The following is a 48,697-nucleotide window of genomic DNA, read 5'->3' as shown; positions in this document are numbered from 1 at the left end:
GAGCCCGTGGTGATGTACCTGCGCAAGCAGGGTCCGGGTCTGGTCACCGCGGCCGACATCGCGCCCCCGGCCGGTGTCGAGGTGCACAACCCCGACCTGGTCCTGGCCACGCTCAACGGCAAGGGCAAGCTGGAGATGGAGCTCACGGTCGAGCGTGGCCGCGGTTACGTCTCGGCCGTGCAGAACAAGCAGGTGGGCCAGGAGATCGGCCGGATCCCGGTCGACTCCATCTACTCGCCGGTGCTGAAGGTCACGTACAAGGTCGAGGCGACCCGTGTCGAGCAGCGCACCGACTTCGACAAGCTGATCGTCGACGTCGAGACGAAGCAGGCGATGCGGCCGCGTGACGCGATGGCGTCGGCCGGCAAGACCCTGGTCGAGCTGTTCGGTCTCGCCCGCGAGCTGAACATCGACGCCGAGGGCATCGACATGGGCCCGTCCCCGACGGACGCCGCCCTTGCCGCCGACCTGGCGCTGCCGATCGAGGAGCTGGAGCTCACGGTCCGTTCCTACAACTGCCTCAAGCGTGAGGGCATCCACTCCGTGGGTGAACTGGTCGCGCGCTCCGAGGCGGACCTCCTGGACATCCGCAACTTCGGTGCGAAGTCCATCGACGAGGTCAAGGCGAAGCTGGCCGGCATGGGCCTGGCCCTGAAGGACAGCCCGCCCGGATTCGACCCCACGGCTGCGGCGGACGCGTTCGGCGCGGACGACGACGCGGACGCGGGCTTCGTGGAGACCGAGCAGTACTGAGCGCTCCGCGAGGAGGCCGGTTCTGCGGCTGCAGGTCCGCTGTGGCTGGTCGCGCAGTTCCCCGCGCCCCTTCGGGGGCGCGGACCCTCCGGGGTTGAAAAGAGCCTCGGATCTCCGACGGGCGACCGCCCGCTCGGATACTGACCCCGGTACCTGGCACGGCCGGGGCAGACACACAGGAGAAGAACCATGCCGAAGCCCACCAAGGGTGCCCGTCTGGGCGGCAGCGCCGCGCACGAGAAGCTGCTCCTCGCGAACCTCGCGAAGGCGCTCTTCGAGCACGGCCGTATCACCACCACCGAGGCGAAGGCCCGCCGCCTGCGCCCGTACGCCGAGCGTCTGGTCACCAAGGCGAAGAAGGGCGACCTTCACAACCGCCGTCAGGTGCTCCAGGTCATCACGGACAAGAGCATCGTGCACACGCTCTTCACCGAGATCGGCCCGCGGTACGAGAACCGCCCCGGTGGTTACACCCGCATCACCAAGATCGGTAACCGTCGTGGCGACAACGCGCCCATGGCTGTCATCGAGCTGGTCGAGGCGCTGACGGTCGCCCAGCAGGCGACCGGCGAGGCCGAGGCCGCCACCAAGCGTGCGGTCAAGGAGGCCGAGGAGGCCAAGGTCGAGGAGACCAAGGCCGACGAGGTCGTCGAGGACGCCAAGCCGGAGGCCGAGGAGGCGTAAGCCGTCCTTTGGCTGCCGGTCCGTTGTGGCTGGTCGCGCCCACGCGGCGGAGCCGCATATCGGTGCAGTCCGGCGCCCCTTACGGGGCGCGTCAGTGGGCCCGTTCCTTTCGAGGGGCGGGCCCGCTTTCTTGCCCTGAGAGGATTCTCCTGTGAGTGACGACGTTCAGCCCGGCCAGGTGCGCATCCGTCTCGACCTGTCCTACGACGGGACCCACTTCCACGGCTGGGCCAAGCAGGCCGGCGGGAGGCGGACCGTGCAGGGGGAGATCGAGGACGCGCTGCGGATCGTCACGCGGTCGCAGGACACGGTGTACGAGCTGACCGTGGCCGGGCGGACGGATGCCGGGGTGCACGCGCGGGGGCAGGTGGCGCATGTCGATCTGCCCGCCGGGGTGTGGGAGGAGCAGCGGGACAAGCTGCTGAAGCGGCTCGCGGGGCGGCTGCCGAAGGACGTGCGGGTGTGGTCGGTCGGCGAGGCGCCGGCGGGGTTCAACGCGCGGTTCGCGGCGCTGTGGCGGCGGTACGTGTACCGGGTCGGGGACCGGCCTGGAGGCGTGGACCCGCTGCTGCGCAACCACGTGCTGTGGCACGACTGGGAGCTGGACGTCGATGTCATGGACGCCGCCGCGAAGTCACTGGTCGGGGAGCACGACTTCGCCGCTTACGCGAAGAAGCGCGAGGGCGCGACGACGATCCGGGAGATCCTCGGCTTCGGGGTGAGCCGGCGCGGCGACGGGGTCGTCGAGATCGAGGTCCGGGCCGATGCCTTCTGCCACAACCAGGTGCGGTCGATGGTCGGCGCGCTGCTGTTCGTGGGGGACGGGCACCGGGGCGTGGAGTGGCCGCGGAAGGTGCTGGACGCGGGGGTGCGGGACAGCGCCGTACATGTCGTACGGCCGCACGGGCTGACCCTGGAGGAGGTCGCGTACCCGGCGGCCGGCCAGCTGCTGGAACGGCAGCGGCAGGCACGCCGGGTACGGGTGCGGACGGTCTGAGGGTCAGCCGGCCAGGACCTTCCTGAAGGTCGGCTCCAGGAACGGTTCGAGGGACTTGGCGTAGCCGCCGGTCATGTGGCTGTTGTCCCAGTAGACGACGTGCCCGCCGATCACCGCCGGGCAGTAGCCGTCCGCGCAGAAGGCGGGGAGCGGGTTGATGACCGTGGCCCCGTACTGCTCGGCGACCTCGCGTTCCAGCTTGCGGAAGTCGGGCAGGTCGACGGCGGTCTCGGACTTCAGGGTGCACTCGGCGGGGTTGGCCGAGTTCTCTGCCAGGCAGTCCGGGATGTTGAAGGTCGGCTTCGGGGTGTCGGCCAGGTAGACCAGGTCCGAACCCATGGCCTTGAGCTTCTTGAACGTGTCCTCGGCGCCTGCGCGCACGGTGGTGTACTGCACGCGGTTGGCCACCACGATGACATCCGGCTTGAGCTTCTTGATGTAGGCGAGGGCGGTCTCCCGCCACTTCGGGCACTCCGTGTACTCGCGTCCCAGGTCCTCGCGAGTGATCTTGTAGACCTCGGGGGAGCAGCCGCTCTTGATGACCGTGACGACCTTGACGTGCAGCTTCAGGCCGAGGGCGTTGAAGGCGTTGCCCCACTGGTAGGCGTGCGAGTCGCCGAGCAGCACCATCGTCCGGTCCGCCGACTTGTCGCCGATCACGCAGTCGTCGTGCGGGGTGAAGCTGGTGACCAGCAGCTGGTCGATGCAGCCGTGGTCGCCCCGGTCGTTCGGGGACTTCAGGAGCGCGCTCTCGCTGACCTTGGGGGCGTCGCGCTCGCCCACCGCCTGCACCACGGACTTGGTGCCGTCGAACCCGGTGAGCGCGGCGGCGGTGCCCGCGGTGCCGAAGGACAGGTTGAGCGGTACCTGGAGTGCGACCACCATGGCGACGGCGGAGGTGGCCGTCAGGGTGCCGCCGGTGAGGATGCCCCGCCAGGGGCGGACGACCAGCTTCACGTTCTCCCTGAACCGCTTCTCGACGACGTAGTGCGTCGCGATGGCGATGAGGAAGGAGAGGACCGCCACCCGGAAGCGGTCGGAGTAGCCGAACTCCCAGCCGATGATGTGCGGCCAGAGGATCAGCAGCGGCCAGTGCCACAGGTACCAGCCGTAGCTGACCTTGCCGATGAAGTCGAAGACCGGGTTGTCGAGGAGCCGCTCCACGCCCAGGCGGGGGTTGGCGCAGCCGCCGGCGATGATCAGCCACGCGCCGAGCACGGGACCGAGGACGGCGTACCCCGGCAGCGGGGTGTTCTCCGTGATGAGCAGGCCGGTGACCAGGGTGGTGGCCAGGCCCAGCCAGGAGACGACCGCGGCGAGCCCCCGCGGCATGCGGGAGATGACCGGGGCCCAGAGGGCGAGCAGGACACCGAAGGCGAGTTCCCAGATGCGGGACTGGGTGCCGAAGTAGGCGAGTGGCTGGTTGGTGGTGGTCTCGGTGTAGCCCAGGTAGAACGAGCCGCCCACCACGGCCATCAGGACCACGCCGACCAGGATGCGGTTGCGGCGGAACACGAGCCGGCTGAGCCAGGCCACCACGACGAGCACGATCGGGGTGGCGAGGTAGAACTGCTCCTCGATGCCCAGTGACCAGAAGTGCTGGTACGGCGACTGGCTGCCGTCGTTGGCGAAGTAGTCGGTGCCGTTCTCGGCCAGCCGCCAGTTGATGACGCTCAGTGACGCGGCGAGTCCGTCGTCCATGTAGCTGCGGAAGCTGAACGGGCTCGCGTAGAGCCAGGACAGGACACCGGTGGCGACGATGGTGAGGGCGGCGCCCGGTGCCAGGCGTCGGAAGCGGCGGGCCCAGAACTTGCTGAGGGACACCTTGCCGGTCTTGTCGATCTCGGCGAGCAGCTGGCTGCCGATGAGGAAGCCGCTGAGCACGAAGCTGACGTCCACACCGCCGTGGATGTCGAGGATGCCGGTGTGCATGCAGACGACCATCATGATGGCGACGGCGCGCAGGCCCTGGATGTCCGGCCGGTACTTGCGAAGACGCTCTGTCTGCGCGGCCGATGAACGATGGCTGGTCACGTCTCTCCAGTAATCCAGTAACTGTCCGGGCCGGCGGCTTCAGTGGACCGTCGGGCAGGCGACAGCGGTACCGCTGACGCGCACGCCCTGGGCGGGGATGCGGATGCCGCACGACAGCCGCAGCTGGGCGGGCAGTTCGTTCTGGGCGCCGACGTGCGTGTGGCAGCCCACGACGACCTCGCGAAGAATCGATTCGCTGCCGATCGAGGAGTCGTGGTCCACCACGGACTCGTGCACCCGGGCGCCCTCGGCGACGGTGACGTTGGCGCCGATGATGGAGCGGTCGACGACCACGTGCGGGCCGATGACGGCATGCGGGCCGACCGTCGAGCCGCCGGTCACGCGTGCGGTCGGGGCCACCACGGCCGTGGGGTCGATCAGGGCCTCGGCCGGCGGTCCCACCAGGGGCGAGGGCGCCCTGCCGGTGATCAGGTCGGCGGAGCCGTGCACGAACGCCAGCGGGGTGCCGAGGTCGCGCCAGTAGTCGTCGGTGGTGTGGCCGAAGACCCGCCCGCCGTCGGCGACGAGCCGCGGGAAGGTCTCCTGCTCGACGCTCACCTCCCGGTCGCCGGGGATGGCGTCCAGGACGGACCGGCGGAAGACGTAGCACCCGGCGTTGATCTGGTCGGTGACGCACTCCTCCTGGGTCTTCGGCTTCTCCAGGAAGGAGAGCACCCGGCCCGCCTCGTCGGTGGGGACCAGGCCGAAGGCGCGCGGGTCGGCGACCCGGGTGAGGTGCAGTGTCACGTCCGCGTCCCGGGCCTCGTGGTGCGCCAGCAGGGCGCGCAGCCCGGTGCCGGACAGGATGTCGCCGTTGAGGACGAGGACCGGGGCGTCGGGCGCGTCGCCGCGCAGCAGCCGTCCGGCGTTGCGGATCGCTCCGCCCGTGCCGAGGGGGATCTCCTCCACGGCGTACGAGATCGCCAGGTCCTGGGAGAAGTCCTTGAACTCCTCCTCGAAGAGGCTCGCGAGATACGAGGTCGCGAAGACCACGTGCTCGACGCCTGCGGCCGTCAGCTTGGCGATCTGGTGCCGGATGAAGGAGGCACCCGCGACCCGGAGCAGCGGCTTGGGGGTGTGGTTGGTCAGCGGTCGCAGGCGGGTTCCCTTGCCGCCCACGAGGATGATGGCTTCCTGCATGATTCCTCGCTCGGTCAGCTCGTGGTGCCGGTGCCGGGGCCCGCGTAGTCGGAGGCGAAACAGGTCTTGATGGCCTTCTCGCTGAGAGGGCGGCCGGCGAAGTCGAGCCGGGAGGCCGTCTTGTCGTCGGGCGGGGTGTTCGGGTCGTCCTCGAAGTGGATCGACCACCAGTACACGCCCTGCATGTGCCGCTCCTGGACGACCTGACAGACGGCCGTGTACCAGTTGGCCTGCACCTTCGCGTTGACCTTGCGGTGGCTGTAGAAGTCGCCCGGGGCGTGGTAGGCGCCGTTCATGGCACCGATGCCGGACTCGGAGACGAGGATGTTCGGCAGGGCGCCGGTCGCCTTCTTGTCCAGCCATGTGTCCCAGCCGTCGACCAGGTCCTTGACGGGCGCGGTGTCCGGCACCTTGACGGGGAAGTAGGCGTCGACGCCGAGGTGGTTGACGGGCATGTTGATGCGGCCCGTGACGTAGTTGTCCCAGTTGGCGTCGTAGGCGATCTCGCCGGAGAAGGTCTTCTCGGCGGAGTCGACCAGGGTGTTCCAGCCCGGGTCGCCCTCCAGGGAGTTGAGCTCGGTGCCGATCACGAAGGTGTTCGTCTTCGCCTCGCCGGCGGCTTCGAGGTACGGGGTGACGAGCTTCTTGTACGAGGCGAACCAGGCGGAGCGGGAGGCGGGTGCGACGTCGCCGCGCCAGCCGTCCTCGGGCTTCAGGGACGACTCGTCCATGATCGGGCGCAGCCGGGTGCGGAAACCGGCGTCCTTGAACACCTTCAGGACCCGCTCCAGCCGCTGTGGGGTCGGGGTCTTGGCACCGGCCCACACCTCGTCGGACGTGCCGTTCTTGGTGTAGAAGGGGAAGGAGATCGACACCGAGTTGGCGCCCAGCCCGATCAGGTACGCGGCCTGCTTGTGGGCCTGCTTCTCGATGAAGTCGTCGGAGAGTTTCTTCCTGTCGTCCTCCCAGTAGATCTGCACGCCCCACTGCGGCATGCCCGCCTTCCAGGGCTTGGCGACCTGGAGGGCGTCGGCGGACGCGGAGGGGGAGGCGGATGTCGTACCGGGGCGGGTGCCGTCGTCCGAGGTGGTGGACTCGTCGGAGTCGCCGCGGACGAGGCGGGGCAGGGCCGAGCCGGCTTCCCAGCGCACCGGGTGGTCGCCGAGAACGAACGGGGTGCCCAGCACGACGGTGAGGACGGCCACCGGGAAGATGGCGAGCAGGGGCAGTCGCGAACGCATGTCAGTGGGTGTCTTCCGAGAGGTCAGGCGGGCTTGGCGATCACGACGAACTTGTTCTCCTCGCGCCGGACGAACTTCATGAAGCCCTTGAAGCCGCCGAGCCCTTCCAGCACGGAGAAGACGGGGATGCAGGCGACCACGACGATCGGCTCCCACCACTTGCGCCGGCCGCTGGCCGAGGCGAGCGCGTTCAGGCGCAGCCCCTCCCAGTACGTCCAGATCACGTAGGCGAAGTTCAGGGCCCAGAGGAGGATGATCGACTGGGTCACCGGTGAGGTGTTCATGTCGTTGAACAGCCAGCCCACGAGCAGCACGGCGCCGATGTGCTGGAGCGGACCGAGGATCCAGGTGGCCACGCAGATCGACAGGAACCAGCGGTAGCGCAGCGGCACCTTGCGGTTGAAGCAGAGGGCCACCAGGCCCCAGGCCCAGCGTTCGCGCTGCTTGATGAAGTCGGCCGCGTTGGCGGGCGAGGCGCCGTAGCAGCGGCCGTTGAACCAGTCGCTGCGGCCCGGGTACGTGCGGCAGAAGGTCAGGGCGAGCCGGGCGTCCTCGACGATCTCCTTGGGACCGAAGTCCCAGCCGATCTCGGCCTCGATGGACGCGCGTAGCACAAGCAGCTCACCGTGTACACCGGCTGCGGGGGTGCCGAGTCCGGTCAGGGCCCGGAAGCGGGCGATGTCGTCGGCGGGGCGCACCGCGTCGGCGAGCCAGGTGAAGAGGCTCACCGCGTTCTCGCGGGGGTAGGTCAGGATGCCCTGGGCCATGTGCTTGGCCTCGTCGGGGTGGGCGCGGCGCTGCCGGTTGATGAACTGGGCGAGCGAGGCCGCGGTGTCCGGGCCGACGCCGGTGTCGTCGTCCATGTGCAGCACCCAGACGTATTCCAGGGCCTCGCCCTCCGCGATGCGCAGCTCGTGGGCGTAGTGGTTGGCACGGGCCTTGAAGCGGGTGCCGTTGGCCGGGACGTAGTCCTTGGGAACCGTGATCACTCGGATCAGCGGGTGGGAGTCGGCGAGCCGGTCGATGTCCGCCGCCGCCTCGCAGCCCTCCTCGGTGAGGATGTCGACCCGCATGTACGGGAAGAACTCCGGGAGGTGCTCGACGTAGGAGAGGATCGAGCGTTCCAGGGCCGGGTAGGTGTCGTGGCGGCCGATGGTCGGGCACAGCGCGATCAGGAAGTCCTGCTCGGCCGGGGCGGGCGGGGTCATCCGGTCGCTCTTGCGGACCCGGCGGCGGATCAGCAGGGCGCCCTGGAGACCGATCAGCACACCGGCCGCCGGCAGGGACCAGACGACGGTCAGGATCCAGCTCATCAGTGAGGAGCTGGGCCGGTAGGACCACAGGCCGAAGACGACCAGCAGGACGAACGGCAGCAGGAACGGCAGGATGCCGGGTTTCCACGAGGCGGTGCGTTTGGCCAGCTTCGCGTTGTGTCGCGAATGCGGGGTTCCCCCGTCGACCACTGTCGATGCCATACGGCTACATGCTCTTCCGTGAGATCGGTGGGTGCCGGACGGCATGGCTCAGTGACGGGACGGGTGACACGAGAAACCTCGTCTCACTCGTTCCGTTCCGCGCCGTGATGTTGCCCCCCGGCACGCCTTTTTCGGCGTTCTGCGGCCGGCTCAGATGCCCCCCCGGGCGTCCTGCGCCACCGACCGCACAAGAAAACAAATCTTGCCACGTAAGAATCAGTCATGAAGCATTGGTGAGCAAGATGTAGTGGGAAAGTAATAAATCTATGTCTTGTGCAACGAGGTCCAGTCGAAGCCCGTCCGTCCGTCCCCGCTGCCGGTGATGACCTGCGAAGACTTGTAGGTCGCTTTCACATCTTCCGGGGTGTTTTTTCCGCTCGGGCTGGAGACATTGGCGTATGTCAGGGCCTGTCCCCATACCGTCCAGAGCACCCACGGGGTGTCCGAAAGTGTTCTGCGCTGTGCGGAGCCGAGCGGAACGTAGAAGGACTCGGCAAGGACGCGGGGGCGGTCGTAGCGTTCCAGGCCCTGGTACCAGACCTGGGTCCAGGGCCTGCCCCGGAACGGCCGCCGCGGGGTGTCGCTGTAGTCGTCCACGCCCACGACGTCGACGTACCGCCCGCCCGGGTAGTAGACGCCGGGCTCCCGCGCGAAGGTGCCCTCCCAGGCGCTGGGGGCCCAGACGAAGAGCAGGTTGTGCAGGCCGCGGCTGTTCACCAGGTAGTCGTGGGTGACCTGCCACAGTTTCCGGTAGGCGGCCGGATCCTGCCCCGCCCACCAGAACCCGTGGCCCGGCCTGGCGTTCATCTCGTGGTACGGCCGCAGCAGGACCGGCACGCCGTGCTCCGCCAGGTATCCCAGGTGGTCGGCGAGAAAGCCGAGGTCCAGCAGCAGGGCCTGGTGCTCGGCGGTGCCCGGCGTGACCACCCGGCCGAACCAGCCGCTGTCCCGGGCCGCCGGGGAGCTCTGGTAACGGGTCTGCTCGAAGCCCTTGAGGGGGCTGCCCGGGTAGGGCTGGTGGAAGGAGAAGCCGACGATGCCCGCCGGGCCGCCCCCGTTCTGCGGCAGGCTCACCCGGGTCCCGGAGGCGCAGTCGAGGTGCGTGCCCGAGGGGTGGTACGACCCGTCCGCCGCGCGCGGCAGCCCGGCCCACACCCCGAGCGCCAGGTCCACCGCGTCGTCGACGTACCCCCAGCACCTGCGGCAGCTCGGCCACGAGGAGCGGGAGTACGAGCGCGGCTCGCCCACCGCCCAGCCCGGCTGCCCGTACCCAGGCCCCAGGTCCACCTCCACGAACCCCGGGAACCTGCCGGTGATGTCGTGGGCCTTCTTGTAGTAGTAGCCGGGCTGCTTGGTGCCCCGGTAGTCGCCGTACGACGGGTTGTAGCGCTCGTTGTGCAGCTCGACGTGCTGCCCGATGACCGTCCGGGACGGTTCGCCGCGCCGCGCCCGGTTCTCCAGGCCGGCGAGCAGGGCGTAGACCCGGCGGGCGGCGGGCGTCGCCTCGGGATCGCGGTTCCGCAGTTCGGTGGGGACGAGCCGGGGAGTCCGCGCGGCGTCCTCGGTGTCCCGCCGGGCCCACCACACGGCCGGCGGACCCAGCAGCGCGGCGGCGGCACCCGCCCCTATGAGCCCGACCCGTCCCCGCATGCGCATGACCCTCGCCCGCCCCGTTCTCTCCTCGACCGGCCCCCGGCCCTGGTCGAGGCCATTCTGCCCGGCCCCGGGCCGGGGGTCCGGCACGCGCTCCTCGGCCGGGGGGACCACCGGCCGCGTCCCCCACCCCACAGGGCAGTACGGCTAGGCGGGCTCGACGACGAGCCAGGCGACGGTCGAGGTGTCGCCGGTCACTCCCTTGACGCCCGGGTTGATCCGGACGCCGTCGATCGCGGCGCCGGTGGCGTCCTGCTGGTCACGGCCGTCCAGGGCGAGGCCGTGGAGGCGGGGGCCGCCGCGGCAGGCGGAGTCGGTGTAGTCGCCGTTCACCGGGGCCGGGTCGATGACGATCAGGGCCTCGCCGGTGAAGTTGCCGATGCCGGGCCGGAGGAAGGAGTCGGCCATGTTGGTGCGCACCGGGAAGTGCGGGTTCCAGTCGCCGCGCAGGGTCACGCCCAGCGAGAGCCTGAGGGGTGCGGCGATGCGGTACTTGCCGGGCGGGAAGTAGACCGTGCCGCCCTGGCCGGCCGCGTCGATGGCCTTCTGGATGGCCGGCCGGTCGTCGGTGGAGTCGTCGCCGAGGGCGCCGTACGCGGTGTCCCGCACGTTCAGCCAGCCCGCGCCGGTGCCGGCCGCGCCGGCGAGCAGTCTGCGTCTGGACGTGTCCGTCATGAGTCCCCCAAGGGCCCCGACGACCGGTGATGTCCTTGATCACCGGCCAGGCAGGGGGGAGACTCTCACGCGCTGTGCGGACCGGTCACCGGTCGGCCGCGGCCGACGCCTGGGCCTCGCCGCGGCGGTGGATCTGGCGGAAGGTGAACTCCGCCAGGTCGTCGCCGGCCTGGAAGACCTTGGTGTCCTTGGTGGTGACGTCCTTGCCGTTCACGAAGCCCGCGGTGGTGAAGTACGCGTAGCGGCCGTACGAATTGGTCGTCGTGCGGCAGACGCCGGAGTCGCAGAAGGTCTTCACGCCGGAGCCGGCCAGGGCGGTCACGAAGCCCTTCTTGTCGGCCTCGGTCTTGGCCTTGCTCGCCTGCGCCTCCGTGTTGAACACGGCCACGCCGACCGTGACCGCGACACCGTCCTTGGAGTAGGTGACCCGCAGCAGGCGGGTGCAGCCGTCCTTGTCGAGGACGGCCGGGAGGGTGCCCTTGGCGGCCGTGGCGCACTTCTTGGCGTCGGCCGTGGCGCCCTTCTTGTAGACCGTCCCGCCCATGGTCAGCTGGGTGCCCGGGAACAGGGTCGTGGCGCTCAGCGGTGCCGTGTCCTTCTGCACGCTGGATATGAACTCCTCCGGGTCCAGCGGCGGCGGCGCGCTGGTCGGGGCGAAGGACGGCACCGAACCGGCCGTGTCGCTGGGCAGCGAGCCGCTGGCCGGCAGGTTGGTGGGCGCGCCGGAGGCCTTGTTGTCGCCGTTCGCGGACACCACGGCCATCGCGACGGCGGTGCCGATCGCCAGCGTGGCGACCACGCCACCGCCGATGAACAGCACCCTGCGCCGCTTGTTCCGCGTCTCCGACGCCTCGGCGAGCGACGCCCAGTCCGGGGTCGGGCCGGCGCCGCTGTCCCAGGGCTGCTGAGACTGCGGTTTCCACGGATCCCACTGGGACTGAGGTCCCCCCTGCCCATAACTCATGGGGCGCATCTTAGACGGGGGCCGGGGGGTACCGGTGCGACTGTACGAACGGAGTCAGGGGACCTTCTGGGGACCTTTGGGGGCAGGACGGCGCATCCTGGTACGGTCGCGCTCCCGGGATTTCCCGCCGCGGTCGGCGACGGCTCGTCCGGATGTCGACGGGAGCTCGTTTTGACCCGTCCGGGGCCACCCTTGTAGGCTTGCTCTTCGTTGTGTATTGGCTCGCTCGTTCTCACGGGAGCGGCCTCTACCTAGGTTCCCTGGAGCAGTTACCAGTGGGCGGCATACGGGTAGCGTCCCCGGCATTGTCGTCCCCAGCTGCACGATCGCTTCAGTGATGCCATGTGTCAGCACCCATCCACTGAAGAAGAAGGCTGCGAAGTGCGTACGTACAGCCCCAAGCCCGGCGATGTGACTCGCCAGTGGCACGTCATTGACGCTCAGGACGTCGTCCTGGGCCGTCTCGCCACCACCGCCGCGTCCCTTCTCCGCGGCAAGCACAAGCCGATCTACGCGCCCCACGTCGACACCGGTGACTTCGTCATCATCATCAACGCCGACAAGGTGCACCTGTCCGGCAACAAGCGGACCCAGAAGATGGCGTACCGCCACTCCGGCTACCCGGGTGGTCTGCGCTCCGTCCGCTACGACGAGCTGCTGGACAAGAACCCCGAGAAGGCCATCGAGAAGGCCGTCAAGGGCATGCTCCCCAAGAACACCCTGGGCCGTCAGATGCTCACCAAGCTGAAGGTCTACCGCGGCGAGAACCACCCGCACGCTGCGCAGCAGCCGGTTCCGTTCGAGATCACCCAGGTCGCGCAGTAAGTCCGGCCACCCCCTAAGACTGAAGAGAATCTGAGGAGAATCGTGGCCGAGACCACTGTTGAGCAGCCGGTCGAAGAGACTGAGCTCGTCGACATCGACAGCTACACCACCGAGTCGGACGTCCCCGTCGAGGGCGAGTACACCTCCGAGTCGCTCGCGTCCCGCTTCGGCGACCCGCAGCCGGCCGCCGGCCTGGGCCGTCGCAAGAACGCCATCGCCCGCGTCCGGATCGTCCCGGGCACCGGCAAGTGGAAGATCAACGGTCGTACCCTCGAGGACTACTTCCCGAACAAGGTGCACCAGCAGGAAGTCAACGAGCCCTTCAAGGTGCTCGAGCTCGAGGGCCGTTACGACGTCGTCGCCCGCATCGCCGGTGGCGGTGTCTCCGGTCAGGCCGGTGCGCTCCGTCTCGGTGTCGCCCGCGCGCTGAACGAGGCCGACGTCGACAACAACCGCGGCCCGCTCAAGAAGGCCGGCTTCCTCAAGCGCGACGACCGCGCGGTCGAGCGCAAGAAGGCCGGTCTGAAGAAGGCCCGCAAGGCCCCGCAGTACAGCAAGCGCTAATCACCAGCTGCCTGCACGTACTCCGAACGCCCCGGCGGCACGCCACATGTGCCGTCGGGGCGTTCGTTTATCCCAGCCAAGGGCGTATAACGACACAAGATGCTCAAAGGCCGGTGTGATCGCATGACTAAGCGCCTGCCATCATCATTTCCTGGCAGCAAGGACGCTTCTTCAGGAGGACAAGTGGGACGACTCTTCGGCACGGACGGCGTGCGCGGTGTCGCCAACGCGGACCTGACCGCCGAGATGGCGCTCGGGCTGTCCGTCGCGGCGGCGCACGTGCTGGCCGAGGCGGGCACGTTCGAGGGCCACCGGCCGACGGCGGTCGTCGGACGGGATCCGCGCGCGTCCGGGGAGTTCCTGGAGGCCGCCATGGTCGCGGGCCTGGCCAGCGCGGGCGTCGACGTCCTGAGCGTGGGCGTCCTCCCGACGCCGGCCGTCGCGTTCCTGACCGGCGTGCTCGGCGCCGACCTCGGTGTCATGCTCTCCGCCAGCCACAACGCCATGCCCGACAACGGCATCAAGTTCTTCGCCCGCGGCGGCCACAAGCTCGCCGACGAGCTGGAGGACCGGATCGAGGCGGTGTACGAGTCCCACCGGCACGGCGAGCCGTGGGAGCGGCCGACGGGTGCGGGTGTGGGGCGGGTGCGGTCGTACGACGAGGGCTTCGAGCAGTACATCGGCCACCTCCTGTCGGTCCTGCCCAACCGGCTCGACGGGCTGAAGATCGTCCTGGACGAGGCGCACGGCGCGGCCGCGGGGGTCTCGCCGGAGGCGTTCCGCCGGGCCGGCGCCGAGATCGTCACCATCGGCGCGGAGCCGGACGGGCTCAACATCAACGACGGCTGCGGGTCGACCCACCTCGGCAAGCTCAAGGCCGCGGTCGTCGAGCACGGCGCGGACTTCGGCGTCGCGCACGACGGCGACGCGGACCGCTGCCTCGCCGTCGACCACACCGGCGAGGAGATCGACGGCGACCAGATCCTCGCGGTGCTCGCGCTCGCCATGCGGGAGCGCGGTGAGCTGCGCGCCGACACCGTCGTCGCCACCGTCATGTCCAACCTCGGCTTCAAGCTGGCGCTGGAGCGGGAAGGGCTGCACCTCGTGCAGACCGCGGTCGGCGACCGGTACGTGCTGGAGGAGATGAAGGAGCACGGCTACGCCCTCGGCGGTGAGCAGTCCGGCCACGTCATCATCCTCGACCACGCGACGACCGGCGACGGCACGCTGACCGGGCTGTTGCTGGCGGCGCGGGTCGCCGAGACCGGGCGGTCGCTGCGGGAGCTGGCGGGTGTGATGGAGCGGCTGCCGCAGGTGCTGATCAATGTGCCGGACGTCGACAAGTCACGGGTGAGGACGTCGGGGGACCTGGCGGCGGCGGTCGCGGAGGCGGAGCGGGAGCTCGGGGAGACCGGGCGGGTGCTGCTGCGGCCTTCGGGGACCGAGCCGTTGGTGCGGGTGATGGTCGAGGCGGCCGATATCGAGCAGGCCCGGTCGGTGGCGGGGCGGCTGGCCGATGCGGTGAAGTCGGCGCTGGGTTGAGCTGCAAGGCGTAGCAGAAAGTGCGCGACTGATCACTGACTGTTTCTCTTGCGTCGAGGCCGCTCTGTGCGGCGCCCCCTCGACGGAAGAGAAACACAGCATGAAGATCGTGAGCACCATCCTGAAGCGAGCGGCCGGTCCGGTTCTGGTGGCGGGCCTCGTCGTCACCTCGTCCGCCACCCCGGCCGCCGCCGCCCAGCCCCCGGGCTCCACGGCGTTCCGTATCCTCGGCGGACTGGTCGGACTCCAGGCGCGTGCCGGAGTCAACAACGTGGTCACGGCCAGCACTTCCACCGGCCGAGTGATCCTCACGGACGCCACGGGCATCGCGATCGGCCCGGGCTGCACCCGGCTGGACGCCAACAGCGCGGACTGCGGCAGCGCCGCCACGGCCAGCCGGCTCGCGGTACAACTGGGCGACGGGAACGACACCTTCGACGGCTCCGCCGCTGCTGTCAGCACCACCGCCGATGCCGGTACGGGCATCGACAAAGTGACCACCAACGGCCGCAACGACGTCATCGGCGTGCAGGACAACGCCGGTGGTGACACGGTGAACTGCGGCGCCGGCGTCGACACGGTGTTCGCCGACCCCGGCGACACCATCGTGAACTGCGAGAGGCGGTTCCAGTAGTCGCCGGAAGCCGCGGGACTTCGCCATACGTGCACGCTGCCCGGCCAGGAGTCACTTCTGGGCCGGGCAGCGGCAGTTGGGCGCCCTACAGCTTGCGCAGCCGCAGCCGCTGCACCTTGTGGTCCGGGCCCTTGCGGACGACCAGGGTGGCGCGGCCGCGGGTCGGGGCGATGTTCTCCACCAGGTTGGGCTTGTTGATGGTGCGCCAGAGGCCGCGGGCGTAGTCGACGGCCTCGTCCTCGGAGACCTGGGTGTACTTCCGGAAGTACGAGTCCGGGTTCTGGAAGGCGGTCGCGCGCAGCTTGCGGAACCGGTTGAGGTACCAGCGCTCGATGTCCTCGGCGCTCGCGTCGACGTACACGCTGAAGTCGAAGTAGTCGGCGAGACCGACCCGGGTGCGGCCGTCCTGGCCGGGGAGGGCGGGCTGGAGGACGTTGAGGCCCTCGACGATGAGGATGTCGGGCCGGCGGACGGTGAGCTTCCGGTCCGGGACGATGTCGTAGATGAGGTGGGAGTAGACGGGCGCGGTGACCTCGTCCTTGCCGGCCTTGATGTCGGCGACGAAGCGGGTCAGGGCCCGGCGGTCGTACGACTCGGGGAAGCCTTTGCGGGACATCAGGCCGCGGGCTTCGAGCTCCTTGGTCGGGAGCAGGAAGCCGTCCGTGGTCACCAGCTCGACGCGGGGATGCTCGGGCCAGCGGGAGAGCAGGGCCTGCAGGAGCCGGGCGACGGTGGACTTCCCGACGGCCACCGAGCCGGCCACGCCTATGACGAACGGGGTGCCGGACTGGGAACCCTGCTCGCCGAGGAAGGTGTTCAGGGCGCCTCGGAGGCCGTCCGTGGCACCGACGTAGAGGTTGAGCAGTCGCGACAGCGGGAGGTAGATGTCCCGCACCTCGTCGAGGTCGATGACGTCACCGAGACCGCGCAGCTTCTCGACCTCCTCGGCGGTGAGCGGCAACGGCGTCTTGTCGCGCAGCGCGCTCCACTCGGAGCGGGTGAGGTCGACGTAGGGAGTCGCCTCCGGCCTGTGCCGGTGGGCGCTCCGGGGCATCGGGGAGACCGGAGAGATCACATTCCATTGTTAACGGAGTTTGAACGGGGTGGGGGGTGGGGTCGGTCACGTGGGGTTCTGATCACGTGAGAGACGACTCTGCCGCTCTGCGGTCCTGTGCCTGCCGACACGGATCGTGCTGCGTAGGGGCGGGATAATTTCCGATTTCGGGCACGCTGAGCCGTGTTCGGGTGAGGGGCGGCACTTAGGCTGCCGCTCATGTGCGGAATCGTGGGATACGTGGGGGCGCAGTCTGCGCTCGATGTGGTGGTCGCCGGGCTCAAGCGGCTGGAGTACCGGGGGTACGACTCGGCGGGCGTCGCCGTGCTCGCGGACGGCGGGCTGGCCTCGGCGAAGAAGGCCGGGAAGCTCGTCAACCTGGAGAAGGAGTTGACGGAGCGGCCGCTGCCGACCGGTGCCACCGGTATCGGGCACACCCGCTGGGCCACACACGGCGGGCCGACGGACGCCAACGCGCATCCGCACCTCGACAACGCGGGCCGGGTCGCCGTCGTCCACAACGGGATCATCGAGAACTTCGCCGCGCTGCGGGGGGAGTTGGCCGAGCGGGGCCACGACCTGGCCTCCGAGACGGACACCGAGGTGGTCGCCCATCTGCTCGCCGAGGAGTTCTCCGGCACCGCCGATCTCGCCGAGGCGATGCGGCTGGTGTGCCGGCGTCTGGAGGGCGCGTTCACGCTGGTCGCGGTGCACGCGGACGATCCGGACGTGGTCGTCGGCGCCCGCCGGAACTCCCCGCTCGTGGTGGGCGTCGGCGAGGGCGAGGCCTTCCTTGCCTCGGACGTCGCCGCGTTCATCGCCCACACCCGGTCGGCGATCGAGCTGGGCCAGGACCAGGTGGTGGAGCTGCGCCGGGACGGCGTGAGGGTGACGGGCTTCGACGGCGCCCCGGCGGACGTCCGCTCGTACCACGTCGACTGGGACGCGTCGGCGGCAGAAAAGGGGGGTTATGACTACTTCATGCTCAAGGAGATCGCCGAGCAGCCCAAGGCGGTCGCCGACACCCTCCTGGGCCGCATCGACGCGAACGGCTCGCTGACCCTCGACGAGGTCCGGATCGGCGCCGCCGAACTCCGGGAGGTCGACAAGGTCGTCATCGTCGCCTGCGGTACGGCCTTCCACGCCGGCCTGATCGCCAAGTACGCCATCGAGCACTGGACGCGCATCCCGTGCGAGGTGGAGCTGGCGAGCGAGTTCCGGTACCGGGACCCGATCCTGGACTCGCGCAGCCTCGTCATCGCCATCTCCCAGTCCGGCGAGACCATGGACACCTTGATGGCCCTCCGGCACGCGCGCGAGCAGGGCTCGAAGGTCCTCGCGATCTGCAACACCAACGGCTCGACGATCCCGCGCGAGTCGGACGCGGTGCTGTACACCCACGCCGGACCGGAGGTCGCGGTCGCCTCGACCAAGGCGTTCCTCACCCAGCTGGTGGCCTGCTACCTGGTGGCGCTGTACCTGGGCCAGGTGCGGGGCACCAAGTGGGGCGACGAGATCAGCGCGGTGATCCGGGACCTCTCGCACATCTCCGGCGAGGTCGAGCGGGTCCTGGAGACCATGGAGCCGGTACGGGCGCTGGCGCGGTCGCTGGCGGACAAGAAGACCGTGCTGTTCCTCGGCCGGCACGTCGGATACCCGGTCGCCCTCGAAGGCGCCCTGAAGCTCAAGGAGTTGGCGTACATGCACGCCGAGGGCTTCGCGGCGGGCGAGCTGAAGCACGGGCCGATCGCGCTGATCGAGGAGGACCTGCCGGTGGTGGTCGTGGCCCCGTCCCCGCGCGGCCGCTCGGTGCTCCACGACAAGATCGTGTCCAACATCCAGGAGATCCGGGCCCGGGGCGCCCGCACCATCGTGATCGCGGAGGAGGGCGACGAGGCGGTCGTACCGTACGCCGACCACCTGATCCGGATCCCCGCCACCCCGACCCTGCTCCAGCCGCTGGTCGCCACGGTCCCGCTCCAGGTCTTCGCCTGCGAACTGGCCACCGCCCGGGGCAACGAGGTGGACCAGCCGAGGAACCTCGCCAAGTCGGTGACGGTGGAGTGAGAAGGCCCGCCGGTCGGGTCCCGGGGGTGCGGTGACGGCGGGCGGCAGCGGGTCACAGCCGGGTGGCCGTGCGGACCAGGGCGGCGAGGGCGAGGGAGCGGCTGTGCGCGGGCCAGGCGATGTGGGTGACCACGGGAGGCGCGTCGGTCAGGGGGACGGCGGTGTGCTCGGCCCACAGCCAGGCGCGGGCCGAGTCGGGCAGGACGGTCACGGTGCGTCCGAGGGCGATCAGCTGGGCCAGCTGTGTCTGGTCGCGGATCTCCGGGCCCGGGCCGGGCGGGTACGTGCCGTGGCGGGGCCAGCGGGCGAGCGGCAGGTCGGGGATGTCGGCGACGTCGGCCAGGGACAGCGTCCGGTGCGCGGCGAGCGGGTGACCGGCGGGCAGGACGGCGATCTGCCCCTCGGTCATCAGCTCCTCGCTGTCGAACCCGGCGAGGGAGTTGAACGGCGCGTGCATGAGCGCCACGTCGGCGCGGCCGTCGCGCAGCATCCCCTCCTGCTCGCACATGCCCGTCGGCAGCACCTCGATGTCGGCGGCGCCGGGCTCGGCCGCGTAGGCGTCGAGGAGCTTGTGCAGCAGTTCGTGGGACGCGCCGGCCTTCACCGCCAGCACCAGCCGGTCGCGGGGGCCGCCCGGGGCGTCGGCGCCACCGGCACGACGGGCGCGGCGGACGGCGGCGGTGGTCGCGTCGAGGGCCGCGCGGCCCTCGTGCAGCAGCACCTCTCCGGCGCCGGTCAGGGAGACGCCGCGGCGGTCGCGGTCCAGCAGGCGGACGCCGAGGCGCCGTTCCAGCTGCTGGATCGCCCGGGACAGCGGGGGCTGCGCCATGCCGAGGCGTTCGGCGGCGCGGCCGAAGTGCAACTCCTCGGCGACGGCCAGGAAGTACCTCAGTTCGCGGGTCTCCAAGGTGTCCTTGGTGTCCATGGCCACAGCGTACGTCGGTGATACCCACCGGGTATGACAGCGCACTGCGGCGGTATTGGATGCGCCGCGGGTCCGCGCGTGACCATCGACGGCATGAAGAACACACCCTCCGCATCACTGCCCGGCGGCACCTGGAACCTGGGCGATCTGACCGTCACCCGTGCCGGCTACGGCGCCATGCAGCTCGCCGGCCCCGGGGTCATGGGCCCGCCCGCCGACCGTGACGGCGCGCTCGCCGTCCTGCGCGAGGCGGTCGCCCTCGGGATCACCCACGTCGACACCGCCGGTGCGTACGGACCGCGCGTCACCAACCGGTTGATCCGTGAGGCGCTGCACCCGTATCCCGCGGCACTGCACATCGTGACCAAGGTCGGCGCGGTCCGCGACCGGCAGGGCGCCTGGATTCCCGCCCGGCGGCCCGAGGACCTGCGCCGCGCCGTCCAGGAGAACCTCGACGACCTCGGCCTCGACTCCCTCGACGTGGTCAACCTCCGGCTCGGCGACGCCCAGGGGTTGCGGCCCGGCTCGCTCGCCGAGCCCTTCGAGGCCCTCGCCGAACTCCGCCGGCAGGGCCTGATCCGGCACCTCGGCGTGAGCAACGCGACGCCGGAACAGATCGCCGAGGCGCAGTCGATCGCGCCGATCGTGTGCGTGCAGAACATGTACAACCTCGCCCACCGCCAGGACGACGAACTGATCGACGACCTCGCCGCCCAGGGCATCGCCTACGTGCCCTTCTTCCCGCTCGGCGGCTTCACCCCGCTGCAGTCCACCGCACTGTCCGCCGTGGCTGCCCGGCTGGACGCGACGCCGATGTCGGTCGCCCTGGCCTGGCTGCTGCGACGGTCGCCGAACATCCTCCTCATTCCGGGCACCTCGTCGGTGGCGCACCTGCGCGAGAACGTCGCCGGCGCGGGACTCGCGCTCTCCGACGAGGACCTCGTGGAGTTGGAGAAGATCGGCCGCTAGCGGGCGCCGGCAGGCACCGGCGGGCACGGGCAGGACACAGCTCGGCCCGTGGTCGTCTGACGGGTCGTAAGGTGCTTCGGTGAGCATCATCGGAGTGGGTATCGACGTCGCCGAGATCGACCGGTTCCGGGAGTCGCTGGAGCGGACTCCCGGGCTGGCCGGGCGGCTCTTCGTCGAGCGGGAGTTGTATCTGCCGAGCGGGGAGCGGCGCGGTGTCGCCTCGCTCGCGGCGCGGTTCGCGGCCAAGGAGGCGTTGGCGAAGGCCCTCGGCGCGCCGCCGGGACTGCTCTGGACGGACGCGGAGGTGCTCGTCGAGGACAGCGGGCGGCCGCGGCTGCAGGTGAAGGGGAGCGTGGCCGCCTGCGCGGCGGAACTCGGCGTGCGGTCGTGGCATGTGTCGCTCAGTCACGACGCCGGGGTGGCGTCGGCGGTGGTGATCGCCGAGGGGTGAGCGGGGTGATGCGGGTGGGGCGGGGCGGATGCGCGTCCCGCGGGTTCCGGGGGAGACTCGGGGCATGCGGACTGCTTACAGCGTGGAGACGGTACGGGCGGCCGAGCGGGAGTTGATGGCGCGGCTGCCGGAGGGGGCACTGATGCAGCGGGCCGCCGCCGGGCTGGCCGCCGCCTGCGCCGAGTTGCTCGGACGGGTGTACGGCAGCCGGGTGGTCCTGCTGGTCGGCAGCGGGGACAACGGCGGGGACGCGCTGTACGCCGGGGCGCGGCTGGCGCGGCGAGGGGCGGGGGTCGCGGCGGTGCTGCTCGCGCCGGAGCGCACGCATGAGGGCGGGCTGGCGGCGCTGCGCCGGGCCGGGGGGACCGTCGTACGGGACGGCGGTGCCGAGGAGTCGGTCCTGCGGGCCGATCTCGTCGTCGACGGGATCGTGGGGATCGGCGGCAAGGGCGGGCTGCGGCCCGAGGCGGCGGAACTGGTGGCGGTCGTGGAGCGGTCGCGGGCCGCCGTCGTCGCCGTGGACCTGCCGAGCGGGGTGGAGGTGGACAGCGGTGAGGTGCGCGGGGCGGCCGTACGGGCGGACCTGACCGTGACCTTCGGGACGCACAAGCCGGGGTTGCTGATCGATCCGGCACGGGAGTACGCCGGTTCGGTACGGCTGGTCGACATCGGGCTCGAACTGCCCGAGGAGGCCGAGCTGGAGGCGTTGCAGGACGTGGACGTGGCGCGGCTGCTGCCAATGCCGTCGGCGGAGAGCGACAAGTACCGGCGCGGAGTGGTGGGCATCGTGGCCGGGTCGGCGCGCTATCCGGGGGCGGGCGTGCTGGCTGTCGCGGGGGCGTTGCGGGGCGGGGCCGGGGCCGTACGGTACGTCGGGCCGGCCAAGGACGAGGTGCTGGCCCGCTTTCCCGAGACGCTGGTGTCGGACGGGAGGCCGCGGAAGGCCGGGCGGGTGCAGGCGTGGGTGGCCGGGCCGGGGGTCGGGGATGACGCCGACGCCGTCGCCGAGGTGCTGGAGGCGGACGTGCCGGTGCTGGTCGACGCGGACGGGCTGCGGCTCGCCGACCGGGACACGGTGCGCGGTCGTACGGCGCCGACCCTGATGACGCCGCACGCCGGGGAGGCGGCGGCCCTGTTGGGGGTACGGCGGGAGGAGGTCGAGGCCGGCCGGCTGGCGGCGGTGCGGGAGCTGGCGGCGGCGTACCGGGCGACGGTGCTGCTGAAGGGGTCGACGACGCTGGTGGCGGAGGCGGGGGGCGGTTCCGCTGTCCGGGTGAACGCGACGGGGACGCCCTGGCTCGCCACCGCCGGGAGCGGGGACGTGCTGTCGGGGCTGGCGGGGTCGTTGCTGGCGGCGGGGCTGGACGGGCGGGACGCGGGGAGTGTGGCGGCGTATCTGCACGGGCTCGCGGGGCGGTTCGCGGCGGAGGGGGCGCCGACGGTTGCCCACGAGATTGCTGCGCAGCTTCGGTCGGCGTGGCAGGGAGTTTTCCCACCCGCCCACCCGACTCGGTAGGCCAGGGCCGCACCGTCACGGGGCTTCGCCCCGGACCCCGTTGAACGCCGGAGAGGTGTGTGCGGGTCGGTGGGGGCTGGGCGCTGCGCGTGCCCCTCCTGCATCCCTCGGGTGACCTCCCCGCGCGGCTCCCCGGAATCGTGGCCCCTGCGGGGTTGTCTGATCGCATGATTAGTGGACGAATCGTGTGTAAGCGGGGTGGTCTTGCGCGGGGTGCCGCAGGAACCTTCGTCGCCGCCGTGGCCGCTCTCTCCCTCGGTGCCGGGACCGGGGTCGCGGACAGTGCCGCCCCCAAACCGGGCGCCGCCGTCCCCGAGTCGGAGCTGGTGCCGGGGATCGCGCCCGGGCCCTCGCGGCCCTGGCAGATCGACACCCCCGACCAGATGCTGGCGCCCAAGGTGTACACGCCCAGCGCCAAGGAGGACGCTGTCGAACCGAAGGCGGCGGCGCCCGGGACGTACGACCTCATCGAGTACGTGCCGCTGAGCGACGCCGTCTCCAAGGTGAGCTGCTCCAAGCTGACCGGGCCGTATCAGAAACAGATCGAGCAGTGGCTGAAGTTGAAGGTGGACGGGAAGCAGTCCACCGCCGACTGCAAGGCCATCCTGACGTTCCAGAAGAAGTACAAGATCAAGCCGGCGATCGGGTTCGCGGGGCCCGTGACCTGGTACCAGATGATGCTCCTGTCGGCGAAGAAGAACCCTAACGCCGGCAAGAACTGCCCCGTGAAGTCGTACCGGGTCGCCTGTGTCGACCTCAACCGGCAGGTCACCTGGGTACAGAAGGGCAGCAAGGTGGTCTACGGGCCGGTGCAGATGCGCAGTGGGCGGAAGGGGTACGCGACCCGGGCCGGGTGGCACACCGTGTACTGGCGGCACAAGAACCACTGGTCGACCCTGTACAACTCGCCCATGCCGTACGCCCAGTTCTTCGACGGCGGACAGGCCTTCCACGCCGTCTACGGCTCCATCTACACCACCGTCGGCTCCTGGGGCTGCGTGAACCTCAAGCTCGGCGACGCGAAGAAGCTGTGGAGCACGCTGAAAAAGGGCGACAAGGTGTACGTGTGGGGTCACCGTACGGGTACCTGAGCCCTGTACCAGGGGCTGTGCCGGTGGGCTGTCGGAGGCCTCTGAGACACTGGGGGCGCGATGAGTGATACACCGACTGCGCAGACTGCACCGACCGCGCCCCTGCGCGCCCGCGCCGAGATCGACCTGGCCGCCCTGCGGGCCAATGCGCGGACCCTGCGTGCCCTCGCGCCGGGCGCGGCCCTGATGGCCGTGGTGAAGTCCGACGCGTACGGCCACGGGGCCCTCCGGTGTGCCCGCGCGGCCGTCGAGGCGGGCGCGAGCTGGCTGGGTACGGCCACTCCGGAGGAGGCCCTGGCGCTGCGCGCGGACCCCGGGCTGCCTGCGGACGCGCGGATCATGTGCTGGCTGTGGACCCCGGGCGGGCCGTGGCGGGAGGCCGTCGAGGCCGACCTCGACGTGTCGGTGAGCGGCATGTGGGCCCTGCGCGAGGTGACCGAGGCGGCCAGGGCGGCCGGCCGTCCGGCACGCGTGCAGCTCAAGGCCGACACCGGACTCGGGCGCAACGGCTGCCAGCCCGCCGACTGGCCCGAGCTGGTCCGCGAGGCGCTGCGCGCCGAGGCGGCGGGGCTGGTCCGGATCACCGGGCTGTGGTCGCACTTCGCCTGCGCCGACGAGCCCGGCCATCCCTCCATCGCCGCCCAGCTCACCCTCTTCCGCGAGCTGCTCGGGTACGCCGAGGAGCAGGGCGTGCGCCCCGAGGTGCGGCACATCGCCAACTCGCCGGCCACCCTCACCCTCCCCGAGACCCACTTCGACCTGGTCCGCACGGGCATCGCGCTCTACGGTCTCTCGCCCAGCCCCGAGCTGGGCAGCGCGGCCGACTTCGGCCTGCGCCCCGTGATGACGCTGTCCGCCTCCCTCGCCCTGGTGAAGCACGTACCGGGCGGGCACGGGGTCAGCTACGGGCACCACTACGTCACGCCCGGCGAGACCACCCTCGGACTCGTCCCCGTCGGCTACGCGGACGGTATTCCGCGGCACGCCTCCGGCACCGGGCCCGTGCTGGTCGGCGGCAAGTGGCGGACGGCCGCCGGGCGCATCGCCATGGACCAGTTCGTCGTGGACCTCGGCGGCGACGAGCCCGAGGTCGGCGCGGAGGCCGTGCTGTTCGGTCCGGGCGACCGGGGCGAGCCCACCGCCGAGGACTGGGCCCAGGCCGCGGGCACGATTGCATACGAAATCGTCACCCGCATCGGAACCCGGGTTCCCCGCGTCTATGTGAACGGGGAACCGAGTGGGCAAGAACCAGGGGACGGACCCGAAGCCGGTCCAGGAGCCGGCCCAGGGGCCGGCGACTGATCTCCGGGGTTCGGCGGCGGCACGACCCGGTTACATCTGTATCAACAGAAACAACAGCAACATGCGTCGCGTCAGCATCACCCGTGTCACCTAGGTAGCGAACTGCAGTACGGCGAAGAGGAGCGGTACGTGAGCGAGAGCAGTGCGGAGGCCGTAGCGGAAGCCGCCGCGGCGGCCGTCGTCGCCTCGGCCACGGGGGCGGCCTCCGGCAGCTGGCGCAAGGTGACGGGCGTCGCCGGAGCCGCCATAGGAGTGCTCGCCGCCGGAGCGGCCGCCGGCGTCGCCGTGGAGCGGATGACCGTCGGCCGCGGCATGCGCCGCAAGGCCCGGCTGGCGCTGGACTCGGCGGGCCCGTACGGCACCCTGCGCGGCACCCCCGGCAAGGCGTACGCCGACGACGGCACCGAGCTCTACTACGAGGTCGACGAGGTGGTGCCCGACCCCGGCCCCGCCGTCTCGCCGCGCCGCCGCCGGCTCTTCGGCCGCAAGGCGCCCGCGCCCGTCACCGTCGTCTTCAGCCATGGCTACTGCCTCAACCAGGACTCCTGGCACTTCCAGCGGGCGGCCCTGCGCGGGGTCGTCCGCACCGTGCACTGGGACCAGCGCAGCCACGGCCGTTCCGGGCGGGGCGTCGCCCAGCACGAGGACGGGGTGGAGCTCACCATCGACCAGCTGGGCCGGGACCTGAAGGCCGTCCTGGACGCGGCCGTGCCGGAGGGGCCGATCGTGCTGGTCGGGCACTCCATGGGCGGCATGACGGTGATGGCACTGGCCGCGGAGTATCCCGACCTGATCCGCGAGCGGGTGGTCGCCACCGCCTTCGTCGGTACCTCGTCCGGGCGGCTCGGTGAGGTCAACTTCGGGCTGCCGATCGCCGGCGTCAACGTGGTGCGCCGGGTGCTGCCCGGGGTGCTGAAGGCACTGGGCACGCAGGCCGCGCTGGTGGAGAAGGGGCGGCGGGTCACCGCCGATCTCTTCGCCGGGATTATCAAGCGGTACTCGTTCGCGTCCAAGGACGTCGATCCGGCGGTGGAGCGGTTCGCGGAGCGGATGATCGAGTCGACGCCGATCGACGTGGTCGCCGAGTTCTATCCGGCCTTCACCGACCACGACAAGACCGCCGCGCTCGCCTACTTCCAGAACCTGCCGGTGCTGGTGCTGGCCGGGGTGCAGGACCTCGTCACGCCCAGCGAGCACAGCGAGGTCATCGCCGACCTGCTGCCCGACGCCGAACTCGTGCTCGTCGCGGACGCCGGGCACCTGGTCATGCTGGAGCACCCGGAAGTGGTCACCGACCGCCTCGCCGACCTGCTCACCCGAGCGGGTGCCGTGCCGGCAGGGGCTACCGTAAGTGGCTATGGAAGCACCAGCAGCACGGCGCAGCCAGGCTGACATCGAGTTGACCGTCACCTCCCCCGAGCAGATGGGGGAGCTGGGCCGCCGACTGGCGAAGTTGCTGCGCGCCGGTGACCTCGTGATGCTCAGCGGGGAGCTCGGCGCCGGCAAGACGACGCTGACGCGGGGACTGGGCGAGGGGCTCGGTGTGCGCGGGGCCGTCACGTCGCCGACGTTCGTCATCGCCCGCGTGCATCCCTCCCTGGGGGGCGGTCCGCCGCTCGTCCACGTGGACGCCTATCGCCTGGGCGGCGGGCTCGACGAGATGGAGGACCTGGACCTCGACGTCTCGCTGCCCGAGTCCGTGATCGTCGTGGAGTGGGGCGAGGGCAAGGTCGAGGAGCTGACCGACGACCGGCTCATGGTGCAGATCCACCGGGCGGTCGGCGACACCACCGACGAGGTACGGCACGTGACCCTGGCGGGGCTGGGGGAGCGGTGGGACGGGGTGGATCTGGGGGTCCTGTCGGCCTGAGGACCGTGTGAACGTTCCGACAAGGCGTCGGCAAGATATCCGACAAGGCGTCGGCAAGATATTGCGCCGGACGTATCGGGCGTGGTCACATGGTACCCAGTCCGTAGTTAGGTCTACCTAACTACGTCCGCCCCCGCACGTCAGGAGGCGCCCGTGTCCGTGTCCCAGTCCGAGGAGCGGCGACCGGTCGCGGTCGCTGTGGTTCCCGGCGTCTCCATGCGTGAGCTTCTGGCGTCCTGTGCGTGCGCTGACGCGGTGTCTCGGCCGCCGAGAACGCCGGAGCTGCCGGTGAAGCCGGTTGAACAGGACCGTAAGGCTGCCTAGGCGGGTTCGGCCGGTGGGCCCCGTGTGGGTGCGTGGGGGCTGGTCGCGCAGTTCCCCGCGCCCCCAGACGGCGGCTGCGCCGCCGATCAGGGGCGCGTCAGCGGATCACGATCACCTTCACGCCGATCGTCGCGAAGTTCCACATCGCGTAACCGTCCGGGCGGGTCTCGCGGATGCCGCCCGTTTTCACCGTGGGGTCGGGGGGCGCGGCCGCGCGCTGGGCGGTGACCGCGCTGAAGCCGATCGCCGAGCCGTCCTTCGTGGTGGTGAAGCGGACCACGTGTTCGATGGGGAGGCCGTCCGTGCCCGTGACGGCCTTCGAGCGGGACGTCACCCAGTAGGCGCCGAGCGGCGGGTCGATGGTGCCGGGGTTCACCCTGAAGGTGCGCTCGACGCGGCCCTGCTCGCTGACGAGCCAGACCCGGTCGTCGTCCACCGAGTACACCACCCGTTCACGCGTCCCGGAGGTGTTCGGCAGGGCGGTGGGGTGGCGGTGGTCCCGGGGTGCCTTGCCGGCCGGCGCTCCGGGCGCGGGGCTCGCCGACGACCGGCCGCCGAGACCGGGCGGAACGGTGGCCGAGGCCTGGTAGGCGAGGAAACCGACCGCCCCGACGGCCGCCGCGGTGAGGCCGGCCACGACTCCCGCGCTGGTCCCTGCCACGTGCGCCACCTCTGCCTGCCGTAGAGCCTCACGGAGAGCCCCGGAGGGAGTCTCGCCGTATATGTCGTACTTCGTACAGACCGTAGCAGTCAGTGACCGCCCGACCCGGCCGGGCGTGCTCGCGGCGCCGGAGCCGTAGGCTGTTCGCGTGCTCTTGCTCGCTCTGGATACCGCCACCCCCGCCGTCACCGTCGCCCTGCACGACGGTACGGCCGTCATCGCCTCGTCGAGCCAGGTGGACGCGCGCCGGCACGGCGAGCTGCTGCTGCCGGCCGTCGACCGCGTCCTCGCCGAGGCCGGGGTCTCGCTGGACGCCGTCACCGAGATCGTCACCGGCACCGGTCCCGGCCCCTACACCGGCCTGCGGGTCGGTCTGATGACCGCGGACACCTTCGGGCTCGCGCTCGGCGTGCCCGTCCACGGCCTGTGCACGCTCGACGGGCTCGCCTACGGGGCCGACATCGAGAAGGGCCCGTTCGTGGTCGCGACCGACGCCCGCCGCAAGGAGGTCTACTGGGCGGTGTACGAGGACTCGCGCACCCGGCTCACGGAGCCCGCCGTCGACCGGCCCGCCGACATCGCCGAGAAGGTGGCCGGGCTGCCCGCCGTGGGCGCCGGGGCGCTGCTCTACCCCGACACCTTCCCCGTCGCGCACGAGCCCGAGCACGTCTCCGCCGCGGCCCTGGCGTCGCTGGCCGCCGAGAAGCTGGCCGCGGGCGAGGAACTGCCCGCGCCCCGCCCGCTGTACCTGCGCCGGCCGGACGCTCAGGTGCCCAAGAACTACAAGGTGGTCACCCCGAAGTGACCGCACAGCTGCGCGAGATGCGCTGGTGGGACATCGACCCGGTCCTGGAGCTCGAGAAGGACCTGTTCCCCGAGGACGCCTGGTCGCGGGGGATGTTCTGGTCCGAACTGGCACATGCGAGGGGACCCGGGGCGACCCGGCGGTACCTGGTGGCCCTGGAGGACGACCGGATCGTCGGGTACGGCGGGCTCGTCGCCCAGGGCGCCGCCTCCGACGACAGCGGCTCCACCGCGGTCGGCGACATCCAGACCATCGCCGTACGCCGTGACCAGTGGGGCACCGGGCTCGGCGCGGAGCTGCTCACCGAACTGCTGCGGGCCGCGACCGCCTTCGAGTGCGCCGAGGTCATGCTGGAGTGCCGGGTCGACAACATCCGCGCCCAGAAGCTCTACGAGCGGTTCGGCTTCGAGCCCATCGGGTTCAGACGCGGCTACTACCAGCCGGGGAACGTGGACGCCCTGGTGATGCGCCTGACCACCGGGCAGCCCGGCAGTGGCTCCGCCTCCGGGCCCACCTCCGAAGAAGGAACCGAGATCAATGGCTGACGAACCCCTGGTTCTGGGGATCGAGACCTCCTGCGACGAGACCGGCGTCGGCATCGTCCGGGGCACCACCCTGCTCGCCGACGCCATCGCCTCGTCCGTCGACGAGCACGCCCGCTTCGGCGGGGTCGTCCCCGAGGTGGCGTCCAGGGCGCATCTGGAGGCGATGGTCCCGACCATCGAGCGTGCCCTGAAGGGCGCCGGGGTGAGCGCCAAGGACCTCGACGGCATCGCGGTCACGGCCGGTCCCGGCCTGGCCGGCGCGCTGCTGGTCGGCGTCTCGGCGGCGAAGGCGTACGCGTACGCGCTCGGCAAGCCGCTCTACGGGGTCAACCACCTCGCCTCCCACATCTGCGTCGACCAGCTGGAACACGGCCCGCTCCCGGAGCCGACGATGGCCCTGCTGGTCTCCGGCGGCCACTCCTCCCTCCTCCTGTCCTCGGACATCACCTCCGACGTGCGGCCGCTCGGCGCGACCATCGACGACGCGGCCGGCGAGGCCTTCGACAAGATCGCGCGCGTACTGAACCTGGGCTTCCCGGGCGGCCCGGTCATCGACCGGTACGCGAAGGAGGGCGACCCTTCGGCGATCGCCTTCCCGCGCGGCCTCACCGGCCCCCGCGACCCGGCCTACGACTTCTCCTTCTCCGGTCTCAAGACGGCGGTGGCCCGCTGGATCGAGGCCAAGCGGGCGGCCGGCGAGGAGGTCCCGGTCCGCGACGTGTCCGCGTCCTTCCAGGAGGCGGTCGTGGACGTCCTGACCCGCAAGGCCGTCCGGGCCTGCCGTGACGAGGGCGTCGACCACCTGATGATCGGTGGCGGTGTCGCCGCCAACTCCCGGCTCCGCGCTCTCGCCCAGGAGCGCTGCGAGGCGGCCGGCATCCGACTCCGGGTGCCGCGTATGAAGTTGTGCACGGACAACGGCGCGATGGTGGCCGCGCTCGGCGCGGAGATGGTCGCGCGCAACCGGACCCCGTCCGGCTGGGACCTCTCGGCGGACAGCTCCCTGCCGGTGACGGACCCGCACGTCCCCGGCACCCACCACCACGACCACGTGCACGAGGTCAGCAAGGAGAACCTCTACTCATGACGGTCGCGCTGATGTGGGAGGCGCGGGCGGTGCCGGGCCGGGGCGCGGAGTTGCTGGCCTGGGCGCGGCAACAGGTCCTCCCCGAGGCCCCGTTGCGCCGCGAGACCTTCCGGGCACCGCAGGACCGGGTGCTGGTCGTCACCTGGTGGGAGGGGGCGTACGACACCCCGGACCTGCCCGAACTCGCGGATCCGCCGCAGGAGTTGGTGGGCCGCCCGGTGCACCGGTGGCGGTTCGAGTCCGTGGACCAGGTGCAGTGACCTGAGAGGTCGGGGGCACGGGTGATGTTCCGTGCCCCCGGTGGTGCCTGGTGTCAGGGGCGGCGTCCGCCGTGGTAGGCGCTCAGGGGGACGCGGCCGAGGATGGCGTCGAGTTCGCCGTTGCGGCCGTCGGCCCAGCCGACGTAGGCGTACTTCTTGTCGAGGGTGATGGTCGACCAGCGGTCTCCGGGCGGGCCGTTGACGCCGGCGGGTTCGGTGGTCCTGTTGACCTGGAGGCGGTCGCTGAAGGTGCGGCCGTGGTCGAAGGAGACCACCGAGTAGACGTTGAGTTCGGTGGTGCGCCACATGACGCCGAGCTGTCCGTCGGGGCCGAAGTCGAACCAGGGTCGCTGTGCGTCGGGTGCGGCGATGGTGGCGGGGCCGGTCCAGGACTTGCCGGCGTTGTCGGTGACGTACACCTCCAGGTTCGAGTCGCGGGGGACCATGACGGCGAAGCGGCCCTTGTGGGTGGGGTCGGCGGACACCCAGGGGACGGGGTCGGCGGCGGCCCCCAGGGCGGGGACCGGTACGAGGGAGCCGGTGCCGTTGAGGACGGGGGTGCCGTCGCTGTCGGTGACCGGGAAGGTTCGCCAGCTCTTGCCGTCGTCGCGGGTGGTGTAGAAGGCGACCTTGCCGTCGTCGCCCTGGCTCGCGGAGGCCAGGATCCCGCCGTACACGGCGATCTCACGGCCGGGGTAGCCGCAGGACGGGGGCAGGTCGGGGGTGATCTCGACACAGGGCTGGGGACCGGGGATCGTCGACGGGTCCGACCAGGTCTCGCCCTGGTCGTCGCTGACCGAGATGGCGCTGGGGTACTCGAACGCCGTGTGGGAGGCGACCGCGTACACCTTGCCGGTCGCCTGGTCCACGCGGAGCTTGGGTGCACCGCCCAGGACCAGCGGTGTCTGCACCGGGCCCGTCCACGTCCGTCCGCCGTCGACGGACTTGGAGACGACGTTGTGGTTGGTGTACGTCGTGTAGCGGTCGGGGCCGATCTGGTTGTTGGAGATGTAGAAAATCCCGTCGGCGTCGGTCGTCACTTCCGGTTCGCCGCACTGGGGGCGGTCGCCCATCGGCCAGGACGACCGGTGCCAGGTCCTGCCCCGGTCGAAGGAGAAGGCCACGAAGCAGGCGCCGACGGGCTCAAGGCCGGGGCTGTCGGGGAAGACGGTCGAGGTGAAGACCAGGTTGTCCGGGTTCCTGGGGTTGACCGCGAGGACCGACTGTCCCTCCCGGGTGTCGGGGAGGCTGGTGACGTCGGTCTCCAGGATCTTTTCGTCCGCCGGGTGATGTGCGGGGGCGGAGTCCGTCTCGGCGAGGGCGGCGGGGGCGCCGGCCAGCAGGATGAGCGCGGACAGTGCGGCGGCGGTTCTCGCTCTCGTTAAGGCGGTGAGCGGCATGCTCGGCAGTCCTCTCGGATGTTCCGGCGGGTGAGGGCCCGGCCACCGGCGGCGCCCTTGGCGAGGGGCGGTCCGGTACCTGATCAGGGGCGCACGCAGTCGCTGCGCCGACCGGGCGGTGAAGCCCTCAGAGAGTGGCAGCCCGTCCGAGGGCACGGCGTCGGACGGGTGCAGGCCCGCGTGTACTGCCTGAGTACGACGGGCGCTACTGCGTATGCCGGTGGTCACCGCCTGTCCGGCGGTACTGCCGATTCAGCAGGCCGGGTCGGCGATCTCAGTAGGAGCTGTCGGCGTCGGCACGACGACGGCCGGGGCTCCGGCTTCGCAGCATGGGTGCGTTCCCGATCCAGATGTGGAGATCCGCTCCGTGGCTGTCTTTCTCTACCGCATGGGCCGTACGGCCTTCCGGCGGCGCTGGTACGTCGCCCTGCTCTGGGTGGTGCTGCTCGGTGCCCTCGGTTTCGCCTCGACCCAGGTGGCCTCGCCCCCCGACGACACCGGCTCCATGCCGGGCATCGAGTCGCAGCGCGCCTACGACCTGCTGCAGAAGCGGTTCCCGGGCGCCTCGCAGAGCCCGAACCAGGCGACGGCGCGCATCGTCTTCGTCGCACCGAGCGGGGAGAAGCTGACCTCCTCCGCCAACCGGGCGGTGATCGAGAAGCTGGTCGGCGAGGCAGCCGAGAGCGGCCAGGTCCAGGCCGCCGTGGACCCCTTTCGCGCCGGCACGGTGAACAAGGCCGCCTCCACGGCGTACGCGACGGTCACCTACAAGGCCGCGTCCAAGGACCTCACCGACGCCACCAGGAACAACCTCCGGAAGGCGGTCGACGAAGCCCGGCACGCCGGGCTGACCGTGGACGTGGGCGGGCCGGTCCTCGCCGACGACGCTGCCGCCGGCGGGTCCGGTGAGCTGATCGGCGTCGTCATCGCGGCCGTCGTCCTGCTGGTGACCTTCGGTTCCCTCGCCGCGGCCGGGCTGCCGCTGCTGACCGCCGTGCTCGGGGTGGGCATCAGCACGGTGTCGATCATGGCGCTCGGCTCGACGCTCGGGCTGTCGACCACGAGCAGCAGCCTCGCCTCCATGCTGGGCCTGGCCGTCGGAATCGACTACGCCCTGTTCGTCGTCTCCCGCTACCGCGAGGAACGCGGCCGCGGGCACAGCCCGCAGGAGGCCGCCGGCCGCGCGGCGGGCACCGCCGGCTCGGCGGTGGTCTTCGCCGGCCTGACCGTCGTCATCGCCCTGGCCGGACTGTCCGTGGTCGGCGTGCCGACGCTCACCAAGATGGGCCTGTCCGCCGCCGGAGCCGTCGTCGTCGCCGTCCTGGTCGCCCTCACCCTCGTACCGGCCCTGCTGGGCATCCTGCCGAACGCGGTCCTGCCCCGCCGTATCCGCAAGGGCCGTGACACCGGCGCCCGTACCGGGGACAACGCGGGCACCCGGTGGGCACGGTTCGTGCAGCGCCGGCCGGTGCCGGTGCTGCTCGCCTCGGTCATCGGCCTCGGAATCGTGGCGCTGCCGGTCCTCGACCTGCAGCTCGGCATGCCCGGCGACGAGTCCAAGTCCACCGCGACCACCGAACGACGGGCCTACGACGAACTCGCCGACGGCTTCGGCCCCGGCTTCAACGGCCCCTTCACCGTCGTGGTGGACGCCAAGGGCGCGAAGAACCCCGAGAGCGCAGCGAAGAGCGTGGCCGAGACGATCTCCGCGACCAAGGGCGTCGTCTCCGTCACCGCGCCCGTCTTCAACCCGGCGGGCAACACGGCGATCTTCACGGCCACCGCCTCCACCGCGCCCACCGACGAGAAGACCGAGGACCTGGTCCGCGTCATCCGCGCCGAACGGCCGGAGGTGACGGCCGAGACGGGCGCGACCTTCCTCGTCTCGGGCACCACGGCGATCAATATCGACGTCGCCGACAAGATGCAGAGCGCCCTGGTGCCCTACCTGGCGGTCGTGGTCGGGCTGGCCTTCCTCCTGCTGCTGGTCGTCTTCCGGTCCGTGCTGGTCCCGCTCAAGGCCGCCTTGGGGTTCCTGCTGTCCGTGCTGTCCGCGCTCGGCGCGGTGGTGGCGGTCTTCCAGTGGGGCCGGCTCGCCGACCTGATCGGCCTGCAGCAGACCGGCCCGGTGATGAGCACCATGCCGATCATGATGGTGGGCATCGTCTTCGGCCTGGCCATGGACTACGAGGTGTTCCTCGTCTCCCGGATGCGCGAGGCGTACACCCACGGCGAGCGTCCGGCCGAGGCCGTCGTCACCGGCTTCCGGCACAGCGCGCGGGTCGTGGTCGCCGCCGCACTCATCATGATCGCCGTGTTCTCCGGCTTCGTCGGCGCCGGCCTCGCCCTGATCAAGATGATCGGCTTCAGCCTGGCCGTCGCCGTCCTCTTCGACGCCCTCGTCGTGCGGATGGCGCTGGTCCCCGCGGTCATGGCCCTGCTGGGCGAGCGGGCCTGGTGGCTTCCGGCCCGGCTCGCCCGGTGGCTGCCCCGCGTCGACATCGAGGGCGAGTCCCTGAGCCGTACGCCCCCCGCCGAGGCGGCACCTGCGCCGGTCGCGGAAGCGGCACACCGTTGATCCAGGCTCTACGGGGCCGGGGCGGCCTCCGGCACGGCGGCCGCCCGGCCTCACCGATCGCGGTCGTTTGGCAGGATGGCCGCACGCCCACCTCGCCGGAGCAAGCGTCGATGACCACCCGCTGGCAGCACTTCTCCCGCCGACACCGCCGTCTCCTCGACACGGTGCTCGTCGTGGTGCTGTTCGTCCTGTCCGGGCCGGTGGCGTACTACAGCAGCAAGTCCTACGCCCACGGTCTGGGCTGGTGGTCCGCTCTGCCGCCCGCAGCGGTGGCCTCCGTCGCCGTGCTGTGGCGGCGCCGTCACCCGTACGCGGTCGTCCTCGTCACCGCCGTGTGCGCCGGTGCCGCCGGCGCGGTGGGCTATCTCCTCACCCCCATGCTCCTGGCGCCCGTCCTGGTCGCCCTGTACGGGATCGCCGCCCGTGTCGCGCCCAGGACGGTCTACCGCTTCTGCCTCCCGGTGACGGCGATGATCGTGCTGTCCACCGTCTTCGGCGACCGCGCCGGCCACCCCTGGCCGCTGGCCACCGTCAATCCCGTCCTGTGCCTGCTGCTGCCGGTGGCCCTGGGATCCGCCGCCCGCATGCGCAACGCCTACCTCGAAGCGGTCGAGACCCGTGCCGCATACGCCGAACGGACCCGCGAGGAAGAGGCCAGGCACCGGGTGGCGGACGAACGTGTCCGCATCGCCCGTGAACTCCACGACGTCGTCGCCCACCACCTCGCCCTGGCCAACGCCCAGGCAGGCACCCTCACCTTCCTCGCCCGGACCAGCCCCCACAAGGTCGCCCCCATGGTGAACCAGCTCGCCGCCACCACCTCCTCGGCCCTGCGCGAACTCAAGGCCGCCGTCGGCCTGCTGCGCCGGCCCGACGACCCCGACGTCCTCGAACCGGCCCCCGGCCTGGCCCAACTCCCGGACCTGATCGAGTCGTTCACATCGACCGGCCTCGATGTCCGGCTCGTCACCGAGGGCAAGACGCAGCAGCTCTCACCCGGTGTGGATCTCAGCGCGTACCGCATCGTGCAGGAGGCCCTCACCAACATCACCAAGCATGCCCCCGGCGGCACCGCGCACGTCCGGCTCGGCTACGGTCACGAACGGCTGACGATCACGGTCGCCAACACACCCGGACGGCTCCCCGCCGCACCCTCCCGCACCCCCGACGGCGACGGCTTCGGACTCATCGGGATGCGTGAGCGCGCGCACTCGGCCGGAGGCAGCTTCACCGCCGGACGTCAGTCGGACGGGGGCTTCACCGTCACCGCCGACCTGCCCATCCTGCCCTGACCCGGCCCCCTGACCCGGCCCCCTCATCCGCGAAGACAGGCCCGATGACGACTCGCATCCTCCTCGCCGACGACCAGCAGCTCCTGCGCATGACCTTCCGCATCCTCATCGGCGAGGTCCCCGACATGGAGGTCGTCGGCGAGGCGGCCGACGGCGCCGAAGCGGTCGCGCTCACCCGCCGCCACCACCCCGACATCGTTCTGATGGACATCCGCATGCCGGGCACCGACGGACTCGCCGCCACCACCGAGATCTGCGCCGACCCCGCCCTGTCCGCCACTCGCATCCTCATCCTGACCACGTTCGAGACCGACGAGTACGTGGCCCAGGCCCTGCGCGCGGGTGCCAGCGGCTTCCTCGGCAAGGACGTCTCCGCCCAGGCCCTCGTCGACGGAATCCGCACCGTGGCCGGCGGCGAGGCACTCCTGTCACCGAAAGCCACCCAGACCCTGATCACCCGTTTCCTCACCACTCCGGTCCCCGTCGCGGCCCCGCCGCCCGAACTCGCGGCCCTGACCGGCCGGGAGCGTGAGGTCATGATCGAGGCGGCGCAGGGCAAGTCCAACGCGGAGATCGCGAGCGAGCTCTTCCTCAGCCCCCTGACCGTACGCACCCACATCCACCGTGCCATGACCAAGCTCAACGCCCGCGACCGCACCCAACTCGTCGTCATCGCCTACCAGAGCGGACTGGTCCGGCCCTGACCGACGCCGGTCGCCCGCCGCTGCTCAGGGACTCCCCTGTGCCGCCGAGGGCCTGGGCCAGGTGGTCCGGAAGGACTGCTCGTCGGTCATCGCGGGCGTGGGCGCCGACGGGGCTTCTTGCAGGCCGAAGCCCGTCAGCAGGAATTCGGCGTAGCGGCGCCAGGCCTCGGGTGCGAGGTCGTGGGTGCGGTCGGCGACGGCGCCGATCATGTAGAGGTAGGCGTACACATCGGAACTGGCGAAGTCCTCGCGGACCGCGCCCGCCGCCAGGGCCCGTTCCACCATGGTGTCCACGTGGCGGCCGAGTTCCTCACGCAGCGCGGTGTTCGGTCCCGCTTCGAGGTCCGCGTGGGCGAGGATCACGTCCAGTGCCCGGTCGCCGGCCCGCCGGTGCGCCGCCTCCAGCAGGTAGTGGCGCAGTGCCTGTCCGGGGTCCGTGTGTTCCTCGGCCTCCGCCGCCAGGTGCAGGAACCCGGTGAACCGCTCGGTGAACAACGCGTCCATCAGCGTCTGCAGGTCCGGGAAGCGGCGGTACACCGTGCCGACCCCGACACCGGCCTCATGGGCGATCTCGTTGAGGGTGGCCACGGAGCCCCGTTGTGCGAACATCCGGCCGGCCGTGTCCATGATCAGCCGGCGGTTCCGTTCCGCGTCCGCGCGCAGGGGGCGCTGCATGTCCTGGCTCACGCCAAGACATTCTCCATCATCTCCGCCCGGCGCAGCCGTCCGGCCAGGACCAGCCCACCCGTCACGGCGCTCCACAACAGCCAGGAGTAGACCCCGCCGCGCTCGAACACACCGGCCGTGCTCGTGGAGACGCTCACGAAGAACTCGCTCAGCAGGCCGAGGGCCCCGACCGTGACGCTGAAGACGCGGTACGGCTTAGGCAGCCCGAGGCGCAGGCCCAGGCTCCGCGACGCCCCCGCCATGATCGCCAGCGTGTTCGCGCACAGGATGCCGATGCCGGCCCCCACGACATGGAGGACCAGGCTGTACTTCGCCCCGTTCGCGGAGCCGTGGAAGAGCCCGACCATCACAAAACCCACTCCGTGCGCGACCGCCAGCGAGGTGACGACGCGCCGGATCCGCCCCTCGACGAGCGGCAGCGCCAGCAGCAGCACCCCGGCCGCGAACAGGATCCCCTGCAGCGCGAACGACGTGTTCATCAGCGCGTGCGACGGCGAGCAGATCTCGCGTCCCTGGAACTTCGTGCGGCAGTCGGGCACGCCGAGGTCGCTGATGTAGTTCCGGGCGTAGCTGTAGGGAGGGTCGCTCCAGGCCGCCGCGGTGACTCCCTCGGCGATCACCCACTGCAACGCGTTCACGATCAGGACGACGGCTCCCACCGGAAGCCAGTTGCTGCGCGACATCGGCACTCCTCACACGTATTCGGACGACGGCTGCGCAGCCACCGTAACACTAAGCGGATATTCTTATCCGCTTACGCGATGCGACTGCGGGCGAGCGTGGAAGTCCGTCACGCTGAGTGCATGAGCGGTGGCGTTGAGGTGAATGGTGAGCCCGAGTCGTCGGACAGCATGAAGACGTTCGGCGCGTTCGTGCAGGGGCTGCGGGAGCATGCGGGGCTGAGCCGCGAGGAGTTCGGGGCGAGGGTCCACATGTCCAAGCACTCCGTGGCTTCCATCGAGTTGGGGAGGAGGCTGGCGGATCAGAGCTTTGTGGATGCGGCGGAGGGGGTGCTGGGGAACACCGGTGCGTTGCGGAAGGCGTTCGGGCGGGTGGCGCGACAGCCGGGGTTCGCGGTGTGGTTCCGGAAGTGGGCGGACCTGGAGCGGCAGGCCGCCAGCTTCGACGCGTACGAGTGCAGGCTTGTGCCCGGACTGCTCCAACCCGAGACCTACGTCCGTGCGGTGTACGAGAACGCGCTTCCGCCGCCTACCGATGGGGAGGTGGAGGCGCAGTTGGCTGGCCGTATGGAGCGTCAGCAACTTCTGAGGGACCGGCCGAATACGGCGTTCAGCTTCATCATCGAGGAGAGCGTTCTACTTAGGGAGTTGGGTGGTCCCGATGTGACGCGTTCCGTGCTAGACCAGATGCTGGAGTACGCGGGCCTACGGAACGTGGATCTGCAGATCATGCCGCTGCGACGCAAGCAACACGCCAGCCTGGCGGGCCCGTTGCAACTCGTGGAGACGCCCGAGGGGCGCCGATTCGCCTATGTGGAGGGGCACATGAGCGGCTGGCTGATCACCGAGCCGAAAGATGTGACTGCCCTCCACCAGCGCTATGCGAGACTGCGCTCGCAGGCCCTCACTCCCGAGGACTCGGCGAGCCTGCTGGAGCGAATGCGAGGAGACCTATGAGTGCCCCCCGACTCGCCTGGTTCAAGTCCAGCTACAGCACGGATCAAGGCGACAGCTGCATAGAAGTCGCCCTGACCTGGCGGAAGTCCAGCTACAGCGGCACTCAGGGCGACAACTGCATAGAAGTAGCGGTCGCCCCGGTCGCCATTCACATCCGCGACTCCAAAGACCGCACCCGCCCCGGCCTCACCCTCGACCCCGCCGCATGGTCCTCGTTCGTCGCGCACGCGGCGGGGTGATGGGCGGCTGCTAGGAGTGGTCCACCCGCTGCGGCCGGACCGCCGCCGACTCAGGGCCCTCGGTCTCCGGGCCCGGCGTGGCGGCCTTGCGTTCCTGCAGGTGCGCGTACGCCATCAGGCCGAACAGGATGGCCAGCAGCACCGCCGACGAGCCCGCTGTGCCCAGGTCCAGGCCGCCCTTGGCGGTCGGCTTGGTCAGGAAGTCACCTGCGGTGGCGCCGAGCGGGCGGGTCAGCACGAAAGCGATCCAGAACAGCAGGACGTTGGGCACGGCCGGGACCCGCATCAGCAGGACCAGGACCAGGAGGGCGCCGCTGACCAGGGCGGCGCCGCCGAGGTAGCCGAGACCTGAGCTGTCGGAGAGGAAGTCGCCCATCGAGGTGCCGAGGGTGTTGGAGACCAGGATCGCTGCCCAGAACAGGGCCTCGCCCTTGAACGTGACGATGTCCTGGATCTGGAAGGTCATCCCGCTCAGTTTCCAGGCCAGGAAGATCGCCAGCAGGATGGAGATCAGGATGGCCGCGCCGACCGGGTAGCCGAGGCCCAGACCCTGCGGGCCCCAGCCCAGTTTGGCGGCTCCGTTCGACAGGTACTTGGCGCTCGCGTCACGGTTCATGAAGTCGGACATGGTGGTGCCGGCCATGCTGGTCGACAGGATCACCGTCCAGTAGAAGAACGGGTTGTAGCGGGACGAGCGCAGCTGGATCACGAGCGTCACGACGAAGATCGCGAACAGCATGACTGTGGTGAGGAAGTAGCCGAGCTTGAGCGTCTGGGCGAACAGGTCGCCCGCCGTCTCGCCCAGGGTCGTCGCCGCGATCTTCATGATCCAGAACGCCAGCGTGGCTTCGGGTAGCTTCTTCATGACCGACTTGGCCGTCGTCAAGGTCGCTCCTGTGGGGGTGTGGAGATTCCGTGATCACGACCCTGGCACGGGGAACCTGAACGCATCCTGAACGCGGCTGTCACGCCTCTTGTGAAAGCGGCCCTGCTGTGCATTTGCCATGAATGTGCTGCTCACGACACCTTCGTGCCGCAACGCAACACTCGGTCGGGCCCCAGCGTCCGGACCGGCCCGGTCAGGTGCAGCCGTACCGTGTGCCGCACCGCCGCGCTGGACGTGGCCACCCGCAGTTCCAGCGCCCCCGGCTCCACCACCCGCGCCCCCTCCCGGTCCGTGAACGCTGACAGGTCCGCGTGGAAATGGAAGGTCAGCCTTTTCGACTCGCCCGGGGCCAGTGCCACGCGCTGGTAGCCGATCAGCCGGACGTCCGGGCGGGTCACCGACGCCACCGGGTCGTGCAGGTAGAGCTGGACGACCTCGGTGCCCGCCCGTTCGCCCGTGTTGCGGACCGTCACCGTCACGTCGTACGAGCCGTCCGTGCCGATCTCGGCCGTCGGGGGTGACGTCGGCTCCCAGGCGAAGCTCGTGTACGAGCGGCCGTGCCCGAAGGCGTACAGCGGGGTCGGGTCCAGGTTGCTGACCTCGCCCGCGAGGCCCAGTGGGGGCTGGAGGTAGGTCCACGGCTGGCCCCCCGGCACGCGCGGCACGCTCACCGGCAGCCTGCCCGACGGGTTGACGCGGCCCGACAGCACTCCCGCCACCGCCGGGCCGCCTTCCTCTCCGGGGAAGAACGCCTGCACCACCGCGCCGAGCCGGCCGTGCCAGCGGCCCAGTGCGTAGGGGCGCCCGGTGAGGAGGACGAGGACCACCGGGACGTTCGTCGAGAGCAGGGCGTCCAGCAGATCGGCCTGCACGCCGGGGAGTTCCAGGTCCGTGACGTCGCAGCCCTCGCCCGACGTGCCCCGGCCGAACAGGCCCGCGCGGTCGCCCAGTACCGCCACGCACACGTCCGCCTCCGCCGCGCGGGCCACCGCCTCCTCGAAGCCCGTGGTGTCCGGATCCGAGACGTCGCAGCCCTCGGCGAACGTCACCTTCGCGTCGGGGAGTTCGGTGCGCAGGGAGTCGAGGACGGTCGGGATGGCGATGCCCAGGTCGACCTCGGGGTGGTGGGTCAGGACGTGGGACGGGAAGGAGTAGCAGCCGAGCATCGCGAGCGCGTCCGCCGCGCGCGGGCCCACCACCGCTATGCGGGTGTCGGGGGCGAGGGGGAGGGTGCCGTCCGGGTTGTCCAGCAGGACCACCGACTCCTCGGCCAAGCGGCGGGCCAGCGCGCGGTTCGCCGTCGAGTCGAGGTCGATCGGGCCTTCCTGTGCGGGCTCCGGGGTCCAGTCCTCGTCGAGCAGGCCCAGTTCGCACTTCTGGAGCAGGACCCGGCGGGCCGCCCTGTCGACGAGTGACTCCGGGATCGTGCCTTCCCTGACCGCGGCCACCAGCGGGCGGCCGTAGCACTTCAGTGTCGGGAGTTCGACGTCGATGCCGGCCTCAAGGGCGAGATGGGCCGCCTCCGCTTCCGTGCCTGCCACGCGGTGGAGTGTCTGGAGGAAGCCGATGCCGAAGTAGTCGGCGACGACCGTGCCGGTGAAGTCCCAGTCCGTGCGGAGGAGTTCGGTCAGCAGGCGGGGGTCTGCGGAGGCCGGGACGCCGTCCGTCTCGTTGTACGCCGCCATCACCGAGCGGGCCCCGCCCTCTCGGAGCGCCATCTCGAAGGGGAGGAGGGTGACGTCCGCGAACTCCCGTACCCCGGCGCGGACCGGGGCGAGGTTGCGGGCGCCGGTGGAGGAGGCGTAGCCGGCGAAGTGCTTGAGGGTGGCGATCACTCCGGCCGACTCCAGGCCCCGGACGTAGGCGGAGCCGATGGTGCCGACCAGGTACGGGTCCTCGCCGATCGTCTCCTCGACCCGTCCCCAGCGCGGGTCGCGGACCACGTCCAGGACAGGGGCCAGGCCCTGGTGGACGCCGACCGAGCGGAGGTCGCGGCCGATGTGCCGGCCCAGCTCCTCGACCAGCGGCGGGTCGAAGGCGGCGCCCCAGGCGAGCGGGACCGGGTAGGCCGTCGCCTGCCAGGCCGTGAAGCCGGCCAGGCACTCCTCGTGGGCGATCGCCGGGATGCCGAAGCGGCCGGCCGCGGTGATCCGGCGCTGGGCGCGGGCCAGCGCTCGCGCGCCCAGCGCCGGGTCCACCGGGGCGGTGCCGAAGGAACGGGTCAGCTGGCCGAGGCCGAGGGTGATCAGCTCGTGCCAGTCGTAGTCCGCGGTCATCTCGCGTTGCAGCGGGGCGACCCCGTCGCCGTCCGTGGCGGCGCCCACCCACACCCCGTACAGCTGGGCGGTCTTCTCCTCCAGCGTCATCCGGGTGAGCAGGTCGTCGACACGGGCGGCGGCGGGCAGTGCGGGGTCGCGCCAAGGAGCGGTGGTCATGAAACTCCCGTCTCTGCTTCCTGCGGGTTCTCTGCTACGAACGCTGCTACGAATGTTTCGTACCACACACCGAATGTTCCGGGAACCTATGGCGTGCGAAGGTCTTCGTCAAGGGGGAGCGCGGGGATACGATCGCGGGCATGACGCCTTCGAAGCCCACAGAAACGCAGACGGCGACGCTCGCCGAAATCGCCCGTGAGGCCGGCGTGTCCGCTCCGACTGTTTCGAAGGTCCTGAACGGGCGTGCCGACGTCGCTCCGGCCACCCGCACCCGGGTCGAGGAGCTGCTGCGCGCCTACGGCTACCGGCGCCGCCGGGCCGAGGCCTCCCGGTCGCCGTTGATCGACCTGGTCTTCCACGAGCTGGAGAGCGCCTGGGCGATGGAGGTCATCCGGGGGGTGGAGAACGTGGCCCGGGACGCCGGCCTGAGCGTCGTGCTCAGCGAGAGCGCCGGGCGGCTCACCCCGGGGCGGACCTGGGCGGACCAGGTGGCGGCGCGGCGGCCGCACGGGGTGGTGCTGGTGCTGTCGGGGCTCGACGAGTCGCAGCGGGCGCTGCTGCTGAGCCGATCCATCCCGTTCGTGGTGATGGACCCGGCGGGGGACCCGGGGCCGGACGTGCCGTCGATCGGGGCGACGAACTGGCAGGGCGGGCTGGCCGCCACCCGGCACCTCGTCGAGCTCGGGCACCGGCGCATCGGGGCGATCAGCGGGCCGTCCCGGATGATGTGCAGCCGGGCCCGGGTGGACGGGTACCGGGCCGCGCTGGAGACCGCCGGGCTGCCGGTGGACCAGGCCCTCATCAAGGCGGGCGACTTCCACCACGACGCCGGCTACCGGCTCGGCCTGGAGCTGCTGCGCATGCCCGACCGGCCCACCGCGATCTTCACCGGCAACGACCTCCAGGCCCTCGGGCTCTACGAGGCCGCGCGTGAGCTGGGGCTGCGCATCCCGGAGGACGTGAGCGTCGTCGGGTTCGACGACCTGCCGTTGGCCCGCTGGGTGGGGCCGCCGCTGACGACCGTACGGCAGCCGCTGACCGAGATGGCCGAGGCGGCGGCGCGGCTGGTCCTTGAGATGGGGCGGGCGGAGGAGGGGACGACCGCGACCCGGGTGGAGCTGGCGACCAGCCTGGTGGTGCGGTCGAGCACGGCGGCGCCCGCGATCGCCTGAGGCGGGCTTGGCCAAAAGTTGACGTATTGACGGGTGGTACGGGCGCCTCCACACTCCTCCGAAGTCAATCGGTTGCTCAACCGAAACTTTCGGAGGCCACCCGCATGAGAACCTCCAGAACCTCCAGGACTTTCAGGAATCTGTTACGGACCGGGCTGGCCGGCCTGGTCGCAGGCATCGGCCTGTTCGCCGCCGGCACCGTCCCCGCACACGCCGCCGACGCCCCGCTGCGCGACCTCGCCGCCGCGAAGGGCAAGGTCATCGGCACCGCGGTCACCGGCTCCAAGCTCACCGGCACCTACGGCGACCTGGCCGGCGGCCAGTTCAGTTCGCTGACCCCGGGCAACGCCATGAAGTGGGGGACGGTCGAGCCCACGCAGGGCACCTTCAACTGGTCCGAGGCCGACCAGATCGTCGCCTTCGCCCAGGCCCACAACCAGCAGGTGCGCGGCCACACCCTGGTCTGGCACAGCCAGAACCCCAGCTGGCTGACGAACGGCACCTGGACGTCCGCCCAGCTCGGCAGCCTGCTGCAGAACCACATCAGCACCGAGGTCGGCCGCTACAAGGGGAAGATCGCCGCCTGGGACGTCGTCAACGAACCCTTCAACGAGGACGGCACCTACCGGTCGACGCTCTGGTACAACGGCCTCGGCTCCGACTACATCGCCAACGCCCTGACCTGGGCACATGCGGCCGACCCCGCCGCCAAGCTGTACATCAACGACTACAACGTCGAGGGCGTCAACGCGAAGAGCACCGCCCTGTACAACCTGGTGAGGTCGCTCAAGGCGGCCGGCGTCCCGATCGACGGGGTCGGGCTCCAGGCCCACCTCATCCTCGGCCAGGTCCCCTCCACCCTCCAGCAGAACATCCAGCGCTTCGCCGACCTGGGCGTCGACGTGGCCGTCACCGAGCTGGACATCCGGATGGCGCTGCCCTCCGACAGCACCAAGCTCGCCCAGCAGAAGGCCGACTTCACGTCGGTGGTGGCCGCGTGCGTGGCGGTGAGCCGCTGCGTCAACGTCACCGTGTGGGGCTTCAGCGACTCCGACTCCTGGGTGGACAGCACCTTCCCGGGCTACGGCGCGGCGACCCCGTACGACGCGAACTACGCGCCGAAGCCGGCGTACTACGGCATCGCGGAGGCGCTCGGCGGCACCACGACCACCCCGCCGCCGACCGGTGCCTGCACCGCCGCCTACAGCGTGACCAGCCAGTGGAACACCGGGTTCACGGGCCAGGTGACGATCTCCTGTTCAGGGGCGGCACTGAGCTCCTGGAACGTGAGCTGGACGTACGGCGCCGGGCAGCAGATCACCCAGGCCTGGAACGCCGGCTGCACCCAGTCGGGCGCGGCCGTGTCCTGCGCGAACGCCTCCTACAACGGGACGGTGGCGGACGGGAGTTCGGTCTCCTTCGGGTTCAACGCGTCCTGGAGCGGGAGCAATCCGGTGCCCGCCGTCACCCTGGGCTGAACCCTGAGTGAGAAGGGTGAGATTTTCCGAAGAAAACCTCCTCGCGGCGCTCGCGCTAACAGTCCCCTAATAATTCGGACTTACGTTCCTGCCTTGTGACGGGACACGAGGAGCAAGGCGGCGCGGGCAGACGGGTGGGCCGGCGGTCGAGAGCGCTGAAGATCGTCGGCCTCACCCTGGCGGGGGTCATGACGCTCGGCATCGCCGGCGCGGGGTGGGTCTACTGGCACCTCAACGACAACATCAAGAGCGTCGACATCAACAGCGCGCTCGGGGACGACCGCCCGGCGAAGGCGGTGACGACACCGACGGCCGCCGCGTCCGCGTCCGCCTCCGCGTCCCCGCTGCCCACCGGCTCGATGAACATCCTGGTGCTGGGCTCGGACTCGCGCAGCGGCAAGGCGAACCAGAAGCTCGGCGGCGGCAGCAGCTCGGGCGCCCGGTCCGACACCGCGATGGTCGTCCACGTCGACGCCGGCCGGACCTCCGCCACGATCGTCAGCATTCCGCGCGACACCCTGGTCACCCGGCCCTCCTGCCCGCTCTCCTCCGGGGGCTCGACGTCCGCCGCCTACAACGCGATGTTCAACAGCGCCTACTCGGTGGGCGGGGCGGTGTGCGCGGTCAAGACGGTCGAGTCGATCACCGGCGTCCGCATGGACCACTACCTGGAGATCGACTTCTCCGGCTTCGCGAAGCTGGTCGACGCGCTCGGCGGGGTGACCGTGACCACCGACCAGGACATCGACGACGACGACAGCCACCTGCACCTGAAGAAGGGCACCCACCACCTCGACGGCACCCAGGCCCTGGCGCTCGCCCGCACCCGGCACGGCATAGGCGACGGCAGCGACCTGGGCCGGATAGGCCTCCAGCAGAAACTGGTGAAGGCCCTCCTGGACCAGATGGCCTCCATCAGCCTGCTGACCAACCCGGCCAAGCTCTACGAGGTCGCCGACGCGGTCACCTCCAGCCTCACCACCGACACCGGCCTGGACTCGCTCAGCGAGCTGATGCGGCTCGGGCAGAGCCTGAAGGGACTGACCTCCGACCACGCGAAGACGGTGATGATGCCGGTGGTGACCGCGCCCTCCGACCCCAACCGGGTGATCGCGAAGGAGCCGGCGGCGAGCGAGCTGTGGGACTCGCTGAAGTAACTCTCCGAAGCGGCGGGAACCCCGTTGGAACTCCGTCGGAACCCCGTCGGAAAAAAACTTCGGGGAATCTCGTCGAGCGTGTCGATCCGGGGGCGAGCCGTTCGACGCAAGGGTGAGATGCGGGGAGAGACCCCGCCGGAACCCGAGGAGTCACCATGCCCCGTTACCTGTCGCTCGTGCGGATCGACGAGACTGCCGCCCCCGCCGAGGGGCCCAGCCAGGAGCTGATGCAGCGGATGGGCGAGCTGATCGAGGAGATCACCAAGGCCGGCGTGATGCTGGACACCGCAGGGCTCACGCCGACTTCCCAGGGCACTCGGGTGCACTGGGAGGGCGGCAAGATCTCCGTCACCGACGGGCCGTTCACCGAGTCCAAGGAGGTCATCGGCGGCTACGCGCTCATGCAGTGCAAGGACAAGGCCGAGGCCCTGGAGTGGACCAAGCGGTTCCTCAAGGTGCACGAGGAGTTCTGGACCGTGACCTGCGAGGTCCGGGAGATCGCGGAGGGCTGACCCTCCTGGCGCACGTCCGGGGGTGGGTGTTGCATGGGGGGCTGTGAGCACACAGCCCCCCGCCGACGCCCCCGCCGAGGCCGACGCTCCCGCCCAGGCCGACCCCCGCCACGCCATCGAGACCGTCTTCCGGCTCGAATCGCCCCGCGTGATCGCCGGCGTCGCCCGGATCGTCCGGGACGTCGGCATCGCGGAGGAACTGGCGCAGGACGCGCTGGTCGCCGCCCTGGAGCAGTGGCCCCGGGACGGCGTGCCCGACAATCCGGGCGCCTGGCTCATGGCCACCGCCCGCCACCGCGCCGTCGACCTGGTCCGGCGCCGGGAGAACTACGCCCGCAAGCTCGCCGAGATCGGCCGCAGCACCGAGACGACGGCCCCGCCGGAGGAGCCCGCCGACCCGGACGACATCGACGACGACCTGCTCCGCCTCGTCTTCACCACCTGCCACCCGGTGCTCTCGCCCGAGGCCCGCACGGCCCTCACCCTGCGCCTCCTCGGCGGCCTGACCACGGCCGAGATCGCCCGCGCCTTCCTCGTTCCCGAGCCGACGGTCGCCCAGCGCATCGTCCGTGCCAAGCGCACCCTCGCGACGAAGAACGTCGCCTTCGAGGTGCCGTACGGCCCCGACCGCGAGGCCCGGCTCGGCTCGGTCCTGGACGTCATCTACCTGGTCTACAACGAGGGGTACGCGGCCACGGCGGGCGACGACTGGCTGCGCCCGTCGCTGTGCGAGGACGCGCTGCGGCTGGCCCGGGTGCTGTCGGGACTGATGCCGAAGGAACCGGAGGTGCACGCCCTCACCTCGCTCCTCGAATTCCAGTCCTCCCGTACGGCCGCCCGCACCGGCCCCGACGGCGAACCGGTCCTCCTCCGGGACCAGAACCGCCGCCGCTGGAACCGGATGCTCATCGCCCGCGGCATCAGGGCCCTGGCCCGCGCGGACGCCACGGCGACCGGCGCCCCGGGGCCGTACGCCCTCCAGGCGGCCATCGCGGCCTGCCACGCACACGCGTACACGTACGAGGAGACCGACTGGACGGCCATCGCCACCCTCTACGGGCTGCTGGCGGCCCGGTCCCCGTCCCCGGTCGTCGAACTGAACCGGGCGGTGGCCGTGTCGATGGCGGACGGCCCGGCGGCGGCCCTCGCGATCGTGGACCCGCTGACCGCCGAACCCGCCCTGAGCGACTACCACCTGCTGCCGAGCGTCCGCGGCGACCTGCTGGCCCGGCTCGGGCGCACGGCCGAGGCCCGCGCGGAGTTCGAACGGGCCGCGGGTCTTGCGCGCAACGAGCGGGAACGGGAACTGCTGCTGGCCAGGGCGCGGGAGTGCGCTTCGTAGCCGGGCTCAGGACGGCGCGGCGGCGGTGGCCCTCGCCGGGCCGCCCACGAGCATGGTGGGCGCCCCCGCCACCCGGGTCAGGAACACGGTCGCCGCGTTCGGTCCCTGCGGCTTGATCTTCCTGCGCAGTTCCTCGGGCTCCACCGCCGACCCGCGCTTCTTCACGGTGAGGTTCCCGACCTCGCGCTCCCGCAGCAGCGCCTTCAGCCTCTTCACGTTGAAGGGGAGTTCGTCGGTGATCTCGTACGCCGTCGCGTAGGCGGTGGGCCGGAGCGTGTCGGCGGTGACGTACGCGATCGTCGGGTCGATCAGGCCGCCGGCCAGCTCCTCGGCCGCCTCGGCGACCAGGTGGGCGCGGATGACGGCGCCGTCCGGCTCGTACAGGTAACGGCCGACCGGCCGGACGGCGGGGTCGGGCAGGCCGCGGCCGAGCAGGGTGCGCGGGCCGGGCAGGAGGGTGGCGCGGACGGCCCCCGGGGCGCCGGTGCCGAACCAGAGGACGGCTTCCTTCACGTCGCCGTGGTCCGAGATCCACTCGGCCTCGGCCGCCGCCGGGACCGCCTCGTGCGGGATGCCGGGGGCGATCTTCAGCGCGGCCACCCGGGCGGCCGACGCCGCCTCGACCGCCCAGGACAGGGGCGGTGAGTAGGCCTCCGGGTCGAAGATGCGGCCCCGGCCGCCGCGCCGGGCCGGGTCGACGAAGACGGCGTCGTGGCCGGCCGTGTCCACCTCCTGGACGTCCGCCTCCCGGACCTCGATCAGGGCGGCGAGCCCGAGCGCCTCGGTGTTCGCGCGGGCGGTGGCCGCCGTCACCGGATCCCGGTCCACCGCGAGGACGCGGATGCCGGCCCGCGCGAGCGCGATGGCGTCGCCCCCGATCCCGCAGCACAGGTCGGCCACCGACGTCACCCCGAGCGCCTTCAGCCGCTGAGCCCGGTACGCGGCGACACTCGCCCGCGTCGACTGCTCGACCCCGTTCGGCGTGAAGAACATGCGGCCCGCGTCCGCCTCCCCGAACTTCGCCGCCGCCCGCTGCCGCAGCCGGGCCTGGGCCAGCGCCGCCGACACCA

At 71.0% G+C, this 48,697-nt stretch carries 45 protein-coding genes (1 of these 45 only partly in view); 29 read left to right on the top strand and 16 right to left on the bottom strand.

Features of this window, described 5'->3' with window-relative positions:
* The 3 genes from ABT137_RS29450 to truA all read left to right on the top strand — a co-directional run.
* Positions 1-753, top strand: a 753-nt coding sequence (locus ABT137_RS29450; protein WP_351714131.1) for a DNA-directed RNA polymerase subunit alpha, incomplete at its 5' end; no start/stop codon positions are given.
* 189 nt (positions 754-942) lie between these two features.
* The gene (gene rplQ / locus ABT137_RS29445; protein WP_351714130.1) at positions 943-1,437 is read left to right on the top strand and encodes a 50S ribosomal protein L17; all 495 of its coding nucleotides are present in this window, start codon (positions 943-945) and stop codon (positions 1,435-1,437) included.
* Positions 1,438-1,588: 151 nt separating this feature from the next.
* The gene (gene truA / locus ABT137_RS29440) at positions 1,589-2,434 is read left to right on the top strand and encodes a tRNA pseudouridine(38-40) synthase TruA (protein WP_351714129.1); all 846 of its coding nucleotides are present in this window, start codon (positions 1,589-1,591) and stop codon (positions 2,432-2,434) included.
* Positions 2,435-2,437: 3 nt separating this feature from the next.
* Here the strand turns inward: truA and ABT137_RS29435 are convergent, their stop codons facing one another.
* The 7 genes from ABT137_RS29435 to ABT137_RS29405 form a co-directional block, all read right to left on the bottom strand.
* Positions 2,438-4,468 (bottom strand): acyltransferase family protein, encoded by a 2,031-nt coding sequence (locus ABT137_RS29435; RefSeq protein WP_351714128.1) that lies wholly within the window; start codon positions 4,466-4,468, stop codon positions 2,438-2,440.
* Between the two features lie 39 nt (positions 4,469-4,507).
* On the bottom strand, positions 4,508-5,608 hold the full coding sequence (gene manB / locus ABT137_RS29430) for a mannose-1-phosphate guanylyltransferase (RefSeq protein ID WP_351714127.1): 1,101 nt from the start codon (positions 5,606-5,608) through the stop codon (positions 4,508-4,510).
* A 14-nt stretch (positions 5,609-5,622) separates the two neighbouring features.
* Complete coding sequence (locus ABT137_RS29425) at positions 5,623-6,849, bottom strand: glycoside hydrolase family 113 (RefSeq protein WP_351714126.1); 1,227 nt, start codon at positions 6,847-6,849, stop codon at positions 5,623-5,625.
* A gap of 23 nt (positions 6,850-6,872) precedes the next feature.
* Complete coding sequence (locus tag ABT137_RS29420) at positions 6,873-8,324, bottom strand: glycosyltransferase family 2 protein (protein WP_351714125.1); 1,452 nt, start codon at positions 8,322-8,324, stop codon at positions 6,873-6,875.
* Positions 8,325-8,588: 264 nt separating this feature from the next.
* Entirely contained in the window at positions 8,589-9,974 is a 1,386-nt protein-coding gene (locus tag ABT137_RS29415) for a glycoside hydrolase family 26 protein (protein WP_351714124.1), read from the bottom strand.
* Positions 9,975-10,124: 150 nt separating this feature from the next.
* A complete protein-coding gene (locus ABT137_RS29410; RefSeq protein ID WP_351714123.1) occupies positions 10,125-10,652 on the bottom strand; it encodes a glycoside hydrolase family 55 protein in 528 nt (175 codons plus the stop codon).
* An 85-nt stretch (positions 10,653-10,737) separates the two neighbouring features.
* The gene (locus tag ABT137_RS29405) at positions 10,738-11,616 is read right to left on the bottom strand and encodes a hypothetical protein (RefSeq protein ID WP_351714122.1); all 879 of its coding nucleotides are present in this window, start codon (positions 11,614-11,616) and stop codon (positions 10,738-10,740) included.
* Positions 11,617-11,997: 381 nt separating this feature from the next.
* On the opposite strand from ABT137_RS29405, the gene rplM reads away from it, so the two are divergent.
* The 4 genes from rplM to ABT137_RS29385 all read left to right on the top strand — a co-directional run bounded on the left by rplM (position 11,998) and on the right by ABT137_RS29385 (position 15,181).
* Positions 11,998-12,441 (top strand): 50S ribosomal protein L13, encoded by a 444-nt coding sequence (rplM, locus tag ABT137_RS29400; RefSeq protein ID WP_351714121.1) that lies wholly within the window; start codon positions 11,998-12,000, stop codon positions 12,439-12,441.
* 42 nt (positions 12,442-12,483) lie between these two features.
* Entirely contained in the window at positions 12,484-13,005 is a 522-nt protein-coding gene (rpsI, locus tag ABT137_RS29395; protein ID WP_351714120.1) for a 30S ribosomal protein S9, read from the top strand.
* 183 nt (positions 13,006-13,188) lie between these two features.
* On the top strand, positions 13,189-14,547 hold the full coding sequence (gene glmM, locus ABT137_RS29390) for a phosphoglucosamine mutase (protein ID WP_351714118.1): 1,359 nt from the start codon (positions 13,189-13,191) through the stop codon (positions 14,545-14,547).
* A 109-nt stretch (positions 14,548-14,656) separates the two neighbouring features.
* Positions 14,657-15,181: a hypothetical protein gene (locus tag ABT137_RS29385; RefSeq protein ID WP_351714117.1), complete on the top strand. Its 525-nt coding sequence runs from the start codon at positions 14,657-14,659 to the stop codon at positions 15,179-15,181.
* A gap of 85 nt (positions 15,182-15,266) precedes the next feature.
* Here the strand turns inward: ABT137_RS29385 and coaA are convergent, their stop codons facing one another.
* Positions 15,267-16,235, bottom strand: a complete 969-nt coding sequence (gene coaA / locus ABT137_RS29380; RefSeq protein ID WP_351714116.1) for a type I pantothenate kinase — start codon at positions 16,233-16,235, stop codon at positions 15,267-15,269.
* Positions 16,236-16,454: 219 nt separating this feature from the next.
* Here coaA and glmS point away from each other — a divergent pair, with 219 nt between their 5' ends.
* Complete coding sequence (gene glmS / locus ABT137_RS29375) at positions 16,455-18,302, top strand: glutamine--fructose-6-phosphate transaminase (isomerizing) (RefSeq protein WP_351714114.1); 1,848 nt, start codon at positions 16,455-16,457, stop codon at positions 18,300-18,302.
* A gap of 52 nt (positions 18,303-18,354) precedes the next feature.
* Here the strand turns inward: glmS and ABT137_RS29370 are convergent, their stop codons facing one another.
* Positions 18,355-19,227, bottom strand: coding sequence for a LysR family transcriptional regulator (locus ABT137_RS29370; protein ID WP_351714113.1), 873 nt, complete (start codon positions 19,225-19,227; stop codon positions 18,355-18,357).
* Positions 19,228-19,320: 93 nt separating this feature from the next.
* Here ABT137_RS29370 and ABT137_RS29365 point away from each other — a divergent pair, with 93 nt between their 5' ends.
* The 7 genes from ABT137_RS29365 to tsaE all read left to right on the top strand — a co-directional run bounded on the left by ABT137_RS29365 (position 19,321) and on the right by tsaE (position 26,426).
* Positions 19,321-20,196: an aldo/keto reductase family oxidoreductase gene (locus ABT137_RS29365; protein WP_351714112.1), complete on the top strand. Its 876-nt coding sequence runs from the start codon at positions 19,321-19,323 to the stop codon at positions 20,194-20,196.
* 79 nt (positions 20,197-20,275) lie between these two features.
* Positions 20,276-20,647 (top strand): holo-ACP synthase, encoded by a 372-nt coding sequence (locus ABT137_RS29360; RefSeq protein ID WP_351714111.1) that lies wholly within the window; start codon positions 20,276-20,278, stop codon positions 20,645-20,647.
* 64 nt (positions 20,648-20,711) lie between these two features.
* A complete protein-coding gene (locus ABT137_RS29355) occupies positions 20,712-22,163 on the top strand; it encodes an NAD(P)H-hydrate dehydratase (protein WP_351714110.1) in 1,452 nt (483 codons plus the stop codon).
* A 239-nt stretch (positions 22,164-22,402) separates the two neighbouring features.
* Positions 22,403-23,254 carry a L,D-transpeptidase family protein gene (locus ABT137_RS29350; RefSeq protein ID WP_351714109.1) on the top strand — a complete coding sequence of 284 codons (852 nt, stop codon included), beginning with the start codon at positions 22,403-22,405 and terminating at the stop codon, positions 23,252-23,254.
* A gap of 60 nt (positions 23,255-23,314) precedes the next feature.
* On the top strand, positions 23,315-24,556 hold the full coding sequence (alr, locus tag ABT137_RS29345) for an alanine racemase (RefSeq protein ID WP_351714108.1): 1,242 nt from the start codon (positions 23,315-23,317) through the stop codon (positions 24,554-24,556).
* Positions 24,557-24,685: 129 nt separating this feature from the next.
* A complete protein-coding gene (locus tag ABT137_RS29340) occupies positions 24,686-25,948 on the top strand; it encodes an alpha/beta fold hydrolase (protein ID WP_351714107.1) in 1,263 nt (420 codons plus the stop codon).
* Positions 25,914-26,426: a tRNA (adenosine(37)-N6)-threonylcarbamoyltransferase complex ATPase subunit type 1 TsaE gene (gene tsaE / locus ABT137_RS29335; RefSeq protein WP_351714106.1), complete on the top strand. Its 513-nt coding sequence runs from the start codon at positions 25,914-25,916 to the stop codon at positions 26,424-26,426. Before ABT137_RS29340 ends, tsaE begins: the two co-directional genes overlap by 35 nt.
* A gap of 421 nt (positions 26,427-26,847) precedes the next feature.
* On the opposite strand, the gene ABT137_RS29330 is transcribed toward tsaE, so the two are convergent.
* Complete coding sequence (locus tag ABT137_RS29330; protein ID WP_351714105.1) at positions 26,848-27,411, bottom strand: hypothetical protein; 564 nt, start codon at positions 27,409-27,411, stop codon at positions 26,848-26,850.
* 148 nt (positions 27,412-27,559) lie between these two features.
* Between ABT137_RS29330 and tsaB the strand changes: the two genes are divergently transcribed.
* The 4 genes from tsaB to ABT137_RS29310 are packed head-to-tail and all read left to right on the top strand — an operon-like array spanning position 27,560 to position 30,108.
* Positions 27,560-28,216 carry a tRNA (adenosine(37)-N6)-threonylcarbamoyltransferase complex dimerization subunit type 1 TsaB gene (gene tsaB, locus ABT137_RS29325; protein ID WP_351714104.1) on the top strand — a complete coding sequence of 219 codons (657 nt, stop codon included), beginning with the start codon at positions 27,560-27,562 and terminating at the stop codon, positions 28,214-28,216.
* A gap of 17 nt (positions 28,217-28,233) precedes the next feature.
* The gene (gene rimI, locus ABT137_RS29320; RefSeq protein ID WP_351714136.1) at positions 28,234-28,761 is read left to right on the top strand and encodes a ribosomal protein S18-alanine N-acetyltransferase; all 528 of its coding nucleotides are present in this window, start codon (positions 28,234-28,236) and stop codon (positions 28,759-28,761) included.
* On the top strand, positions 28,754-29,848 hold the full coding sequence (gene tsaD / locus ABT137_RS29315; protein ID WP_351714103.1) for a tRNA (adenosine(37)-N6)-threonylcarbamoyltransferase complex transferase subunit TsaD: 1,095 nt from the start codon (positions 28,754-28,756) through the stop codon (positions 29,846-29,848). The genes rimI and tsaD overlap by 8 nt, the downstream gene beginning before the upstream one ends.
* Positions 29,845-30,108: a hypothetical protein gene (locus tag ABT137_RS29310; protein WP_351714102.1), complete on the top strand. Its 264-nt coding sequence runs from the start codon at positions 29,845-29,847 to the stop codon at positions 30,106-30,108. Before tsaD ends, ABT137_RS29310 begins: the two co-directional genes overlap by 4 nt.
* 53 nt (positions 30,109-30,161) lie before the next feature.
* Here ABT137_RS29310 and ABT137_RS29305 read toward each other — a convergent pair whose 3' ends face one another.
* Positions 30,162-31,508 carry a sialidase family protein gene (locus tag ABT137_RS29305; protein WP_351714101.1) on the bottom strand — a complete coding sequence of 449 codons (1,347 nt, stop codon included), beginning with the start codon at positions 31,506-31,508 and terminating at the stop codon, positions 30,162-30,164.
* A 367-nt stretch (positions 31,509-31,875) separates the two neighbouring features.
* Here ABT137_RS29305 and ABT137_RS29300 point away from each other — a divergent pair, with 367 nt between their 5' ends.
* The 3 genes from ABT137_RS29300 to ABT137_RS29290 all read left to right on the top strand — a co-directional run bounded on the left by ABT137_RS29300 (position 31,876) and on the right by ABT137_RS29290 (position 36,082).
* Positions 31,876-34,086, top strand: a complete 2,211-nt coding sequence (locus ABT137_RS29300) for an MMPL family transporter (protein WP_351714100.1) — start codon at positions 31,876-31,878, stop codon at positions 34,084-34,086.
* A 110-nt stretch (positions 34,087-34,196) separates the two neighbouring features.
* Positions 34,197-35,378 (top strand): sensor histidine kinase, encoded by a 1,182-nt coding sequence (locus tag ABT137_RS29295; RefSeq protein ID WP_351714099.1) that lies wholly within the window; start codon positions 34,197-34,199, stop codon positions 35,376-35,378.
* A 44-nt stretch (positions 35,379-35,422) separates the two neighbouring features.
* Positions 35,423-36,082 carry a response regulator transcription factor gene (locus ABT137_RS29290; protein ID WP_351714098.1) on the top strand — a complete coding sequence of 220 codons (660 nt, stop codon included), beginning with the start codon at positions 35,423-35,425 and terminating at the stop codon, positions 36,080-36,082.
* A gap of 24 nt (positions 36,083-36,106) precedes the next feature.
* Here ABT137_RS29290 and ABT137_RS29285 read toward each other — a convergent pair whose 3' ends face one another.
* Both ABT137_RS29285 and ABT137_RS29280 read right to left on the bottom strand, forming a co-directional pair.
* Positions 36,107-36,769 carry a TetR/AcrR family transcriptional regulator gene (locus ABT137_RS29285; protein WP_351714097.1) on the bottom strand — a complete coding sequence of 221 codons (663 nt, stop codon included), beginning with the start codon at positions 36,767-36,769 and terminating at the stop codon, positions 36,107-36,109.
* Positions 36,766-37,452 (bottom strand): DUF998 domain-containing protein, encoded by a 687-nt coding sequence (locus ABT137_RS29280; RefSeq protein ID WP_351714096.1) that lies wholly within the window; start codon positions 37,450-37,452, stop codon positions 36,766-36,768. Before ABT137_RS29280 ends, ABT137_RS29285 begins: the two co-directional genes overlap by 4 nt.
* A gap of 120 nt (positions 37,453-37,572) precedes the next feature.
* Here ABT137_RS29280 and ABT137_RS29275 point away from each other — a divergent pair, with 120 nt between their 5' ends.
* Both ABT137_RS29275 and ABT137_RS29270 read left to right on the top strand, forming a co-directional pair.
* Complete coding sequence (locus tag ABT137_RS29275; RefSeq protein ID WP_351714095.1) at positions 37,573-38,406, top strand: helix-turn-helix domain-containing protein; 834 nt, start codon at positions 37,573-37,575, stop codon at positions 38,404-38,406.
* Entirely contained in the window at positions 38,403-38,645 is a 243-nt protein-coding gene (locus tag ABT137_RS29270) for a DUF397 domain-containing protein (RefSeq protein ID WP_351714094.1), read from the top strand. Before ABT137_RS29275 ends, ABT137_RS29270 begins: the two co-directional genes overlap by 4 nt.
* Before the next feature lie 10 nt (positions 38,646-38,655).
* On the opposite strand, the gene ABT137_RS29265 is transcribed toward ABT137_RS29270, so the two are convergent.
* Together ABT137_RS29265 and ABT137_RS29260 are read right to left on the bottom strand one after the other, a co-directional pair.
* A complete protein-coding gene (locus tag ABT137_RS29265) occupies positions 38,656-39,531 on the bottom strand; it encodes a COG4705 family protein (RefSeq protein WP_351714093.1) in 876 nt (291 codons plus the stop codon).
* A 131-nt stretch (positions 39,532-39,662) separates the two neighbouring features.
* The gene (locus tag ABT137_RS29260; protein WP_351714092.1) at positions 39,663-41,966 is read right to left on the bottom strand and encodes a beta-xylosidase/alpha-l-arabinosidase; all 2,304 of its coding nucleotides are present in this window, start codon (positions 41,964-41,966) and stop codon (positions 39,663-39,665) included.
* Positions 41,967-42,106: 140 nt separating this feature from the next.
* On the opposite strand from ABT137_RS29260, the gene ABT137_RS29255 reads away from it, so the two are divergent.
* The 5 genes from ABT137_RS29255 (at position 42,107) to ABT137_RS29235 (ending at position 47,627) form a co-directional block, all read left to right on the top strand.
* Positions 42,107-43,138, top strand: coding sequence for a LacI family DNA-binding transcriptional regulator (locus ABT137_RS29255; protein ID WP_351714091.1), 1,032 nt, complete (start codon positions 42,107-42,109; stop codon positions 43,136-43,138).
* Positions 43,139-43,242: 104 nt separating this feature from the next.
* Positions 43,243-44,616: a glycoside hydrolase family 10 protein gene (locus ABT137_RS29250; RefSeq protein WP_351714090.1), complete on the top strand. Its 1,374-nt coding sequence runs from the start codon at positions 43,243-43,245 to the stop codon at positions 44,614-44,616.
* Positions 44,617-44,711: 95 nt separating this feature from the next.
* The gene (locus ABT137_RS29245; protein ID WP_351714089.1) at positions 44,712-45,773 is read left to right on the top strand and encodes an LCP family protein; all 1,062 of its coding nucleotides are present in this window, start codon (positions 44,712-44,714) and stop codon (positions 45,771-45,773) included.
* 155 nt (positions 45,774-45,928) lie between these two features.
* Entirely contained in the window at positions 45,929-46,285 is a 357-nt protein-coding gene (locus ABT137_RS29240; protein ID WP_217558557.1) for a YciI family protein, read from the top strand.
* Between the two features lie 43 nt (positions 46,286-46,328).
* Positions 46,329-47,627: an RNA polymerase sigma factor gene (locus tag ABT137_RS29235; protein ID WP_502984591.1), complete on the top strand. Its 1,299-nt coding sequence runs from the start codon at positions 46,329-46,331 to the stop codon at positions 47,625-47,627.
* A 6-nt stretch (positions 47,628-47,633) separates the two neighbouring features.
* Here the strand turns inward: ABT137_RS29235 and ABT137_RS29230 are convergent, their stop codons facing one another.
* Positions 47,634-48,697, bottom strand: the 3' portion of a protein-coding gene (locus ABT137_RS29230) for a class I SAM-dependent methyltransferase (RefSeq protein ID WP_351714088.1). The gene runs 127 nt beyond the window's last position; 1,064 of the gene's 1,191 nt are visible here — the last part of the coding sequence; its start codon lies off the right edge, out of view; the stop codon is at positions 47,634-47,636.

It is taken from the genome of Streptomyces sp. NPDC001980 (assembly GCF_040296885.1).
In the GTDB taxonomy this organism is placed as follows: domain Bacteria; phylum Actinomycetota; class Actinomycetes; order Streptomycetales; family Streptomycetaceae; genus Streptomyces.
Note: the sequence above shows the minus strand (reverse complement) of the source record. Positions and strands in the feature narration are given on the sequence as shown.

What these genes read in the sequence shown, in the direction of transcription:
- rplQ (WP_351714130.1), top strand. Translation starts at nt 943, where the DNA reads ATGCCGAAGCCCACCAAGGGTGCCCGTCTGGGCGGCAGCGCCGCGCAC.
- manB (WP_351714127.1), bottom strand. Translation starts at nt 5,608, where the DNA reads ATGCAGGAAGCCATCATCCTCGTGGGCGGCAAGGGAACCCGCCTGCGA.
- ABT137_RS29425 (WP_351714126.1), bottom strand. Translation starts at nt 6,849, where the DNA reads ATGCGTTCGCGACTGCCCCTGCTCGCCATCTTCCCGGTGGCCGTCCTC.
- ABT137_RS29420 (WP_351714125.1), bottom strand. Translation starts at nt 8,324, where the DNA reads ATGGCATCGACAGTGGTCGACGGGGGAACCCCGCATTCGCGACACAAC.
- ABT137_RS29415 (WP_351714124.1), bottom strand. Translation starts at nt 9,974, where the DNA reads ATGCGGGGACGGGTCGGGCTCATAGGGGCGGGTGCCGCCGCCGCGCTG.
- ABT137_RS29410 (WP_351714123.1), bottom strand. Translation starts at nt 10,652, where the DNA reads ATGACGGACACGTCCAGACGCAGACTGCTCGCCGGCGCGGCCGGCACC.
- ABT137_RS29405 (WP_351714122.1), bottom strand. Translation starts at nt 11,616, where the DNA reads ATGAGTTATGGGCAGGGGGGACCTCAGTCCCAGTGGGATCCGTGGAAA.
- coaA (WP_351714116.1), bottom strand. Translation starts at nt 16,235, where the DNA reads ATGCCCCGGAGCGCCCACCGGCACAGGCCGGAGGCGACTCCCTACGTC.
- glmS (WP_351714114.1), top strand. Translation starts at nt 16,455, where the DNA reads ATGTGCGGAATCGTGGGATACGTGGGGGCGCAGTCTGCGCTCGATGTG.
- ABT137_RS29370 (WP_351714113.1), bottom strand. Translation starts at nt 19,227, where the DNA reads ATGGACACCAAGGACACCTTGGAGACCCGCGAACTGAGGTACTTCCTG.
- ABT137_RS29365 (WP_351714112.1), top strand. Translation starts at nt 19,321, where the DNA reads ATGAAGAACACACCCTCCGCATCACTGCCCGGCGGCACCTGGAACCTG.
- ABT137_RS29355 (WP_351714110.1), top strand. Translation starts at nt 20,712, where the DNA reads ATGCGGACTGCTTACAGCGTGGAGACGGTACGGGCGGCCGAGCGGGAG.
- alr (WP_351714108.1), top strand. Translation starts at nt 23,315, where the DNA reads ATGAGTGATACACCGACTGCGCAGACTGCACCGACCGCGCCCCTGCGC.
- tsaE (WP_351714106.1), top strand. Translation starts at nt 25,914, where the DNA reads ATGGAAGCACCAGCAGCACGGCGCAGCCAGGCTGACATCGAGTTGACC.
- rimI (WP_351714136.1), top strand. Translation starts at nt 28,234, where the DNA reads ATGCGCTGGTGGGACATCGACCCGGTCCTGGAGCTCGAGAAGGACCTG.
- tsaD (WP_351714103.1), top strand. Translation starts at nt 28,754, where the DNA reads ATGGCTGACGAACCCCTGGTTCTGGGGATCGAGACCTCCTGCGACGAG.
- ABT137_RS29310 (WP_351714102.1), top strand. Translation starts at nt 29,845, where the DNA reads ATGACGGTCGCGCTGATGTGGGAGGCGCGGGCGGTGCCGGGCCGGGGC.
- ABT137_RS29305 (WP_351714101.1), bottom strand. Translation starts at nt 31,508, where the DNA reads ATGCCGCTCACCGCCTTAACGAGAGCGAGAACCGCCGCCGCACTGTCC.
- ABT137_RS29295 (WP_351714099.1), top strand. Translation starts at nt 34,197, where the DNA reads ATGACCACCCGCTGGCAGCACTTCTCCCGCCGACACCGCCGTCTCCTC.
- ABT137_RS29290 (WP_351714098.1), top strand. Translation starts at nt 35,423, where the DNA reads ATGACGACTCGCATCCTCCTCGCCGACGACCAGCAGCTCCTGCGCATG.
- ABT137_RS29280 (WP_351714096.1), bottom strand. Translation starts at nt 37,452, where the DNA reads ATGTCGCGCAGCAACTGGCTTCCGGTGGGAGCCGTCGTCCTGATCGTG.
- ABT137_RS29275 (WP_351714095.1), top strand. Translation starts at nt 37,573, where the DNA reads ATGAGCGGTGGCGTTGAGGTGAATGGTGAGCCCGAGTCGTCGGACAGC.
- ABT137_RS29270 (WP_351714094.1), top strand. Translation starts at nt 38,403, where the DNA reads ATGAGTGCCCCCCGACTCGCCTGGTTCAAGTCCAGCTACAGCACGGAT.
- ABT137_RS29260 (WP_351714092.1), bottom strand. Translation starts at nt 41,966, where the DNA reads ATGACCACCGCTCCTTGGCGCGACCCCGCACTGCCCGCCGCCGCCCGT.
- ABT137_RS29255 (WP_351714091.1), top strand. Translation starts at nt 42,107, where the DNA reads ATGACGCCTTCGAAGCCCACAGAAACGCAGACGGCGACGCTCGCCGAA.
- ABT137_RS29250 (WP_351714090.1), top strand. Translation starts at nt 43,243, where the DNA reads ATGAGAACCTCCAGAACCTCCAGGACTTTCAGGAATCTGTTACGGACC.
- ABT137_RS29240 (WP_217558557.1), top strand. Translation starts at nt 45,929, where the DNA reads ATGCCCCGTTACCTGTCGCTCGTGCGGATCGACGAGACTGCCGCCCCC.